This is a genomic window from Peptoniphilus lacrimalis DSM 7455, from assembly GCF_000378725.1.
GTDB lineage: Bacteria > Bacillota > Clostridia > Tissierellales > Peptoniphilaceae > Peptoniphilus_A > Peptoniphilus_A lacrimalis.
In genome coordinates, this window is sequence record NZ_KB900369.1 from 57,672 (window position 1) to 115,342 (window position 57,671).

At 28.9% G+C, this 57,671-nt stretch carries 59 protein-coding genes and 1 tRNA gene (2 of these 60 cut by a window edge); 57 read left to right on the forward strand and 3 right to left on the reverse strand.

The window, feature by feature from the left end:
- The 3 genes in view from F594_RS0103140 to F594_RS0103150 are tightly spaced (at most 10 nt apart) and all read left to right on the forward strand, a layout consistent with a single transcriptional unit that may run on beyond the window.
- A protein-coding gene (locus F594_RS0103140; RefSeq protein ID WP_019034523.1) for a sensor histidine kinase crosses the window boundary here: on the forward strand, positions 1 to 1,293 show its 3' portion. 114 nt of this gene lie to the left of the window's left edge; the window shows 1,293 of its 1,407 coding nt (coding positions 115-1,407); its start codon lies off the left edge, out of view; its stop codon occupies positions 1,291 to 1,293.
- Positions 1,290 to 2,699 carry a hypothetical protein gene (locus F594_RS0103145; protein WP_019034524.1) on the forward strand — a complete coding sequence of 470 codons (1,410 nt, stop codon included), beginning with the start codon at positions 1,290 to 1,292 and terminating at the stop codon, positions 2,697 to 2,699. The genes F594_RS0103140 and F594_RS0103145 overlap by 4 nt, the downstream gene beginning before the upstream one ends.
- A 10-nt stretch (positions 2,700 to 2,709) precedes the next feature.
- The gene (locus tag F594_RS0103150; RefSeq protein WP_004824092.1) at positions 2,710 to 3,042 is read left to right on the forward strand and encodes a hypothetical protein; all 333 of its coding nucleotides are present in this window, start codon (positions 2,710 to 2,712) and stop codon (positions 3,040 to 3,042) included.
- On the opposite strand, the gene F594_RS0103155 is transcribed toward F594_RS0103150, so the two are convergent.
- Both F594_RS0103155 and F594_RS0103160 read right to left on the reverse strand, forming a co-directional pair.
- Complete coding sequence (locus F594_RS0103155) at positions 3,043 to 3,336, reverse strand: GIY-YIG nuclease family protein (RefSeq protein WP_019034525.1); 294 nt, start codon at positions 3,334 to 3,336, stop codon at positions 3,043 to 3,045. It lies immediately after the preceding gene.
- The gene (locus tag F594_RS0103160) at positions 3,320 to 3,922 is read right to left on the reverse strand and encodes a regulatory protein RecX (RefSeq protein WP_019034526.1); all 603 of its coding nucleotides are present in this window, start codon (positions 3,920 to 3,922) and stop codon (positions 3,320 to 3,322) included. Before F594_RS0103160 ends, F594_RS0103155 begins: the two co-directional genes overlap by 17 nt.
- Before the next feature lie 179 nt (positions 3,923 to 4,101).
- On the opposite strand from F594_RS0103160, the gene F594_RS0103165 reads away from it, so the two are divergent.
- From F594_RS0103165 to F594_RS0103365, 41 genes are all read left to right on the forward strand, one after another.
- Positions 4,102 to 4,542 carry an FHA domain-containing protein gene (locus F594_RS0103165; protein ID WP_004824085.1) on the forward strand — a complete coding sequence of 147 codons (441 nt, stop codon included), beginning with the start codon at positions 4,102 to 4,104 and terminating at the stop codon, positions 4,540 to 4,542.
- A gap of 11 nt (positions 4,543 to 4,553) precedes the next feature.
- A complete protein-coding gene (locus F594_RS0103170; RefSeq protein ID WP_004824159.1) occupies positions 4,554 to 5,822 on the forward strand; it encodes an FtsW/RodA/SpoVE family cell cycle protein in 1,269 nt (422 codons plus the stop codon).
- On the forward strand, positions 5,809 to 7,248 hold the full coding sequence (locus F594_RS0103175) for a peptidoglycan D,D-transpeptidase FtsI family protein (protein WP_004824103.1): 1,440 nt from the start codon (positions 5,809 to 5,811) through the stop codon (positions 7,246 to 7,248). The genes F594_RS0103170 and F594_RS0103175 overlap by 14 nt, the downstream gene beginning before the upstream one ends.
- Positions 7,249 to 7,255: 7 nt before the next feature.
- Positions 7,256 to 7,957 (forward strand): 2-C-methyl-D-erythritol 4-phosphate cytidylyltransferase, encoded by a 702-nt coding sequence (ispD, locus tag F594_RS0103180; protein WP_004824163.1) that lies wholly within the window; start codon positions 7,256 to 7,258, stop codon positions 7,955 to 7,957.
- Positions 7,954 to 8,430 (forward strand): 2-C-methyl-D-erythritol 2,4-cyclodiphosphate synthase, encoded by a 477-nt coding sequence (gene ispF, locus F594_RS0103185; RefSeq protein ID WP_004824136.1) that lies wholly within the window; start codon positions 7,954 to 7,956, stop codon positions 8,428 to 8,430. The genes ispD and ispF overlap by 4 nt, the downstream gene beginning before the upstream one ends.
- A 2-nt stretch (positions 8,431 to 8,432) precedes the next feature.
- Positions 8,433 to 9,086: a fructose-6-phosphate aldolase gene (gene fsa, locus F594_RS0103190; RefSeq protein ID WP_019034527.1), complete on the forward strand. Its 654-nt coding sequence runs from the start codon at positions 8,433 to 8,435 to the stop codon at positions 9,084 to 9,086.
- A 2-nt stretch (positions 9,087 to 9,088) separates the two neighbouring features.
- Entirely contained in the window at positions 9,089 to 10,054 is a 966-nt protein-coding gene (gene glpX, locus F594_RS0103195; protein ID WP_019034528.1) for a class II fructose-bisphosphatase, read from the forward strand.
- Between the two features lie 11 nt (positions 10,055 to 10,065).
- Positions 10,066 to 11,826, forward strand: coding sequence for a transcription termination factor Rho (rho, locus tag F594_RS0103200; RefSeq protein ID WP_019034529.1), 1,761 nt, complete (start codon positions 10,066 to 10,068; stop codon positions 11,824 to 11,826).
- A gap of 106 nt (positions 11,827 to 11,932) precedes the next feature.
- Entirely contained in the window at positions 11,933 to 12,136 is a 204-nt protein-coding gene (gene rpmE, locus F594_RS0103205; RefSeq protein WP_004824084.1) for a 50S ribosomal protein L31, read from the forward strand.
- A gap of 35 nt (positions 12,137 to 12,171) precedes the next feature.
- The gene (prmC, locus tag F594_RS0103210; protein ID WP_019034530.1) at positions 12,172 to 13,002 is read left to right on the forward strand and encodes a peptide chain release factor N(5)-glutamine methyltransferase; all 831 of its coding nucleotides are present in this window, start codon (positions 12,172 to 12,174) and stop codon (positions 13,000 to 13,002) included.
- 1 nt (position 13,003) lies between these two features.
- Positions 13,004 to 14,080, forward strand: a complete 1,077-nt coding sequence (prfA, locus tag F594_RS0103215) for a peptide chain release factor 1 (protein ID WP_009346004.1) — start codon at positions 13,004 to 13,006, stop codon at positions 14,078 to 14,080.
- A 25-nt stretch (positions 14,081 to 14,105) separates the two neighbouring features.
- Positions 14,106 to 14,522 carry a hypothetical protein gene (locus tag F594_RS0103220; protein WP_019034531.1) on the forward strand — a complete coding sequence of 139 codons (417 nt, stop codon included), beginning with the start codon at positions 14,106 to 14,108 and terminating at the stop codon, positions 14,520 to 14,522.
- A gap of 85 nt (positions 14,523 to 14,607) precedes the next feature.
- Positions 14,608 to 14,683 (forward strand) — tRNA-Thr (locus F594_RS0103225).
- A gap of 185 nt (positions 14,684 to 14,868) precedes the next feature.
- Positions 14,869 to 15,561: a hydroxyacylglutathione hydrolase gene (gene gloB, locus F594_RS0103230; protein ID WP_019034532.1), complete on the forward strand. Its 693-nt coding sequence runs from the start codon at positions 14,869 to 14,871 to the stop codon at positions 15,559 to 15,561.
- Positions 15,561 to 15,749 carry a hypothetical protein gene (locus F594_RS0103235; RefSeq protein WP_019034533.1) on the forward strand — a complete coding sequence of 63 codons (189 nt, stop codon included), beginning with the start codon at positions 15,561 to 15,563 and terminating at the stop codon, positions 15,747 to 15,749. Before gloB ends, F594_RS0103235 begins: the two co-directional genes overlap by 1 nt.
- On the forward strand, positions 15,733 to 16,446 hold the full coding sequence (locus F594_RS0103240) for a rhomboid family intramembrane serine protease (protein ID WP_019034534.1): 714 nt from the start codon (positions 15,733 to 15,735) through the stop codon (positions 16,444 to 16,446). The genes F594_RS0103235 and F594_RS0103240 overlap by 17 nt, the downstream gene beginning before the upstream one ends.
- A gap of 15 nt (positions 16,447 to 16,461) precedes the next feature.
- Positions 16,462 to 18,243 (forward strand): oligoendopeptidase F, encoded by a 1,782-nt coding sequence (gene pepF / locus F594_RS0103245; protein ID WP_019034535.1) that lies wholly within the window; start codon positions 16,462 to 16,464, stop codon positions 18,241 to 18,243.
- A gap of 129 nt (positions 18,244 to 18,372) precedes the next feature.
- On the forward strand, positions 18,373 to 19,758 hold the full coding sequence (asnS, locus tag F594_RS0103250) for an asparagine--tRNA ligase (protein WP_019034536.1): 1,386 nt from the start codon (positions 18,373 to 18,375) through the stop codon (positions 19,756 to 19,758).
- A gap of 9 nt (positions 19,759 to 19,767) precedes the next feature.
- Positions 19,768 to 22,179, forward strand: coding sequence for a leucine--tRNA ligase (gene leuS, locus F594_RS0103255; protein WP_019034537.1), 2,412 nt, complete (start codon positions 19,768 to 19,770; stop codon positions 22,177 to 22,179).
- 11 nt (positions 22,180 to 22,190) lie between these two features.
- Positions 22,191 to 23,066 (forward strand): YicC/YloC family endoribonuclease, encoded by an 876-nt coding sequence (locus F594_RS0103260; protein ID WP_019034538.1) that lies wholly within the window; start codon positions 22,191 to 22,193, stop codon positions 23,064 to 23,066.
- Positions 23,067 to 23,085: 19 nt separating this feature from the next.
- Complete coding sequence (gene gmk, locus F594_RS0103265; protein ID WP_009344722.1) at positions 23,086 to 23,703, forward strand: guanylate kinase; 618 nt, start codon at positions 23,086 to 23,088, stop codon at positions 23,701 to 23,703.
- Positions 23,703 to 23,993, forward strand: a complete 291-nt coding sequence (gene rpoZ, locus F594_RS0103270; RefSeq protein ID WP_004824121.1) for a DNA-directed RNA polymerase subunit omega — start codon at positions 23,703 to 23,705, stop codon at positions 23,991 to 23,993. Before gmk ends, rpoZ begins: the two co-directional genes overlap by 1 nt.
- A gap of 1 nt (position 23,994) precedes the next feature.
- Entirely contained in the window at positions 23,995 to 25,191 is a 1,197-nt protein-coding gene (gene coaBC / locus F594_RS0103275) for a bifunctional phosphopantothenoylcysteine decarboxylase/phosphopantothenate--cysteine ligase CoaBC (protein WP_019034539.1), read from the forward strand.
- A gap of 30 nt (positions 25,192 to 25,221) precedes the next feature.
- Positions 25,222 to 27,567, forward strand: a complete 2,346-nt coding sequence (priA, locus tag F594_RS0103280) for a replication restart helicase PriA (protein WP_019034540.1) — start codon at positions 25,222 to 25,224, stop codon at positions 27,565 to 27,567.
- Positions 27,568 to 27,578: 11 nt separating this feature from the next.
- Positions 27,579 to 28,079, forward strand: coding sequence for a peptide deformylase (gene def / locus F594_RS0103285; RefSeq protein WP_004824079.1), 501 nt, complete (start codon positions 27,579 to 27,581; stop codon positions 28,077 to 28,079).
- On the forward strand, positions 28,076 to 28,996 hold the full coding sequence (gene fmt, locus F594_RS0103290; protein ID WP_019034541.1) for a methionyl-tRNA formyltransferase: 921 nt from the start codon (positions 28,076 to 28,078) through the stop codon (positions 28,994 to 28,996). The genes def and fmt overlap by 4 nt, the downstream gene beginning before the upstream one ends.
- Positions 28,997 to 28,998: 2 nt before the next feature.
- Positions 28,999 to 29,688, forward strand: coding sequence for a zinc metallopeptidase (locus F594_RS0103295; protein ID WP_019034542.1), 690 nt, complete (start codon positions 28,999 to 29,001; stop codon positions 29,686 to 29,688).
- Entirely contained in the window at positions 29,685 to 30,977 is a 1,293-nt protein-coding gene (gene rsmB, locus F594_RS0103300) for a 16S rRNA (cytosine(967)-C(5))-methyltransferase RsmB (RefSeq protein ID WP_019034543.1), read from the forward strand. The genes F594_RS0103295 and rsmB overlap by 4 nt, the downstream gene beginning before the upstream one ends.
- A 65-nt stretch (positions 30,978 to 31,042) precedes the next feature.
- Positions 31,043 to 32,089: a 23S rRNA (adenine(2503)-C(2))-methyltransferase RlmN gene (gene rlmN, locus F594_RS0103305; RefSeq protein WP_026302296.1), complete on the forward strand. Its 1,047-nt coding sequence runs from the start codon at positions 31,043 to 31,045 to the stop codon at positions 32,087 to 32,089.
- Complete coding sequence (locus tag F594_RS0103310; RefSeq protein WP_019034545.1) at positions 32,067 to 32,792, forward strand: Stp1/IreP family PP2C-type Ser/Thr phosphatase; 726 nt, start codon at positions 32,067 to 32,069, stop codon at positions 32,790 to 32,792. The genes rlmN and F594_RS0103310 overlap by 23 nt, the downstream gene beginning before the upstream one ends.
- Positions 32,793 to 32,800: 8 nt before the next feature.
- Positions 32,801 to 34,837, forward strand: coding sequence for a Stk1 family PASTA domain-containing Ser/Thr kinase (gene pknB, locus F594_RS0103315; RefSeq protein ID WP_019034546.1), 2,037 nt, complete (start codon positions 32,801 to 32,803; stop codon positions 34,835 to 34,837).
- Positions 34,837 to 35,694 carry a ribosome small subunit-dependent GTPase A gene (rsgA, locus tag F594_RS0103320; RefSeq protein ID WP_019034547.1) on the forward strand — a complete coding sequence of 286 codons (858 nt, stop codon included), beginning with the start codon at positions 34,837 to 34,839 and terminating at the stop codon, positions 35,692 to 35,694. Before pknB ends, rsgA begins: the two co-directional genes overlap by 1 nt.
- Positions 35,694 to 36,338: a ribulose-phosphate 3-epimerase gene (gene rpe, locus F594_RS0103325; RefSeq protein WP_019034548.1), complete on the forward strand. Its 645-nt coding sequence runs from the start codon at positions 35,694 to 35,696 to the stop codon at positions 36,336 to 36,338. Before rsgA ends, rpe begins: the two co-directional genes overlap by 1 nt.
- Complete coding sequence (locus F594_RS0103330; RefSeq protein WP_019034549.1) at positions 36,335 to 36,970, forward strand: thiamine diphosphokinase; 636 nt, start codon at positions 36,335 to 36,337, stop codon at positions 36,968 to 36,970. Before rpe ends, F594_RS0103330 begins: the two co-directional genes overlap by 4 nt.
- Positions 36,971 to 37,050: 80 nt before the next feature.
- Complete coding sequence (rpmB, locus tag F594_RS0103335) at positions 37,051 to 37,242, forward strand: 50S ribosomal protein L28 (RefSeq protein WP_004824087.1); 192 nt, start codon at positions 37,051 to 37,053, stop codon at positions 37,240 to 37,242.
- Between the two features lie 179 nt (positions 37,243 to 37,421).
- Positions 37,422 to 37,775, forward strand: coding sequence for an Asp23/Gls24 family envelope stress response protein (locus F594_RS0103340; RefSeq protein ID WP_009345966.1), 354 nt, complete (start codon positions 37,422 to 37,424; stop codon positions 37,773 to 37,775).
- 11 nt (positions 37,776 to 37,786) lie between these two features.
- A complete protein-coding gene (locus F594_RS0103345) occupies positions 37,787 to 39,448 on the forward strand; it encodes a DAK2 domain-containing protein (protein WP_019034550.1) in 1,662 nt (553 codons plus the stop codon).
- 42 nt (positions 39,449 to 39,490) lie between these two features.
- Positions 39,491 to 41,515, forward strand: coding sequence for an ATP-dependent DNA helicase RecG (recG, locus tag F594_RS0103350; protein ID WP_019034551.1), 2,025 nt, complete (start codon positions 39,491 to 39,493; stop codon positions 41,513 to 41,515).
- Between the two features lie 89 nt (positions 41,516 to 41,604).
- Positions 41,605 to 42,171: a 16S rRNA (guanine(966)-N(2))-methyltransferase RsmD gene (gene rsmD / locus F594_RS0103355; protein ID WP_004824144.1), complete on the forward strand. Its 567-nt coding sequence runs from the start codon at positions 41,605 to 41,607 to the stop codon at positions 42,169 to 42,171.
- The gene (gene coaD / locus F594_RS0103360; protein ID WP_019034552.1) at positions 42,149 to 42,628 is read left to right on the forward strand and encodes a pantetheine-phosphate adenylyltransferase; all 480 of its coding nucleotides are present in this window, start codon (positions 42,149 to 42,151) and stop codon (positions 42,626 to 42,628) included. The genes rsmD and coaD overlap by 23 nt, the downstream gene beginning before the upstream one ends.
- A gap of 3 nt (positions 42,629 to 42,631) precedes the next feature.
- Positions 42,632 to 43,072 (forward strand): ATP synthase subunit B family protein, encoded by a 441-nt coding sequence (locus tag F594_RS0103365; RefSeq protein WP_019034553.1) that lies wholly within the window; start codon positions 42,632 to 42,634, stop codon positions 43,070 to 43,072.
- A 9-nt stretch (positions 43,073 to 43,081) separates the two neighbouring features.
- Here the strand turns inward: F594_RS0103365 and F594_RS0103370 are convergent, their stop codons facing one another.
- Positions 43,082 to 44,230: a tRNA(Met) cytidine acetate ligase gene (locus F594_RS0103370; protein WP_019034554.1), complete on the reverse strand. Its 1,149-nt coding sequence runs from the start codon at positions 44,228 to 44,230 to the stop codon at positions 43,082 to 43,084.
- Positions 44,231 to 44,327: 97 nt separating this feature from the next.
- Between F594_RS0103370 and F594_RS0103375 the strand changes: the two genes are divergently transcribed.
- The 13 genes from F594_RS0103375 to F594_RS0103435 form a co-directional block, all read left to right on the forward strand.
- Complete coding sequence (locus F594_RS0103375) at positions 44,328 to 45,521, forward strand: acetate/propionate family kinase (protein WP_019034555.1); 1,194 nt, start codon at positions 44,328 to 44,330, stop codon at positions 45,519 to 45,521.
- An 80-nt stretch (positions 45,522 to 45,601) separates the two neighbouring features.
- The gene (locus F594_RS0103380; protein WP_019034556.1) at positions 45,602 to 46,132 is read left to right on the forward strand and encodes a YceD family protein; all 531 of its coding nucleotides are present in this window, start codon (positions 45,602 to 45,604) and stop codon (positions 46,130 to 46,132) included.
- 2 nt (positions 46,133 to 46,134) lie between these two features.
- A complete protein-coding gene (rpmF, locus tag F594_RS0103385) occupies positions 46,135 to 46,323 on the forward strand; it encodes a 50S ribosomal protein L32 (protein ID WP_004823954.1) in 189 nt (62 codons plus the stop codon).
- Positions 46,324 to 46,649: 326 nt separating this feature from the next.
- The gene (gene rpsB, locus F594_RS0103390; protein ID WP_019034557.1) at positions 46,650 to 47,474 is read left to right on the forward strand and encodes a 30S ribosomal protein S2; all 825 of its coding nucleotides are present in this window, start codon (positions 46,650 to 46,652) and stop codon (positions 47,472 to 47,474) included.
- 64 nt (positions 47,475 to 47,538) lie between these two features.
- A complete protein-coding gene (tsf, locus tag F594_RS0103395; RefSeq protein WP_009345148.1) occupies positions 47,539 to 48,189 on the forward strand; it encodes a translation elongation factor Ts in 651 nt (216 codons plus the stop codon).
- 8 nt (positions 48,190 to 48,197) lie between these two features.
- The gene (gene pyrH, locus F594_RS0103400) at positions 48,198 to 48,902 is read left to right on the forward strand and encodes a UMP kinase (RefSeq protein WP_004824129.1); all 705 of its coding nucleotides are present in this window, start codon (positions 48,198 to 48,200) and stop codon (positions 48,900 to 48,902) included.
- A gap of 9 nt (positions 48,903 to 48,911) precedes the next feature.
- On the forward strand, positions 48,912 to 49,469 hold the full coding sequence (gene frr / locus F594_RS0103405) for a ribosome recycling factor (protein WP_004824008.1): 558 nt from the start codon (positions 48,912 to 48,914) through the stop codon (positions 49,467 to 49,469).
- Positions 49,470 to 49,521: 52 nt separating this feature from the next.
- A complete protein-coding gene (locus F594_RS0103410; RefSeq protein WP_019034558.1) occupies positions 49,522 to 50,247 on the forward strand; it encodes an isoprenyl transferase in 726 nt (241 codons plus the stop codon).
- Complete coding sequence (locus tag F594_RS0103415; protein ID WP_019034559.1) at positions 50,247 to 51,032, forward strand: phosphatidate cytidylyltransferase; 786 nt, start codon at positions 50,247 to 50,249, stop codon at positions 51,030 to 51,032. The genes F594_RS0103410 and F594_RS0103415 overlap by 1 nt, the downstream gene beginning before the upstream one ends.
- A 9-nt stretch (positions 51,033 to 51,041) precedes the next feature.
- Positions 51,042 to 52,049, forward strand: a complete 1,008-nt coding sequence (gene rseP, locus F594_RS0103420; RefSeq protein WP_019034560.1) for an RIP metalloprotease RseP — start codon at positions 51,042 to 51,044, stop codon at positions 52,047 to 52,049.
- Positions 52,046 to 53,107, forward strand: a complete 1,062-nt coding sequence (ispG, locus tag F594_RS0103425) for a flavodoxin-dependent (E)-4-hydroxy-3-methylbut-2-enyl-diphosphate synthase (RefSeq protein ID WP_019034561.1) — start codon at positions 52,046 to 52,048, stop codon at positions 53,105 to 53,107. Before rseP ends, ispG begins: the two co-directional genes overlap by 4 nt.
- A 76-nt stretch (positions 53,108 to 53,183) precedes the next feature.
- On the forward strand, positions 53,184 to 57,431 hold the full coding sequence (locus F594_RS0103430) for a PolC-type DNA polymerase III (RefSeq protein WP_019034562.1): 4,248 nt from the start codon (positions 53,184 to 53,186) through the stop codon (positions 57,429 to 57,431).
- A gap of 100 nt (positions 57,432 to 57,531) precedes the next feature.
- On the forward strand, positions 57,532 to 57,671 hold the beginning of the coding sequence (locus F594_RS0103435) for a ribosome maturation factor RimP (protein WP_009345150.1). Its footprint extends 322 nt past the window's final position; only the first 140 of its 462 coding nucleotides appear in the window; it begins with the start codon at positions 57,532 to 57,534; its stop codon lies beyond the right edge, outside the window.

Consider the following 57,671-nt stretch of genomic DNA (forward strand, 5'->3'; position numbering starts at 1 on the left):
AGTGTAGAAAATGAATTAAAAAGTAGGTTATCTTTTTCTCTTAACTTTTACAACAGGAATTATTCGGATAAAAATTTAGAGGATATAATTTTAGAAGATAATGATATTTTATGGACATATACGAATGCAGAAGTACAAGTTTTAACACCAAAAGGAAATATTATAATAGATTCAATAGGTGCAATCTCAAAAGAACCTATTAATTCTCAGGATTTTTTACTCGCAAAATCTGGAACTATGAAAGCCTGGGTTGGGAAATGCCCCACAACTAAAGGTCTTGTAATGGCTATAACAGGACCTATTATTAATAATTCTGGAAAAACTATTGGATACTTAAGATTTATCGCTTCTATGGAAGAAGCTAACTTAGCTATATTAAAAACTATGTTAACACTTGTAGTATTTTCCATTGTGCTTTCTATTATTACAGCTATTGTTTCAATTTTGATATCCCGTTCCATAGTTAGACCAATAACAGATTTAACTGAAGTTGCTAGAAAGATGGCAGATGGGCAGTATAAGATTAAGGCTAGAAATTGGGAAGATGATGAGATTGGCGAACTTGCCAAAACTTTAAATACTATGTCAGAGGAAATTCTTAAGAAAGAGCAAATAAAAAACGACTTTATTTCTTCCATATCTCATGAGTTGAGAACTCCATTGACTTCAATAAAGGGTTGGGCTGTAGTTTTAAAAGATTCTAAAGGTCAGGAAGATATTATGTCAGAAGGCTTAACTATAATCGAAAATGAGAGTGATAGATTATCAAAAATGGTTGAGGAACTCCTTGATTTTTCAAGGTTTATTTCAGGCAGAATGTCTTTAGAAAAAGAATTATTTGATATTGGACAAACAGTCAGAGATGTTTGTAAACAAATGAAGCCTAGAGCCAATTCAAATAAAATTGATTTTCAAACTGAACTTTTAGAAACTCCATGTGTAACAATAGGTGATGAAAATAGAATTAAACAGTTATTAATTAATATTGTAGATAATGCGATAAAATTCACTTCAGAAAATGGTTGGGTAAAGGTTCAATCATTTGATGAGAATAACAATTTTGTAATTCTTGTTTCTGATAATGGTTGTGGCATGAACAAAAAAGATTTAGAACATGTTAAGGAAAAATTCTATAAGGGCAAACATTCTAAGAGTCATTCAGGACTTGGACTTTCCATATCTGATGAAATAGTTAAATTGCACAACGGAAGCCTTGATATTTTTTCTGAATTAAATATAGGGACAACTGTGAAAATTACTATACCAATAATTAAGGAGGAAAAAGCAGAATGAAAAAGTTATTTTTAATTTTTATTTTACTCCTCTTAAGTGCTTGTTCAATTATCAATACTGATCGTACAAGTATTCAGACTCCCGAGGTGGCAAAGCCTCCTATTTACGGGAAATGGACTATAAGTAAATATATTAATACCTACAAGACAAATGATGATAATTTTCAATATAAAGATATTATTGGTAGTGATGTTCTTTTCGCTAGTGATGAAGCTATGGTTAGTGGTGATTACATTATTAATCCTTCTTATAGGACAAAAAGGGTTAATGTTGATGAATATTTATATAAAAAATATAATCTAAACTATAAAAATTTAAATATTGAAAATAAAGATGCTTTTGCTATTTCTTTAAAACAAAAAGATATTTCTAATTATGAAATTATAAAGGTTTCAGATGATACTGCCTTTATTATAAGAAACAACTTCATCTTTCAAATCTCTAAAACAGATGATGATTTAACTGAAGATCAGCTAAAAGTTGATATAAGTAGAAATAGGGAGGATAGCTCAGGACTAACTATTGAAAATTTAAGCGATAAAGCTGACATTGGTTTAATGCTTGGCCTTAAAGAACCAAATCAATCAAAACTACCATCTTTCAACTATAAAACTTTATATATTAAGTTTTCTCCTGAAGGAGTAGAAAATGTCTATGAAAGTCCAAATATTTTATTACCTAGAAAAGATGGATTTTATCAAGTTGAAATTCAGAGAGTTTCAAAAAAAGATGAAATTTCTGATAATCTTTTGATTAAAAAGAGAGTAGATCCTCTAAATGATAGGCAAGCAAAGGAAAAAATCTATCAAATTGAAGATAATAATATTTTAAAAAATATAAATTTTATTTCTGAAGATATTATTAATATTGAAAATATAAGTTTTGAAAAAAATTTAAGAAAATTAAGGATATATGACATTAATAACATTGAAAAGAAAGAGCCTCTACAAATTGCTTACTTTATTAGTTCTGATGACAATAAAGCATTAATAAAAGAAACTAATGATAAATTAAAAGATAATGATAATATTGGAATATATAGAGAAAATGGTTATTGGAAGTTGATGGGAAGAGATAACGCATCTAATGGATATTTTATTAAGGATTTTGACTTAAATATTGTTTTGCCTAATTCAATAAATAAGTATAATGTTTTAAATATTCCTATGACTGATTTAAAAAAATTTAATTCTAAAATAAAAGATGCTTTTATTTCTCCAGATAATAAATATTTAATTACATTGGAAAATACAATGTTAAAGATATATAATATAGGAAATGGAAATATAATTTCTAATGCTATTTTTGAAAGAGAGATTGGTCAAGACACAAGTGTCATCATGAGTCAATGGTCAATGGGTAGATATTCTAAATTATGGCAAAAAGAAATAACTAGAAAAAATTAAGAGGTGTGAAGTGGGACAAATTAAAGAACTGATTATATCAAACAGTGATTATTTAGCGCTTACTATAGGGACAATAATTTTAGGTGTAATATTTACTTTTATAGCAAATTTTATGGCTAAAGAATTAAAGTTTGTAAAATATATTCCAGGTTTGGTACTATTTTTTATTGGTATGTTTTCAATATTTTTAGTTACAGATAAATTATTTGAAAAATCTAGTCTAGATAATTTAATTATTTTTGTGACAGGAGTTTCATCAGGCTTGATATCTTTGATATTTGCTTTGATAATTGGCATCTGTTCATCAAGCAAAAATAGATATAGGAGAAATGACAGGAGATAGTCATTTCTCTTTTTCTTTCATTAGACTTGTTATGTCTATCTGCCCGCCAATAATTTTAAGCTTTTTAGCTCTAGATTGACTTTTAACTAATATTTCATATTTTAAAGCCTGAGATTTATCTTTAAGTTTATAGGTATATAAAAACTTTACTGGTAGGCGAGCTCTAGTATATTTAGATGCTAACCCCTTATTATGCTTTTCAAGTCTTTTTTCTAGATTATTTGTAATCCCAGTGTATAAACTTTTATCTGCACACTCTAAAATATATAAATAATAGCTATCGTTCTTTTTCATAATTTATAACTTCCTTGATAATAGAATAATCAAATCCTCTAGCTAATAAAAATTTAATAACCTTATTTAGATTTTCGAAAGAATAATCATTATTAGCTTTTTTTAAAAATAACTCATGAGCATTATTGTATTCAAGTTCATCATCAATTTCAGCAGATGCTTTTTCAATGATATTTTTTGATATTCCCTTTTCAAATAGGCTATATTTGATTTTTTTACTTCCATGCTTTTTTAATATTTGAGCGTCATGTATATAGGATACAGCGTAAGAATAGTCATCTAAAAATCCTTTTTCTGTGAGTAAATCAATTGTTTTTTCTATGTTATCATTAGATATTTTTTTTCTATATAAATAATCTTTAATCTGCTTAGAACTTTTTATATTAGAAAGATATCTGCAGGCTAAAATAAAGGCTCGAGTAAGTTGGTCTTGTTCATATAAACTATTATCGAAGTCATCAGAAACTTCAAGACCCTTATATAAATTAAATTTAACCAGACTATCCTCAACAATACTTACGCTTTTGCCATTATTAAATTCAACTATAAATTCATTTTTCTTATAAATAATTTTATTAATAATCATAACTATATATTAGTTTAACAGAAAATTAAGATTAAAAAAACTAAGAATAGTCATAAGTCTTGAAAATTATGTAAAAATTAAATATAATCAGAATGGTTAAAATTCACTTAAATAATTTAAAAATGGTAATAATTGCCTAAAAAGTATATAATATAGTTAGTTTTATTAGGAGTTGGAATATGTTTGAATTAATTTCACAAGTTTTGAAATACGTATTTATAATTATTATTTATCTTTTTATTTTCAGTATTTTAAGACTGATGTATCTTGATATTAGGCAAATGGGTACAAGAGGCACGTCCCTTGAGAATTCTTATTTAAAAGTTGTGAATAGACTAGATTCACTTTCTTTCAAAATGCAGGAGTATTATTTATTAGGTGGTAGCGTAACTTTAGGAAGGTCATCTAAAAATGATATAGTTATTAAAGATAAATTTGTGAGTAAAAATCATCTGAATATAACTGAAAGAAATGGAATTTTTTATTTAGAAGATTTAAATTCAGCTAATGGAACCTATTTAAATGGAGAAAAAGTTGATGCTGGAACTTTGATCGAGCTTCAAAATGGTGACAAAATAGGTGTTGGGTTTATTCAATTTATATTTGTTGAAAATAGGTAAAAAGGTGAAATATGATAAATTTTTTGCTTAAAAATAGAAGACCAGGAAATCTTCTTCTTATTTTTGAACTCTTATCTATATTTCTATTATTCTTTTATAATAATAAACATATAGATAGGTATATTGCAATTTTATTTGTTGGTTTAGTTTTAATTATATACATTTCAAATTTAGTTTTAAGTAGGGTTTCTACTGGAGATAATTATATATTTTTAATAGTATCAATGCTTATGACTATAGGTATTGTAACTATATATAGAATATCACCAACTTTAGGGTTAAGACAATTAGTGTGGGCTCTTATAGGTATTTTAACTTTTTACTTAACATACTTTGTTATTAGGGTAATGAGACGACTTGAAAATTTAACAACTCTTTATTTAGGCTTTTCAATTTTATTTTTTCTTTTAACATTAATTTTTGGTAAGGAATTACATGGTTCAAAAAACTGGATTGTATTTGGCAATGATGCGTTTTCAATCCAACTTTCGGAAATAACAAAAATACTTGTAATGTTTTTAATTGCATCTTTTTATACAAAATTTCAAGATAAATTGGAAAGAAATGGTTTTAAACATTCATCATATTATTTGATGATTGTAATGTATGTATTTATAGGATTTTTGTTCCTACAAAAAGATTTAGGTACTGCAGTTGTATTTATGGGCATTTATACTTGCTTGCAATTCGTATATGATAAAGATAGAACTTCACTTATAGTTAATATTTGCCTTATGATTTTTGGGGCTATTGTATCCTATTTCTTATTTTCACATGTAAGAACAAGGGTAACTATTTGGTTAAGTCCACTTGGAGCTATAAAGGGAAGAGCAGGTCAGGTAACAGAAGCTTTGTTTGCCATAGGTGAGGGAGGATTCTTTGGCTCTGGCATTGGTTTAGGTTATCCATCTCTAGTTGGCGTTAATGAATCAGATTTTATTTTTTCGGTTATATGTGAAGAAATGGGTGTATTTATGGGAATAGGTATAATTATGCTATTTATGCTCTTAATATATAGAGCCGTAAAAATTGCCCTTAATCAAGAATTTATTTTCTATAGAATTTTAGCATTGGCAGTAGCAATACTTTTTGCCATTCATGCTTTTTTAAATATAGGAGGGGTTATAAAATTAATACCAATGACAGGTTTAACCTTGCCCTTTGTATCATATGGAGGTAGTGCTATGATTTCTAGTTTTGTAGCTTTGGGTATTTTGCAGTTTACCGGAGAAGATATTTCTTATTTATATTCTAGGAGTTCAAATAATGAAAGCAAGTGAAAATAAAAGAATACTTGTGCTTTTAATTTTTTTAATAATTCTTTTATTAGCACCAATTGTATATTTAACATATTTTACAATTTTTAAAGCTCAAGATGCTATAAAAAATCCTGCCAACAAAAGACCTATGATGGCTGAAAATGCAGTAAAAAGAGGAAATATTTATGATAGAGATGGTAATGTCTTAGCTTATTCTACGGGCGAAAAATTTCAATATCAAAGAGTTTACAATTACCCTGTAATATACTCTCATATTGTGGGATATTCAAATAAAATTGTTTCAAAATATGGCATTGAAAAAGAATACAATAGTTACCTTCTCGGAAAAGAAGGGTCTAAATTATTAAAAACCTTTAAGTCAATTTTCAATAAAAAATTAGATTTAAATATGGGCGATTCTTTAATACTTACAACAAACACAGAGCTTCAAAAGAAAACAAGGTCAGTATTAGGGGAAAATAATGAAAAAGGTTCAGTTGTAATAATGAATCCAAAAAACGGTGAAATATTATCCATGGTTTCTCTTCCAGATTTTAACTCTCAAAATATTGCTCAAGATATGGCACAAATAAATAAAAATAACAACGGAGCTTTGTTTAACAATTCAACATTAGGAAAATTTGCACCTGGTTCTGTTTTTAAAATTGTAAGTGCTGATGCTATTCTTGAATCAGGTATCAGCCAAAACTATAATGATAAGGGTACAGAAAAAATTGATAATGGTCGTGAGTTTAAAAATTCAACTGGAAAAGCATATGGAAGGATTAATTTAAAAACAGCTTTTACACATTCAGTTAATACTTACTTTGTAAGAAAAACTGTTGATGTAGGTTTGGATATATATTCAAATGTTTGTCAAAAATTTATGATTAATAAAAAGGTTGACTTTGACTTGCCTTTAGAAACTTCAACATGGGATTATAATCGCCAGGGTTTTGATAAAACAGCTCTAGGATCTGCAGGTATAGGTCACGATAATATATTGGTAACACCTCTTGAAATGTGTATGATAACTTCTGCCATTGCAAATGATGGAGTTATGATGAAACCTCATTTAGTTAAGGCTATAAATGGCAGCGATGGTAAAAATATTTTAATAAATAATCCTGAAGTATTATCAGAATGTACCTCTAAAGAAAATGCTAACATTATTAAAAATATGATGGTTAATGTTGTTAATAATGGTACTGGTACAGAAGCTTATGTAAAGGGTTATCAAGTCGCAGGAAAAACAGGTACGGCTCAACTAAATATTCAAGAAGGAACAAATAACGCTTGGTTTGTTGGTTTTGCTCCTGCAAATGACCCTAAGATTGCCATTGCCGTTGTAATTCCAAATGTTTCAGATTATGGTGGAGAAGTAGCAGCACCAATAGCTAGAAAATTAATAAAATTTGCTCTTGATAATATTGATTTTGATCAGTGAGGTATTTATGATTAATGGTAATTTTGTAACAGCCTTTATAGCTGCTGCCGGAATGGGAAAAAGAATGAATGCTCCAATTAATAAACAATTTCTGTCTATTGAAGGAGTTCCGATTTTAGCTCAAACTATAAAAAAAATAGAAGCTTCAAAATACGTTGATTTCATTTTGCTTATTATAAAAAGCTCCGATTTAAATTATTTAAGTCAAATAATTTCAAAATACAAAATCAATACGAATTACAAGATATGCTATGGAGGAAATGAAAGGCAAGACTCTATAAATAATGGTTTAATGAATATGCCAAAGTCAACAGATATAATCCTAACCCATGATGGTGCCAGACCTTTTGTTTGTGTGGAAAAAATTGATCAGGCAATAGAGAGTGTTTTTGAAACTGGGGCTTGCACCTTAGCAAATAAAGTCAAGGACACTATAAAGGTATCATATGATGGTAAAAATGCTGATTATACACCGAATAGGGCACTTTTATGGCAAGTCCAAACTCCTCAAGTTTTTTTGGCTGATGTTTTAAAAAGTGCTTATAAGCAAGCCTACAGCGAGGGATATTATGGAACTGATGACTGTTCACTTGTTGAAAAAACTGGCAGAAAAATTAAACTGATTGACAATTCATATGATAATATAAAGATTACAACAAAAGAAGATTTAATTTTTGCAAAAGCAATTTTAAGAAAGAAGGATTTATGAGAGTAGGACTCGGTTTTGATGTTCATAAATTAGTAAATGATAGAGATTTAATTATTGGTGGTATTAAAATACCTCATAAACTTGGACTTTTGGGTCATTCTGATGCTGATGTTCTTATACACGCTATAATGGATTCTATATTAGGCGCTATGGCAAAAAGAGATATAGGATACCATTTCCCAGACACTGACAATAAATTTAAAAATATAGACTCAAAAATTTTACTTTCTAAAGTTTATGATTTAATGGTAGAAGAAAATTATAAAATTATAAATATAGATTGTGTAGTTTCAGCACAAAAACCTAAACTTGCACCATATATTGATAGTATGAGAAAAGTTATTGCTGAAATTTTAAATACACAAATAGAAAACATATCTATTAAGGCTACAACAACTGAAGGCTTAGGTTATGTCGGTGAGGAATTAGGAATATCGGCACAAGCAGTTGCTTTAATTGAAAAGGAGAAATAAAGTTGAAATTATTTATTGATACTGCAAATTTAGAAGAAATAAGAGAGATTAATTCTTGGGGTGTGGTGGACGGAGTTACGACTAATCCATCCCTCATTGCAAAAAATGGTGGTATTGTAAAAGAAGTGTATAAGGAAATATTATCTATTGTTCAAGGACCTGTATCATTAGAGGTTAATAGTGATGATTATAAATCTATGATAGAAGAGGCGAGAGATCTTTCTAAGCTGGGTAAAAATGTTGTAATAAAAATACCCATTACTGAAGAAGGACTTAAGGCGTGCTCTATTCTTTCTAAAGAAAAAATAAGGGTTAATATAACTCTTGTATTTTCTGCAAGTCAAGCACTTTTAGCTGCAAGAAGCGGAGCTTCATTTGTAAGCCCTTTTGTTGGCAGGCTAGATGATATTGGACAAGATGGTATTTCTTTAATAAGGGATATTGCAACAATATTTAAAGAACATCAAATTACAACACAAATAATTGCTGCTAGTATTAGATCAGTCGACCATGTTAAAAAAGCAGCATTAGTTGGAGCAGATATCTCTACTGTTCCATATAAAATTTTTAAAGAAATGATAGTACATGATTTAACAGATAAAGGTATTACTAAATTTAAAGAAGATTATAATAAAGTATATAAAAAAGGAGAGTAAAAATGGATAGAAATTTAGCACTTAATTTAGCAAGAGTTACAGAAGCTGCAGCTTTAAGTGCCGGCAAATGGCTTGGAAAAGGCGATAAAAATGGTGCCGACGGAGCAGCAGTTGATGCAATGAGAAGAATGTTTGATACAGTTGAAATTGACGGAACTGTTGTTATAGGAGAAGGGGAAATTGACGAAGCACCTATGCTATACATAGGCGAAAAGATTGGCACTAAAAGTGGTGAAGAACAAGTAGATATTGCTGTTGACCCAATTGATGGCACAAATTCTGTAGCTGCTGGTGGCACAAATTCTATTGCAGTTCTTGCAGTTGCTCCAAAGGGATGTCTTCTAAATGCACCAGATATATATATGGATAAAATAGCTTGCGGACCTAAGGCAAAGGGGGCAATAAAACTTGATGATTCCCCAACCGAAAATATCAAAAGAGTTGCTGAAAAATTAAATAAAAATATTGATGAAATCACAGTGGCGATTCTTGATAGACCAAGACACGAAAAAATTATCAAAGAAATAAGAAAATTAGGAGCAAGAATCAAAAAAGTTTCTGATGGTGATATTGTTACTGCTATTGAATGTTGTTTTGAAGAATCAGGTGTAGATTTAATTATGGGTAGAGGTGGTGCCCCAGAAGGAGTAATCGCTGCTGCTGCGTTAAAATGTTTAGGTGGAGATTTCCAAGGCAGACTTCATCCAACTGATGAAAAACAAGAAGCAAGATGTAGAGATTTGCATTCTGACTTAAATAAGGTTTATGAAATAGATGATTTGGTAAAGGGAAATGAAGTTATATTTTCTGTAACAGGAATTTCCAAGGGTGAAATATTAGATGGAGTAAAATATTATGAAAATAACATTGCTACAACTGAATCTTTGGTATTAAGATTACCAAGTGGCACTCAAAGATTTATTAAGTCAACTCATAGACTAGATTTAAAACCTGATTATGCAAAATAGAGTGGAATTTTATGGCGAATGAAAACAAAAATTCAATTACCTTAAAAAATAAACCAATAAATGATTTAAAAAATATTGCTTTGTCAATGGGGTTAAAGGATGACGAATCTTTTAACCGCACTGACTATTATAATTATATTGTTTACGGAACTAAGCCTAAAATTAAGTCTTATACAAAAAAAGATCTAATAAATCTTAGTATCAAAGATTTGAGAGAAATTGCAAATGAGCTAGATATAGCTTCATCATATAAATATAAAAAAGACCCTTTAATTGAGCTTATTGTTGAAAAATATAAAAATTCAGATCTTGATACTGATTCAGATTTAACTAGCAAAACAACAGTTGAATTAAGAGAGATTGCAAAAGAACTTAACATATCAAAACCATACTTATATAAAAAAGACCAATTAATTAAAGTTATTGAAGAAAAATATGAAGAAAATTTAGAATATAAAGATGATATTTATTCTGAAGACCAAGATGATAAGGATAAAGAACTTTATACTCCAGATGAAAATTTAGAAGAAGATATAGAAGATAATGAACTAGAAGATGAAATAGATAAAATTGAAGAATCTCATGCTAAAAAATTCGGTATTGAATTAGATGAAATCTCTAATAATGCGACTGAGGCAGTTGGCAAGATGGATGACGCTAAGTATGTATGCGGCATTCTCGAACTTCATCAAGATGGATATGGTTTTTTGAGAGTTAGTAACTTTTTACCATCAGAAGGCGATATTTATGTTTCCCCATCTCAAATTAGAAGATTTAGACTTAGAAATGGAGATAAAATTCTTGGTATTGTAAGACCCTCAAAAGATGGAGAATCTTATAATGGTTTAATTTATATCAATGAAGTTAATGACAAAAAACCGAATCTTGCTACAAATAGACCATATTTTGAAAATTTGACACCAATCTATCCAAGAGAAAAAATAAAAATGGAGTTTGATCCTAAAGACATTGCAACAAGAGTTATTGATTTGATTTGCCCAGTAGGTAAAGGGCAGAGAGGTCTTATTGTTTCTCCACCAAAATCAGGAAAAACAACATTATTAAAAAAAATAGCTAAGTCTATAGAAAAAAATTACCCTGAAATAGAATTATTTGTTTTGTTAATAGATGAAAGACCTGAAGAGGTCACAGATATGCAAAGATCTGTTAAGGGACAAGTCGTTTATTCGACTTTTGATGAAACTCCTAAAAATCACACAAGAGTTGCGGAAATGGTGCTTGATAGGGCAAAAAGATTAGTTGAACAAGGAAAAGATGTTGTTATACTTTTAGATTCATTAACAAGACTTTCAAGAGCTTATAATTTGATAACTCCATCGTCAGGAAAAACATTATCAGGTGGTCTTGATCCCTTATCTTTACACAAGCCAAAAAGATTTTTTGGAGCCGCTAGAAATATCGAAGAGGGAGGTTCTCTAACCATACTTGCTACAGCTTTAGTTGAAACAGGATCACGCATGGATGATATTATTTTTGAAGAATTTAAAGGAACTGGCAATATGGAACTTCATCTAGATAGAAAATTGTCAGAAAAAAGAATTTTCCCTGCAATAGATATTTACAAGTCTGGAACTAGAAAAGAAGAACTTTTACTAAATCAAGATGAACTTAATTTTGCATTTAATATAAGAAATGCTATGTCCTATAATTCATCAAATGAAGTTACGGAAGTCTTACTTGATGAAATGACAAAAACAATAAATAATAAAACTTTTGTTAGGGATTCAAAAATAATTAAGAATTTATCTTAGACTTGTATTTTTTGTAAAATTATTATATAATACTAAGGTAATTTATTTGAATTTCAAACGTTCATATGATATAATACACAATCGTTAATAGATAGGGGGCTTAGAAATGAAAAAAGAAATTCACCCAGAATACAAAGAAGCAACAGTAACATGTGCTTGTGGTAACACTTTTAAAACTGGTTCTGTAAAAGAAAATCTTAAAGTTGAAGTTTGCTCAGAATGTCATCCATTCTTTACTGGTAAGCAAAAATTTACTGATACTGGTGGAAGAATTGAAAAATTCAACAAAAAATATAAGAGGAATAATTAAGAGGTTAGCAGGCGCTAGCCTTTTTTAATACAAATATGAAAATTAAAGAAGCCCTATCTAAAGCCATTGTATATCTTAACGAAAGAAAATTTACAGACCCTCTTTATGAATCACGACTTATTCTTTCACTAATATTAGAAAAAGATATTTCATTTATTTATGCCTATTTAGATTTGGAACTTGAACCTAAAGATGAAGAAAAATTTTTCCAAATCCTAAAAATGCGACAATCTGGACAACCTCTCCAATATATACTTGAAGAAACTTATTTCATGGGTAAGAAATTTAAGATAAATAGAGGAGTTCTTATACCCAGAAAAGAAACAGAAATTTCTGTGGAAGTAATTACAGATATTATTAAAAAAAACAAGTGTAAAAGTTTTTTAGAAATTGGTTGTGGTAGTGGCATAGTTACAATAATGGTAAATTTATTGACTAATATAAATTGTGGCTGTCTTGATATTTCTGACTTAGCTATAGAAAATACTAAAACTAATATTAAAAATTTAGGGGCTAAGGTCCAAGTATTCAATAGCAATTTATTTGAAAATGTCGAAGGAAAATTTGATATAATATATTCAAATCCACCCTATATAAAAACAGGTGAAATTAAAAATTTACAGGATGAAGTTAAAAATTTTGAACCCATCAGCGCCCTAGACGGTGGAGAGAGTGGACTTGAATTTTACAAAAAAATAATAAAACAATCAACAAATTATTTGAATGATAATGGTTTTCTCATATTTGAAATTGGTTACGACCAAAAAGATTCAATTGAAAATTTAATGATTAAAGATTTTAATATATATTTTAAAAAAGACCTACAGGGATATTACAGAGTAGCTGTAGGTAAAAGAAGGTGTTAATATGTACGAAAAATTATCTGTATTTGAAGATAGATATAATGAACTTGAAAAAAGTTTGATGGATATAAATGTTATAAATAATTCAAGCTTATATCAAAAGACAGCAATTGAGCATGCAGAACTTCAACCCATAGTAAGTAAATATAGGGAATATAAAAAAACTAAGGAAAATTTAAACGATTCTAAGGCATTGTTGGCAGAAAAATTAGATGATGATATGAAAGACTTAGTTAAAGACGATATTTCTACTAACGAAAAAAACTTAGAAAAAATTGAAGAAGATTTAAAAATATTATTGATTCCAAAAGACCCTAACGACAAGAAAAATGTTATGGTTGAAATTAGAGCTGGAGCTGGTGGGGATGAAGCTGCATTGTTTGCTGGGACCTTATTTAGACAATATGTTCGATACGCTGAAAGATGCGGATGGAAAGTAGATATTATATCCACAAATGAAATTGGAATTGGTGGTTACAAAGAAGTTGTATTTATGATAATAGGTAGGGGGGCATACTCTAGATTAAAATATGAATCTGGAGTTCACAGAGTGCAAAGAGTTCCCGAAACTGAAAGTGGTGGAAGAATTCATACTTCAACAGCAACAGTTGCCGTATTGCCTGAAGTTGAAGATGTTGAAGTTGAAATTGACCCAACAGAAATAAAATTTGATGTTTTTAGGGCATCAGGAAATGGGGGTCAATGCGTAAATACTACTGACTCCGCTGTAAGACTTACCCATATTCCTACAGGAATTGTAATATCATGTCAAGATGAAAAGTCACAGTTGATGAATAAAGAAAAAGCCATGAAACTTTTAAGGGCTAAACTTTATGATTTAAAAATTCAAGAACAAAATGAGAAAAATTCCGCCCAAAGACTTTCACAAGTAGGAACAGGAGATAGGTCAGAACGTATAAGAACCTATAATTATCCACAAGGAAGAGTTACAGACCACAGGATAAATTATACTACCCATCAGATTGATTCTATTAATGACGGAGAACTTGATGAATTAATAGATGCATTAACAGCAGCCGACCAAATTAAAAAATTAGAAAATATAGATAAGGGTAAATAATTTATATACCAATCAGGAGGCTATTATGAATTATTTTAGAAATTTAAATAAGGAAATTTATCTATATATAGAAAAAATATCAGATAATAAAAAGCTTGTGGAAAACTGGTATACAATATGCAGACTTTTACACAATATTTTATATTTGCCTTTTATATTTTTTGTTCCTCAATTTATAGGTCAAATTGTTAAAGGTTTTTTCCATAATAATTTTCCTACAGATCCTTCAATTATGGAATTAATTTATAGCAGAAGTTTTTATATTGATTTTTTAAAAGTAATTTTAACAATACTTCCACTTTTCTTATCTACTTATTTCAGAAAGTTGGCAAATAAACTAGATGAATATTTAAATGGATATACTTTAAATTATTTTAAAGTAATAACAACAATAATATTTATAGGTGTATTTTTAGGCTTTACTATTTATTCAATAAAATAAGCTTATAAAATTTGACTGCAAAATTTAAATTTCATCAATTTTCTTAATTGATATTTATAAATAAATAATGTATAATAACTTCATTGCTATCGTAGCTCAGTAGGTAGAGCACTACATTGGTAATGTAGAGGTCGGGGGTTCAAATCCCCCCGTTAGCTCCATTTTTTATTAATTTTGTCTTAGCTTGATGCTAAGGCTTTTTTGTTAACGAAAAAAAATTTTAAAGCCGTTTTAATTATATTTATAGGGGGTTAGAAGAAACTTTTTAAAATCACTACTATTAATAAATTATTAAAAAGTTTCTTTAATGGGTAGAATTAACATAGTAATTTTTTTGGAGGCTCTTATGGAAATTAAAGCAATATCCGCATTTTCAGATAATTACATTTGGACTATAATAAAAAATAATAAGCTTATTTTTGTAGATACAGGTCAGGCTCAACCTGTTCTGGATTTTATAAAGGATAAAGAGCCGATAGCTATTCTACTAACCCACAAACATGATGATCATGTTGGAGGAGTTTTTGAAATAAAGAAAAAATATCCTGATATTAAAGTGTATGGTCCTGTTGAAACTCGTGATCTAAACGATATTACATTAAAAGATGGTGATAATTTTCAATTATTGGGTGAGAATTTTAAGGTTATAGAAACAACTGGACATACTGATTATCATATTTCTTATCTAATGGGTGATAACTTATTTTGTGGAGATGCACTATTTTTAGCAGGTTGTGGCAGAGTTTTTACCGGTGATTATAAAAAAAGCTACGAATCTATGAAAAAATTTGCTAACCTTGATGATAATATTAACGTTTATGCCGGCCATGAGTATGGACTTTCAAACTTAAAATTTGTAAAATCAATTATGAACACTGAGCAAGTAATTAGGTCTTATGAGGAAGTTCTTAAGAAAAATAAAAGAGGTCAAATTACTTTGCCATCTACTATTGGTCAAGAAAAGAAAATTAATCCCTTTATGATGGCAAAAAGTTTAGAGGAATTTATAAAACTAAGAAAGGAAAAAGATAATTTTTAATGGAATTAAATAATAAGATATATTCACCACAAACAGCTAGAGAAAAAACAAACTTTTCCATTGTTATGGCTCTTGGAATAAATAACTTATATGAAGCAAGTGAGTTAATTGATAGTGGAATTTGTAACTTTGTTGGAATTGGTAAAGCTGACTTAAGAGGGAATTTGTTGTATGACTTTAAAATATAAAATTCAATCACTTTTTAATAAAATGTTTAAAATATCAAAGGTTAGCTTAATTCTAATAACTATAAATATTATAGTTTTTATGATAATGACCCTTTGCGGTGGAAGTCAAAATATAGATGTTCTTGTTAAATTTAATGCCATGAATAAAATTTTAGTCTACCAAGGTCAGTGGTGGAGATTAATTTGTCCTATTTTTATTCATATAGGCATTGCACATCTATTAATGAATATGTATTTTCTCTATATTGTTGGCTCAATTTTTGAAAACCTTTATGGTTCATTAAGATATTTAATTATTTATATTGCCTGTGGATTAATGGGAAATTTTGTTTCTTATGCCTTTAGTAATCCCTACACAATTAGTGCTGGAGCATCAACTTCTTTATATGGTCTTTTTGGTCTTGCAATTGGCTTAATGATTAGATATAAAGATGATAAAGTTTTAAGTTCTTTTGGCAAAAGTTTTTTATTTATAATTGTCGTTAACATTTTTTATTCTTTTCTAAATCCTTCTATTGGGGTATTGGGTCATTTTGGAGGCTTATTAGGTGGATATCTTTGTTCAGGAATTTTTCCCGTTTTAAATAAAAAAATGCCAAAAAATAAAGTAGTTATTAATATTTGTGCATTTATTATAATATCTATTCTTTGTATTTTGTACGGAAACCTTAGTGTTAGATATGGATTAATGAAATAATTTTAGGAGATTGTTATGTTAAGATATGATATTGACGAAAAATATAAGTGGGATTTAGAAAAAATTTATAAAAATCTCAATGAATTTAAAAAAGATTATGAAGAAATAAAAAAAGGTATTGAAAAGCTTTGTAAATTTAATGGAAAAATCTGCCAATCAGCAAAAAGTCTAGAAGAATTTTTAAAATTAGATGAAAAGGTTGAAAGAAAAATAGAAAAGCTTTATGTTTATGCTTCTTTAAAATCTGATGAAAATACAAGAGAAACAGCAAATCAAGAATTAAAACAAGAGGCTATGAATTTATATTCTGAATTTATAGGAAAGTTATCTTTTGTAAAGTCGCAGATACTTAAAGAAGATTATAAACTTATTGAAAAATACTTAGAAGAGAACGAAAATTTAAAAATTTACAAGCATTATTTCAAAGATTTATTCAGAAATAAAAATCATATACTTTCAGACAAGGAAGAAAAAATTATAGCTTCCTATAATAAATTAGGTAAAGTTCCAGAAAATACTTATATGCTTTTTACTAATGCAGACTTGAAGTTTCCATATGTTTTGAAAGGTGATAAGAAAATTGAAATTACAAACGCTAATTTTACGCATTTGCAAGAAGATAAGGATAGAAATTTTAGAAAAGAAGTCTATGAAAAGTTCTATTCCACCTATAAACAATTCCAAGAAACATCTGCTAGCTTATTAAATGGAGAGCTTATAAATCACTACACACAAGCAAAACTTAGAAATTTTGAATCAAGTAGGCAAATGGCACTTTTTACTAATAATATTTCAGAAGATGTTTATGATAATCTTATTGATGTAATTAATGACAATTTGGATATAAATAAAGACTATATTTCTCTTAGAAAAGAAATTTTAAATTTAAATGATTTAGCTTTTTACGATATTTATATGCCATTAGTATCTGATTATAATTTAAAATATTCTTTCGAAGAAGCAAAAGAAATTATTCTTGAAGCATTAAAGCCCCTTGGTAATGATTATATTAATAATGCAAGGCGTGGTTTCGAGTCAAGATGGTTTGATGTATGCCCAAATGAAGGTAAGAGGTCGGGAGCTTATTCGTCCGGTTCATATGATACTGAGCCTTATATACTTCTAAATTACAACAATACTCTTGATTCCTTATTTACGACAGTCCATGAGTTAGGTCATTCAATGCATTCTTATTATACAAATACATCACAACCTTATATTTATAGTTCATATTCAATTTTTCTTGCAGAAATTGCTTCCACCACTAATGAACTTCTTCTTTTAAATTATATGTTGGATAATACTGAAAATAAAAAGGAAAAAGCATATCTTTTAAATCATTATGTTAATTCTTTTAAATCTACTATTTTTAGGCAAGCAATGTTTGCAGAATTTGAACATAAAGCAAATCTTTTAGTTGGTCAGTCAAAACCTATAAATGGACAAATATTAGATGAAATATATAAGGACTTAAATATTAAATATTATGGAAAAGATATAAAAATAGATGAGTACATTTCTTGTGAGTGGACAAGAATTCCTCATTTTTATATGTTCTATTATGTATATCAATATGCAACAGGATTTTCAAGTGCAGTAACTTTATCTAATAATATTCTCCACGGAAGTAAAAAAGATACAATTAATTACCTAGACTTCTTAAAAGCAGGCAACATTGCTTATCCCCTTGAAATTTTAAAAAGAGCTGGTGTTGATATGACAAAGAAAGACGATTTACAAAAAGCCATGAATATTGCAAGGGAAAAACTTGATGAATTAAATAATATATTAAAATAAAAAACATGCTGATTTCAAAATTACTGAAGTCAGCTTTTTATTATTTTAAGCCAAAATAATGTTCTAATATTTGACAAAAGTGAAAGATAATCATATACTAAAATATTATAAGATAATTATGGAGGGTCTATGATTAGTATCAGAGAAATATTTAAAAATACAGAAAATTATATAGACAAAGAGATTGAAATTTGTGGATGGATTAAAACTAACAGAGGTTCAAAAAATTTTGGTTTTATTGAGCTTACTGATGGCACTAATTTTAATTCATTACAAGTCGTATATGGAAAGGAGCTTGGAAATTTTTCTGAAATTGAAAAATATACATTGAGCTCTTCTCTTATAATTAAGGGAAAATTAGTAGAATCCCCTGGGGCTAATCAGTCATTTGAACTTCAGGCTAAGGAAATTAAACTTATAGGCGCTGCAGATAATACTTATCCTCTACAAAAGAAAAGACACACAATGGAATATCTTAGAACGGTAAGTCATCTTCGCCCGCGTACAAATACTTTTAATGCAGTATTTAGGGTCAGATCATTAATTGCTTATGCAATTCATAAATTTTTCCAAGAAAGAGGTTTCGTTTATTTTCATGCACCAATTATAACTGCTTCTGATGCAGAAGGTGCTGGAGAAATGTTTCAAGTAACAACATTACCTTTAGAAGATGTACCTAAAAATGATGAGGGAAAAGTAGATTACAAAAAAGACTTTTTTGGTAAAGAAACTAACTTAACTGTTTCAGGTCAATTAGAAGATGAAGCTTTTGCTCTTGCTTTTGGCAATGTTTATACTTTTGGACCAACATTTAGAGCAGAAAATTCTAATACACCAAGGCATGCAGCAGAATTTTGGATGATAGAGCCTGAAATGGCATTTGCAGATTTAAATGTTAACATGGATGTGGCAGAAGCTATGTTAAAATATATCATCAGATATGTGCTTGAAAATGCCAAAGAGGAAATGAAATTCTTTAATAAGTTTATTGATAAAGACCTTTTAGCACGACTTGACAATGTGGTTTCAAATGAATTTGAAAGAATTACCTATACTCAAGCCATTGAAATATTAGAAAAGGCAAATAAAGAATTTAAATTCCCAGTTAAATGGGGAATAGACTTACAAACTGAACATGAAAGATATATCACAGAAGAAGTTTTCAAAAAACCTGTTTTTGTAACAAATTATCCAAAGGAAATAAAAGCTTTTTATATGACAGAAAACGATGATAAGAAGACAGTAGCAGCTATGGATTTACTTGTTCCTGGGGTTGGAGAAATAATAGGTGGTTCTCAAAGAGAACATAGAAATGAAATCTTAGAAAAGAAAATGAAAGATTTAAATATGAATATGGATGAATATGATTGGTATCTTGATTTGAGAAGATTTGGTACATGTATTCACTCAGGATATGGACTTGGATTTGAAAGAGCCGTTATGTATATTACAGGAATGAAAAATATTAGAGATGTTATACCATTTCCAAGAACAGTAGGGAATGCTAATTATTAAGGAGAATAGATGAAAGATTATAAACCAGAAGTTATTGAAAAAAAATGGCAAGATTATTGGGATGAACACCAAACATATAAGGCTTTAAATGATGATGATAGGGAAAAAATATATCTTTTAGTTGAATTTCCTTATCCATCAGGTCAAGGACTTCATGTTGGCCATCCTCGCCCTTACACAGCACTTGATATAGTTGCGAGAAAAAGACGTTATCAAGGATATAATGTTTTATTTCCAATGGGATGGGATGCTTTTGGACTACCAACGGAAAATTATGCTATAAAAAATAAAATTCATCCAGCAATTGTAACAAAACAAAACATTAAACATTTTAAAGAACAGCTTAAATCAATAGGCTTTTCCTTTGATTGGTCAAGAGAAATTAATACAACTGATCCTGAATATTATAAATGGACCCAATGGATATTTTTACAATTATATAAACATGGCTTAGCATACAAAAAGGAAAGTCCAATAAACTGGTGTCCATCATGTAAAACTGGCTTAGCAAATGAAGAAGTTATTGGCGGTAAATGTGAAAGATGTAACACAGAAGTGGTAAGACGTGTAAAAAGTCAATGGATGCTTAAAATTACTGCCTATGCAGATAGACTTATTGATGATCTTGACGATGTGGATTACATTGAAAGGGTAAAGACTCAACAAAAAAATTGGATTGGAAGAAGTGAAGGGGCAAGTATACTTTTCCCCATCAAAGATTCTGATGAAAAACTTGAAGTTTTTACTACTAGACCAGATACAATATTTGGTGCAACTTACATGGTAATTGCACCTGAACATCCTTTACTTGAAAAATATAAGGATTGTATTATAAACCTTGATGAAATTAATGCATATAAAGAAGAAGTTGCAAAAAAATCTGATTTTGAAAGAACAGAACTTGCTAAAGATAAAACTGGTGTTGAAATTAAGGGATTAAAAGCAATAAATCCAATAAGTAAAAAAGAAATTCCTGTTTGGATATCAGATTATGTTTTAATGTCTTACGGTACTGGAGCAATTATGGCTGTTCCTGCTCATGATACAAGAGATTATGATTTTGCTAAGAAATTTGGATTAGATATTGTAGAAGTTATTAAAGGCGGAGATATATCAAAAGAAGCCTATACAGATACAAATAATGGTATATTAGTAAACTCAGAATTTTTAAATGGTCTTGAAGTTAAGGATGCTAAGGAAAAAATGATTAAATATTTGCTAGAAAACAATCTTGGTAATAAAAAAATTAATTTTAAATTAAGAGATTGGGTTTTTTCTAGACAAAGATATTGGGGAGAACCAATACCTATAGTACATTGTCCAAAGTGCGGTTTTGTACCTGTACCTGAAGACCAACTTCCATTGCTTTTACCAGAAGTTGAAAATTATGAGCCAACAGACGATGGAGAATCACCTTTAGCAAATATTAAAGAATTTGTAGAAACTACTTGTCCTAAATGTGGTTGTTCCGCACATAGAGAAACAGATACAATGCCTCAATGGGCAGGTTCATCTTGGTATTTCTTAAGATATGCAGATCCTCATAATAAAGATGCTTTGGCTTCAAAAGATGCCCTAAATTATTGGACTCCTGTAGATTGGTATAATGGAGGTATGGAACATACAACACTTCATTTATTATACTCTAGATTTTGGCATAAATTTTTATATGACATTGGAGTTGTTCCAACAAAAGAACCTTATGTAAAAAGAACATCTCATGGTATGATTTTAGGTGAAAATAACGAAAAAATGAGCAAATCTCGTGGTAATGTTGTTAATCCTGATGATATTGTTCATGATTATGGTGCAGATACCTTGAGAACTTATGAAATGTTTATTGGAGATTTCGAAAAACCTGTACCTTGGATGGAAACTGGTGTGCGTGGTTGCAGAAGGTTTTTGGATAGAGTTTGGAACTTATCAGATATTTTAGTTGATGGAGATAAATATTCTGAAAGTTTAGAAAAATCAATTCATAAGACAATCAAAAAAGTATCCTATGATTATGAAAATTTAAAGGCTAATACTGCTATTGCAGCTCTTATGAGTTTATTGAATGAATTTGTAGCTAATAAAAATATAACTAAAGCTGATTTTAGGACATTTCTTATGCTATTAAACCCAGTTGCTCCACATATTACTGAAGAATTGTGGGAACAAAATAATTTAGGCGGATATTTAAACGAATCTTCATGGCCAGTTTATGATGAAGAAAAAACTATTGATAATATAGTTGAGATGCCCGTACAATTTAACGGAAAGCTAAGATTCACAATCGAAGTTTCTAAAGATTCTAATGTGGACCAAGCTCGTGAAATTGCAATGAAAAATGAAGCTTATGCTAAAAATATAAAAGATAAGAAAGTTATTAAAGAAATTTTTGTACCTGGAAAAATTTATAATATAGTTGTTAAGTAGTAGGTGATTTTATGAAAAGTATGACAGGTTATGGTTCCTATGAATCTCAAAGCGATAATTATCATTTAAAAATTGATATGAAATCTGTAAACAACAGGTATTGTGATATATTTATTAAATTGCCTGCCTTACTTTTTTCCTATGAAGACAAAATAAAAAGATTCATTAAAAAAGATGTTAGAAGGGGTAAAGTTGAGGTTTTTATTAAACTTAACAAATTAAGTAAAGACGATAATTCCTTTGACGTAGATTTACCTCTGGCAAAAAATTATTATAATGCCTCAAGGGATATTTCAAATTATTTAGGTCTTAATAATAATTTATCTATAAAAGATATTATTACTAAGCCTGGAGTATTAGTTGAAAGTGAAGATAATGAGGTTTCTAAGGAGCTTGAAGATTTATTATTTACAACTTTAACAAAGACTTTAGAATCTTTTATTACTTCAAGATTAAGTGAAGGTCAAGCCATTAAGGAAGATTTTAAAACTAAACTATCAAGTATAAAAGATATAGTTGCAAAAGTTGAAGAACTTTCACCAATTTCCTTAAAGGAAAATGAAGAAAAATTAAAGAACAAATTAAATAATTATTTAGATGAAAGCGAAATTGATAGACAAAGAATAGCAACAGAATGTTTTTTGCTAGTAGATAAACTCTCTATTGATGAGGAAATAACTAGGCTAAAAATTCATCTAGATAGATTTAATCATATAATGAATTTAGAAGAAAGTATTGGTAGAAAATTGGACTTTTTATTGCAAGAAATAAATAGAGAAATAAATACTATTGGGTCGAAATCCAATAATATTGATATCTTAAATAATGTTGTTCTTGTTAAATCTGAAGTAGAAAGAATTAGAGAACAAGTCCAAAATATTGAGTAGATAAGTATAGAGGTGTAATTTGAGCGGCGGATTTTTATTGGTACTATCAGGCCCATCTGGAAGTGGTAAGGGAACTGTAAGTCAAGCAATAATGAAAGAAAATAAAGAAATTGTATTTTCAACTTCTGTTACTACAAGAACTCCAAGACCTGGAGAAGTTAACGGAGAAAATTACTTTTTTGTTAGTAAAACTAAATTTGAACAAATGGTTGAAAAAGATGAATTATTAGAGCATGCTTTTGTTCATACCAATTACTATGGAACACCCAAACAATTTGTTTTTGACCAGATTGAAAATGGGGAAATTGTACTACTTGAAATTGACGTTCAAGGTGCATTACAGATAAAAAAGAAATATAAGGAAGCTGTTTTTATATTCTTAATTCCACCAACTATGGAAGAATTAAGAAACAGATTAGTAAAAAGAGATACAGAGTCTGAGGAAGAGATTAATACAAGATTTAAAAATGCCTTTAGAGAACTTGATTTTGTAGGTGAATATGACTATTTTGTTATTAACGATAAAGTAAGTCAGGCTGTAATAGATATTGAAAATATTATAGCTGCTGAAAAATTAAGAGTAAAAAGACATAAGGATATTAAAAGTGAAGTTCTAAAAGAAAAGGAGAAGATTTAATGAATATACCTTCATTTAAAGAATTAATGGAAAAATCTGATTCAAGATATGAACTTTGTATGTTAGTTTCAAAAAGGTCCAGAAAATTAGTAGACGGTCAAAAAGCTTTAGTTGATACTGATATGAAAAAACCTGTTTCTGTCGCTTTAGAAGAAGTGATGGAAGGGAAAATAATTTTTGGTCAAGAAATGAGCGACAAAGAATATGAAGAAAAAATTGCAGTAGAAAGATTAGAATTAGAAGAAAAACTTAGAAATGAAATAAAGAATTCACCACAAGAAGAGGAATAATATGCTAAGAAATAAAAAGATTCTTCTAGGTGTTACAGGAGGGATTGCAGCTTATAAATCTCCATCCATTTGTTCGATTTTAAGAAAACAAGGAGCAGAGGTTAAAGTTATAATGACAGAAGCTGCAAAGAAATTTATAAGTCCATTAACTATGCAAACTATGTCAGGCAATATTTGTTATGATCAAATGTTTAATCAATTAACTAACATGGATGTGGGGCATATATCTTTAGCAAAATGGGCTGATATAATTGTAGTAGCTCCAGCGACTGCAAATATTATAGGAAAATTTGCAAACGGAATTTCAGATGACTTGCTGTCAACTGTTTTTATGGCATCAAGGTCTAAAGTTATTATTGCTCCAGCTATGAATACTTATATGTTAAATTCTCCTGCTAATCAAAAAAATATGAAGACTCTTAAAGATAGAGGCATTATTGTTTTAGACACAGAAAAAGATTTATTAGCTTGTAAAGATGTGGGCGAAGGTAAAATGCTATCTCCTAAAGAAATTGTTGATGAAATTGATACATGTTTAACTGCAAAAGATTTTGAAGGTAAAAATTTTGTAATTACTGCTGGTCCAACTATAGAACCTATAGATCCAGTTAGGTTTTTATCTAATCATTCTTCTGGTAAAATGGGTTATGCCATAGCTAGAAGAGCTAAAAAAAGAGGAGCTAATGTAACTTTAATTTCAGGTCCAACAAATATAGAAATACCAAAAGTGGACAATTTTGTAAGAATAAAGACCACTCAGGATATGTTTGACCAAGTTGGCAAGTATTTTGATAATGCTGATGTTTTAATTAAGGCCGCTGCTCCAGCAGATTACAAACCTAAATATTATAGCAAAGAGAAAATCAAGAAAAATTCTTCTTATGATTTAAATAACATTGAGTTAGAAAAAAATCCTGATATAGCTAAATATTATGGAAGTAAAAAATCTAAACAAATTATAGTAGGTTTTGCTGCAGAATCTACTAATATTTATGAGTATGCTAAGGAAAAATTAAATTCGAAAAATTTAGATATGATTGTTGTTAATAATATTGTTAGAGAAGGTGCTGGTTTCTCAACAGATACTAATATTGCTAGTATTATTGATAAAAATTTAAAGATTGAAGACTTTAACATCATGACAAAAATAGAGCTTGCAGATAAGATTTTAAACAGAATAAGTAAATTATTTAGCTAGGTTATCCTAGCTATTTTAGTAGGTGAAAAAATGTACTGCGATATTTTTATAGAAAATAATTATAATAAAATTGATAATTTATATACCTATATAGTAGACCCTGATATTTATTTAAAAGCTGGCATGAGAGTTATGGTTTCCTTTGGAAAAGGTACTAGAGTTGGAATAGTTATGAAAATTTATTCAACTTATAATGGTCCATATTTAAGTAAATTAAAAAATATCATAGATGTCCTTGATGCAGAACCTATTATTTCTGAAGATTTAATCAAGCTTGGTCTTTGGATGAAGGATAGATACCTTTTAGGTTACTCCAAGGCTTTTGCACCCTTACTTCCTCCTGGTGACTTAAAGAAAATAAAAAAATCTGTAAATATAAAAAAATATCCCTACGGTCAGGATCTTGAAGATTTAAAGAAAATAAATTTAGATAAATTATATGAAGATATGGATTCAAATATGAAGAATCTGTGCAATAAACTTTATAAAAAAGGAATTTTAAAGTTTTCATATCTCCCTATCACTAGTATTAAAATAAAAACTGAAAAATTTTTGAAAAAATCCAATAATTTTTCTATGGAAAAACTTCAAGGATTAACAAAAAGACAAAGTCAAGCCGTGAATTATATAATAGAAAAAAAGGATGTTTCAAAAAAACTTTTGATGAAAGAATTAAAAATGTCTTCAACTCCTATCGAAGCTCTGATAAAAAAAGACTTAGTTACAGAATTTGATATGGAAGTAAAAAGCGATAAAAAATATATAGGTAAAGTTGGAACTAATCATACATTAAACGAAGAACAAAAAGATGCTATTAAAAGTATAGAAAGTACAAAAAAGGAAGTTTCTATATTATATGGTCTAACAGGAAGCGGAAAAACTGAAGTATATTTAAATTTGTCAAAAATAGCTTTAGATAGAGGTGAAGATGTTATAGTTCTTGTGCCTGAAATAGGACTAACATCTCAAATGATTGAAAGATTTAGGAATAAATTTCAAGATGATGTAGCAATTATCCACTCAAAACTATCAAAAGGTCAAAGATATGAAGAATACAGAAAAATACTTAATGGAGATGTGCATATAGTTGTGGGAGTTAGAAGTGCAGTTTTTGTTCCTTTTTCTAATTGTAGTCTTATAATAGTAGATGAGTTTCATGATTCATCATATACTTTTCATGATTCATTAAAATATGACACTATAGAAGTTGCCATAAAAAGAATGGAGAATAAGGGGAAAGTTGTTTTAGGTTCAGCAACACCAGATATTTCACATTTTTATTTGGCACAACAAGGAAAATATAACCTTAGCTGTTTAAGAAACAGAGCTTTTCATGGTTCTAGACTGCCTGATACAAAAATAATAGATATGAGAAAAGAACTATTGATGGGTAATTTATCTATTTTTTCAAGGGCTTTAAAAGACAAGATAAAGGAAAAGCTTGAGAAAAATGAACAAATAATTTTATTTTTGAATAGAAGGGGTTTTTCCAATTTTGTATCTTGCAGAACTTGCGGACATGTTATAAAATGTGATAATTGTGATATATCTATGACTTATCACAAAACAAATAATAGACTGATATGTCATTATTGTGGTTATACAAAAAGTCTTCCAAAAATTTGTCCTTCTTGCGGTTCAAAATATATTAAACAATTTGGATTAGGAACACAAAAGGTTGAAGAAGAAGTAAAAAAATTATTCCCAAATGCTAGAATATTAAGAATGGATAAGGATACAACATCTAAGAAAGATTCTTATGAGAATTATTACCACATGATTAAAAATAAAGAAGTTGATGTTATTATAGGTACTCAGATGATATCTAAGGGTTTTGATTTTCCTGATGTTACCTTAGTTGGAGTGATTGCTTCTGACATATCTTTATATATATCTTCTTATAAATCAAGCGAGGATACATTCCAACTTATTACACAAGTTTCTGGCAGGGCTGGAAGATCTTATAAAAAAGGAGATGTAATTATTCAGTCATATAATCCCAAACATTATGCAATAATGTATGCAGCAGACAATTCATATGAAGGTTTTTATAAGGAAGAGTTAGAGGAGAGAAGGACTTTTCTTTATCCTCCTTTTTCTAAAATAATTAACCTTGAATTTTCATCAACCTATGAAAAATTAGCTATAAAATGGGCAAATGCATATTTATATAATATTGGAAAAATTATTGGAAATTTAGATGTTCAAGCAACAAAAATTATTAAACTTCCAAAAATAAAAAATGTGTATAGAATTCATTTTTCTTTGAAAGTTTGTCCACAAGATGAGCAAATGTTATTAAAAGTATTAAGAAGGGTAATAAATATCAGTAAGATTAATGATAAAAAGGATATAGATTTAAATATTAAATTTTAAGGTGATATAAATTGGCAATTAGAAATATTAGAACAGATGAAGATACAATATTAAGAAAAAAATCTAAAACAGTTGAAAATTTCAATGATAGATTAAAGGTTTTAGTCGATGATATGTTTGAAACAATGGATTCTGCTGATGGAGTTGGTCTTGCAGCTCCTCAAGTAGGTATGTTAAAAAGGCTTATAGTGGTTGATGATAGAGATGAAGAAAATCAACATAGGTTTTATTTAATCAATCCTGTCATTACAAGAAAAGAAGGTAGTGAAGTTTGTCGAGAAGGTTGTCTTTCAATCCCAGGAAAACAAGGCGACGTTAAAAGAGCTACAGATATTGACGTAACTTACAATACTCTTGATGGTAAAGAAGAAAAAATAAATTGCAAAGATTTTTTAGCAAGAATTATACAACATGAAATTGATCACTTAGATGGAATACTATACACAGACAGGGCAGAAAAAATGTATAGAATAGTTCAAAAAGACGATAATTTAGAAGAGTTAGAAATATGAAAATAGTTTTTATGGGAACACCTGATTTTGCAATTCCTACACTAGAAAAATTAAATGAAATTTCTGATGTAAGTCTGGTAGTAAGTCAGGTAGATAAAAAAAGGGGCAGAGGAAAAAAACTTTTACCTCCTCCTGTAAAGGAAGTAGCCATTAAACTTGGAATAGAAGTTTTTCAACCTGAAAATATTAATTCACCAACATCTATAGAAAAATTAAAAAATATCCAAGCAGATATATTTGTTGTTGTTGCCTATGGGCAAATTTTAAGCAAAGAAGTTCTTCAAATACCAAAACTTTATTGTATTAATGTTCACGCTTCACTTTTACCTTATTTGAGAGGTGCTGCCCCCATTAATAGAGCTATTATTGATGGCTTTGAAGAAAGTGGTGTTTCAATTATGAAAATGGAAGAGGGACTTGATAGTGGTGATGTAGCCTTGCAAAAAAGCCTAGCAATAAAGGATAAAAATGCCTATGAGCTTGAAAATGCTCTGGCTAAAATGGGAGCTGAGTTGATTGAAGAGTTCTTAATTAATTTAGATAAAGGAACAATTCAGTTTAAGGAACAAGACCATTCTAAAATGACATATGCAAAAAAAATCACTAAATCAACTTTTAATATAGATTTTTCTAAGACTAGTGAGGAAATTTTAAATTTAATTAGAGGACTTGATCCTTATTATGGAGCTAGAGCTAAATATAAAGACGAAATTATTAAAATATTTAAAGCTTATAATTATGACTACATTGGAAGAGAAGTGCCTGGAACAATTTTAGATAATAATAAAAAATTGATAATTAAAACAGGTGATGGAGCAATTTCTGTTGAAGAGTTACAAATTCCTGGCAAAAAAAGGATGGATATAAAATCATTTCTTTTAGGCCACAATTTTGATAAAAACGAAAGGTTAGGATAATTATGTACTATTATGGTTTTGAATATTTTATTTATCTAGTTCCCGGTATTTTACTTGCACTTTATGCACAAGCTAAAATTTCATCTGCCTATGAGAAGTACGGTAGTATTAATTCAAAAATTAATATTAGTGGGGCTCAAGCTGCAAGAAAAATACTTGATGCTAGTGATCTTTATGATGTTGAAATTAAAATGATTGGCGGTAGATTAACAGATAATTATAATCCTAGTAACAAAGTTTTAAGCTTATCTAAAGACGTTTATGAAAATACCTCTATAGCTTCAATTTCAATTGCAGCTCATGAAGTTGGTCATGCAATTCAGGATAAGATTGATTATAAACCTTTAAGATTTAGAGAATCTATTGTGCCTATGGCAAATTTAGGTTCTAATCTATCTGTTTGGTTTATAATAATAGGCTGTTTTTTTTCATACTTTTTAACTCAGATTGGCGTGGCTCTATTCTTTTTTGCCGTATTGTTTCAAATAGTTACATTACCTGTAGAATTTGATGCATCTAGAAGGGCAAAGCTTGCAATTGAAGATGCTGGTTTTCTAGATCAGGAAGAAATGAAAGGTACAAAAGAAGTTTTAAGTGCTGCGGCTTTAACTTACGTAGGCGCAACACTAACAGCTATTGGTCAATTTTTAAGATTACTTGCTTTAACTAATGGTGGCAGAAGACGAAGATGAATAACATTAGACAAAAAGCACTCTTTATCATAGACAATGTTTATAATAAAGGTGCTTTTTTAGAAGAACAACTGAATATATTTAAGCAATCTAATATATCTGATAGGGATTTTACCTTTGTTAAAAATATTACCACAGGTGTTATTAGAAATAGGACTTACTTAGATTATGTCATTAAAATCAACTCAAAAATCAGATTTAAAAAGATTCATAAAATAATTGCAATAATTTTAGAAATGGCGATATATCAATGCTATTTTTTAGACAAAATACCGAATTATTCAATAGTCGATGAATCGGTAAAGCTTGCTAAGTTATATGGGAATAAAGGCTCATCATCCTTTGTAAATGCAATTTTAAGAAATATAGTAAGTAAAGATAAAGTAGTAGTAAAAATTGAGGATTCCATAGAAAACTTAAGTGTTTATTACTCTCATCCAAAATTTTATACTAAATATTTTTATGAGAATTACGGTGTAGAACTTACTAAAAATTTATTAAAGGCAAATAATCAAGAGTCGGATTTTGTAATTAGGGTAAACACTTTAAAAACAAAAAAAGATAATCTGTCTAAATTATTAAAATATGAAAATTTCAATGTAAGAGATGGACTCGTACCAGATTCTATTATAATTGAAAATCCAAAAAATATTTTTGATACACAAGCGTTTAGAGAAGGATTTTTTTATGCTCAAGATTTTTCTTCAATTAAAGTATCACAAATTTTAAATCCTAGGAAATATTCCAAGATTTTGGATTTATGTGCAGCACCAGGCGGAAAAAGTACACATCTTGGAGCTATTTTAGAAAATACAGGTCAAATTTTAGCTTGTGACAAATCTTGGTATAAATTAGATTTAATAAGGGAAAATGCAAAAAGATTAGGAGTAAGTAACATAAAAGTATCTATAAATGATGCAAGTAAGTATAATAATGATTTTGAAGATAAATTTGATTATTGCTTAGTTGATGCTCCTTGTTCTGCAATAGGATTATATAGAAAAAAACCAGATATTAAATGGAACAGAAGTCTTGATGATATCAAAAATTTAGCCCAAATACAAAAAATAATTATTAATAATGCTGGGAGATATGTAAAAAAAGGGGGAGTACTTATCTACTCAACTTGCTCTTTATCTTATAGTGAAAATGAAGGTGTTATTAAAGAATTTTTAGATAGAAACAAAAACTATAAAATTCTAACTATAGAGGGTAAGGATATTTTAAAATTATTTCCCTTTGATAATTATGATGGCTTTTCAATTTGCAAATTACAGAGATTATATTAGCATTTATAAAATTTATCTTTTTCTTATCAGATGAATTTGCTATAATACTATTTACAGGTGATGTAGTGATATTAAATTCAATGTATTTAGATGAACTAAAAGATTATCTAAGTTCTAAAGGTGAAAAATCTTTTAGGGCAAATCAACTTTATACTTTTTTTCATAAAAATAAAAGATGGGATATAGAAAATTCGAATTTATCTAAAAACACCTTAAAAATTTTACAAAATGATGAAATTAATACTATTAAAATTCTAAAAATTTTTCATTCAAAATTAGACACCACTAAAAAATTTCTTTTTACTTTAGATGATTCAAACGTAATTGAAGGAGTTTTAATGAAGTATAATTTTGGTTATAGTCAATGTATTTCTACTCAAGTTGGTTGTAGAATGGGGTGTGCTTTCTGTGCTTCAACAAAAGATGGACTTTTTAGAAACTTGACACCAGCAGAAATGCTAAACCAAGTATATATAGTTGAAAATTATTTTGGAATAAATGTTAAGAATTTTATTTTGATGGGTTCGGGTGAGCCCTTAGACAATTTTGATAATGTTATTAAGTTTTTAAAGATTTTACATTCAAAAGAAGGTCATAACACTTCATATAGAAATATCACAATATCGACTTGTGGTGTAGTTGATGGTATATATAAATTGATTGATTCGGCTTTACCTATTAATCTTGCTGTGTCTTTGCATCAAACTAACGATTTGGAAAGGTCAAAAATAATGCCTATCAATAGAAAATATAATCTGAACAAGCTTAAGAAAGCTTTAGAAGATTATAATTTAAAAACTAAAAATAGAATTACTTTTGAATATACCCTGATCAAGGGTAAAAATGACACTTTGAAAAATGTAAATGAACTTAAAGATATGTTTCAAAATTTATTTTGTCATATAAATCTTATACCATTAAATCCTATTGAGGAATATAATGAACAAAGACCCAATAGACAAGATATAAATAAATTTAAAAGGCTTTTAGAGGATGCTTCATTTAATGTAACAGTTAGAAGAGAGCTGGGTTCAGATATTGATGCTTCCTGTGGTCAATTGAGAGCCAGTTTATTAAGAGGTGAATTCAATGATTGTTGTAGCTGCGACTAATGTGGGTAAACATAGAAAGAATAATGAAGATTCTTACTATGTTGACGAAAATAAGAAATTTTTTATCTTAGCTGATGGTATGGGAGGTCACTTGGCAGGTGAAACTGCTTCAGGTTTAGCAACCCAAATCCTCAGCAAGAATTTAAGTAGATTGGGTGAAAATCCAAAAGATTCTGATATAATAGAAGAAATTAAAAAATCAATAAAAAATGCAAATGAAGAAATTTTTAATGAATCTAAAGATATTGAACAATATAGAGGTATGGGTACAACCTTGACTTTAGCATATATTAATAATGATGAATTGTTCTTTGCAAATATTGGAGATTCTAGAATTTATAAGATTAATAAAGCTTATAAAAAAATAGAACAATTAACAAGAGATGATTCTTATGTAAATTATTTAATGGAAATTGGAGAAATTACTGAAGAAGAAGCAAAAGTTCATCCTAAAAAAAATATACTCACAAAAGCATTAGGTACAAATGAAAAAATTGACTTTGAAATTTCTAAAATTAAGCTAGAAAAGTCTGATATAATATTGCTTTGTTCGGATGGTCTAACAAATATGGTATCTAATGATGATATTTTGAATTTAATTATTAAAAATGAACCCACAAAGGTTCATGAAATTCTTATTGATGAAGCTTTAAAAAATGGCGGAATAGATAATGTAACTTTAATCTTGGTATATAATGAGTAGGTGTTTAAATGATTAGTAAAGTTTTAGGAAAAAGATATGAAATTTTAGAAAAAATTGGCACCGGTGGTATGGGCAATGTATATAAAGCTCATGATAGAAGACTTGATAGAATAGTAGCAATAAAGATATTAAAGCTTGAATATAATGATGATAGTAATTTCATCAGAAAATTTAAGAGGGAATCTTTAGCCGCTGCAAGTATTTCACACCCTAATATTGTAAGTATATTTGATGTAGGCAGTGAAACAATTGATGATGATGTTGTTCATTATATTGTTATGGAATATATCGATGGTAAAACTCTAAAAGAGTTGATTAATGAAGATGGTAAACTACCGGAAAAAAGAGCTTTAAACTATGCCTTACAGATTGCCGAAGCTTTGAAAATGGCACATTCTAAACATATAGTCCACAGAGATATAAAATCTCAAAATATTATGGTGACTAAAGATGATAGGGTAAAAGTAACAGACTTTGGTATTGCAAGAGTTGCGGACAATACGACAGTTACTGCAACTAATGCTGTAATGGGAAGTGTTCATTATTTTTCACCTGAACAGGCAAGAGGAGCAAAGGTTGATAATAGAAGTGATATTTATTCTATGGGTATAGTTCTATATGAAATGCTTACTGGAACACTACCTTTTGATGCAGATAATCCTGTTTCAGTTGCCCTTATGCAGGTTCAAACTAATATGCCAAGACCCTCCGATAAAGTTAAAAGCCTTTCTCCAGGTGTTGATGATTTAGTTTTAAAAATGACTAGAAAAGATCCAAACAAAAGATATAAAGACGTTTATGATTTAATTAAGGATATAAAATCTATTCTAGTAAACGGAAGAGTTATAGAACCTTTATCTAATTATCAAAAAGAAGATTTAGATGCTACTGTTATTGAAAATCCTATTTACAAACCATCTAATGAGAAAAGATATATAAATAGAAGTAGCAGAGATTTTCCTAAAGATAAAGAAGTTATAAAAAAAGAACGTAAGAAGAAGAATTCTGCTGCACCAGCCATTTTAGGTGTTTTTTGTGCCATTATAATTATTTTCCTTTTGGCAAAAGTTGCACCAAAGGCTATAGCAGGTTTGAATAATAGAGATAAGGTACAAGAAGTTGAACTTGTAGATGTTGTTGGAGCTTTAAAAGGAGAAGCTGAAGCTAAACTTGATAGCCAAGGTCTAAAATATAAAATAACGACTACTGAAGATTCATCAAAAAAATCAGAAGAAGTTATTTCTCAAGACCCAGCGGCTGGAACTATAGTTGAAAAGGGTTCTACCATTAATCTTGTAATTAATTCTTTACCCGATGATGTTGAAATACCTCAAATGAAAAATTATACTTTGGAACTAGCTGAGGATAAACTTAATAATTTAGGTTTAGCAGTTGGTGAAGTGGAATATATATTTGATGAAGAAATAGAAAATGAAAAGATTATTTACACCGAACCTCAAGCTGGAGAGAAAGTGGCGAGAGGAGCTAAAGTTAAGATCTTCATTTCTAAGGGAAAAGATGATGAACCAGTAAAAATACCTTCTTCATATAAAGGTTTGTCACCTGAAGCCCCTAAGGCAGCTCTTGAAAAACTCGGACTTATTGTAAAGATAGAAGAAGGATATTCAGGCGATGTTGGAAAGGGTGAAATTTATAAAATTGATCCTGAACAAGGAACAGAGCTTGCAAAAGGTTCTACTGTAACTCTTTATGTATCTAAGGGACCACAAACAGAAGATATAGTTGATGAATCAGAAGAAAGTGATTCTAATAAAGGTAATAGGGAAGAACAAGATAGTGAAAATAATTCTTCAAATTCTGATGTAAAAACTTATTCTTATAAGATTAAAGTTCCTGACGATGGAAAAACTCATAATATAAAGGCTTATAGAGTTAAAAATTCTAAGGGCGAAGAAGTTAACCAAGACCCAATTTGGAATTACAATAGAGATCCCGGTTCTACAGATAATATAAAACTTATTGGCAAGGGTGTATATGAAATTTATATAGATGACCAATATGTTGGACAAGAAGTAGTGAAGTAATGCAGGGAAAAATTGTAAAACTTTTAGGCGGATTTTATTATATTAAAAGTGGCGATAAACTTATTGAAACTAGGGCTAGAGGAACTTTTAGATATGTAAAAGAGAGTCCTATAGTTGGAGATAATGTTGAATTTAATTATGATGATAATACACTGGGATATATTCAAAAAATATATCCCAGAAAAAATATACTAACAAGACCAAAGGTTGCAAATGTTGATTTAATTGTATTATTTATTCCTCTAAAAAATCCTGACTATAATTTAACACTTATTGATAAAACAATAGTTCAAATAGAAATGTCAAATATAGACATACTTATTGCCATAAATAAAGCGGATATAGATATTAATAAGGCTGAAAATTTACAAAAAATATATAATATTTGTGGTTTTAATACAATTCTAATTTCAGGAAAAACTGGATTAAATATTGATATCCTAAAAGAAAAATTAAAAGGAAAAACAGTAGCTTTTGCAGGAGTAAGCGGTGCTGGTAAGTCTACAATTTCATCATTGATTTTAGATAAAAAAATTGAAAGCGGCGAGGTTTCTCAAAAAACAGGCAGAGGAAAGCACACAACAAGACATACAGAGCTACATTACAATAGCGATTATTTTATATTTGATACACCCGGATTTTCTTCATTAGATATAAAACTTGATAAAAAAGACCTTTGTCATTATTTCAGGGAATTTGAAAATTATTTGGGTCAATGTAAATTTTTAAATTGCAATCATATTAATGAACCTGATTGTATGATAAAAAGAAAAGTTCAAGATGGAGAAATTCCAATCTCAAGGTACGAGAACTATAAATATTTATATCAAGAATTAAAAAATAAGGAGGAATATTAGTGTTAGCACCTTCAATATTATCAGCTGATTTCACAAATATTAGAGAAGATTTTAAAATTATGAATGAAGAAAAATGCGATTTCATTCATGTGGACATTATGGATGGAAACTACGTGCCAAATATATCCTTTGGTCCTGGAATTGTTAAACAATTAAGGACACTTACAGATATAAAATTTGATACACATTTAATGATTGAAAATCCTGAGAATTACATTAAAGATTTTGCCCAAAGTGGTAGTGATATCATTACAATTCATCCTTCAACAACTAAGCATCTAGATAGAACTTTAAATTTAATTAAGTCTTATGGTTTGAAATGTGGTATAGCACTAAATCCATCAGATGATTTAACGTGTTTAAAATATATTTTAAAAGATTTATACTTAGTTTTAATAATGAGCGTCAATCCTGGTTTTGGTGGACAATCTTTCATTGAAAATTCGCTGTTAAAGATTAAGGATTTAAGAAATATTATAAAAAATAATTCCTATGATACTTTAATAGAAGTTGATGGAGGAGTGAAAATTGATAATGCTCAAAAAATTCTTGATGCAGGAGCAGATATTTTAGTTTCAGGTTCAGGAGTTTTTAAAGGCGATATTAGAAATAATATTAAGAAATTCAAAGAATTAATGTCATGAAAAAAGCATTATTAATTTCAGGAGGAAATAGGGTTTCAAAGAAACTACTTGATAAGTATTTAAACAGATTCATTATAGTCGCTGACGGTGGCATGAAAATGCTAAGAGATTATGATATATTACCTAATCTAATAATCGGAGATATGGACTCTATAGATGATAAGGCTCTTAATTTTATAGAAAAAAATAATATAAAAAGAGAAATTTATCCAAGTCATAAAAATTTGACCGATACAGAAATTTGTTTAGAAAGATTAGTAGATTTAGCTTATGAAGATATAGTAATTACTGGTGCTTTAGGAAGTCGTTTTGACCATGAAATTGCAAATACATTCTTACTTATAGATCTATACAAAAAAAATATTATAGCAAAAATAGTAGATGATAATAACGAAATTTTTTACTTAGAAAAGGGAACTTATTATTTTAAAAAAGATGATAAGAAATATATTTCATTAATATCTTTAAGTAATCAAACTGTTTTTACAAGCGAAGGTTTGGAGTATGAAGTTAAAAATTTTACCATTTGTCGCAATAAGCCAGGACTCGGAGTTAGCAATGAAATAAAAGATGAAATTGGTAAAATAATAATCGAAAAAGGCAAAGTTTTATTAGTTAAATCAAAAGATTAATAAAATAAACTTGCATTATGTATCAAAAGTTGTTATAATAGTTTTTGCATTTAAATTAATAATTTATTGGGAGGTGTCTTATGGCTAAAAGATGTGATATTTGTGGAAAACAAAAAGTATTCGGAAATAAGGTCTCATTCTCTCACCATAAAAGCAATAGAAGCTGGGCTCCAAATATTAGAAGAGTTAAAGCTATAGTTAATGGAAGTACAAAAAGAATTAATATTTGTACAAGATGTTTGAGATCAAAAAAAGTTGAACGTGCAATCTAAAAAGGGGCTGGTTAGGTCCCTTTTTTATTTGTATTATATTTATAATATATTTACATTTTTTAAATTCATTTCATACTAATAACTTTTTTATATCTAATGAAATTCAATTGTAAATAATAGATAGTGTTATTAATTTCAATTTTCTGCTATAATAAATAGAGATATGAGGAGGTGCCCAAATGCCGGCAATTATTAATTCTGAACTTGGTAGTATTGTAATAGATAATAGTGTAATAGCAAATATTGCAGGAATTTCCGCTATGGAATCGTATGGAATAGTGGGAATGGCATCAAAAAATGCAGCTGATGGTATTTTTGAATTATTAAAATTTGAAAATCTTTCCAAGGGAATAAAAGTTAATACTGAAAATAATCAAATTAATATAGAACTTCATGTGGTATTGGAATATGGAGTTAAAATTTCCGTAGTAGGACAAAATATTATAGAAAGAGTTAAATTTAATATAGAAAATCTTACTGGCCTTACTATTGATAATATTGAAGTCCTTGTTGAAGGAATAAGATTGAAATAGTGGAGGGTAAATTGGAAACTAAAGTTATAAATGGTAATTTATTAAGAGAAATTTTTAAGGGAGCGGTTAATTATCTTATTTCTAAAAAAGAAGAAGTTAACGCATTAAATGTTTTTCCGGTACCAGATGGAGATACAGGTACAAATATGAGTCTTACTGGGAAATCAGCCTTAAAACAAATTGAAAGCTTAGGTTATAATCCAAGTGTTTCTGATGTTGCTTTGTTGGGTGCTAGAGGTGCACTTATGGGAGCTAGAGGTAATTCAGGCGTAATTTTATCCCAATTTTTAAGAGGCCTTTCTGAAGGATTAAAAGATAAGGATGAAGCTAGTATTTCAGAGATGGCTCTTGCTTTCAAAAAAGCCTCTGATACTACTTATAAAGCAGTTATGAAACCAGTTGAAGGTACAATTTTAACTGTTGGTAGAGAAACAGCCGATTTCGCTTTAAAAGCACAAAATAGATACGATAATTTTGAAGAATTTTTAACAAATGTAATAGAAGCTGCTAACATTTCTTTAGACAAAACACCTGAAAAACTTGAAGTTTTAAAAGAAGCTGAAGTTGTTGATGCTGGAGGTAAGGGTCTTGTTGTTTTATTAGAGGGAGCTTTACTGGTTATTAAAGGTGAAAAAATTAGCAACTTAACTGAAGATGAAATACTAAAGAAAAAAGCTCAAAAAGAAATTGACTTTGGTCAAGCTGATACATCATTAAAATATGGATACTGTACTGAATTTGTCATCCATACTGACTCAGAAGATATTGCTGACTTACGCTCAAAGCTTTCACCTATAGGTGATTGCCTTCTAGTAGTTGGAGGTGGTGGAAGTGGAATAATAAAAGTTCATGTCCACACAAATCATCCTGGAAAAGCTCTAGAATATGCTTGCGAATTAGGTTTATTACAGGATATAAAGATTGATAATATGAGGTATCAACACAGAGAAATTCTTTTTGATGATAGTGAAGTTAAAAAGGCAAGAGAAAGAGAAGAAAAAATCTCAAAAAAACCTAAAGCTAATGGATTTTTAGCTGTTTCTATGGGTAATGGAATAAGCGAGCTTTTTAAATCCTTAGGAATTGATTTTATAGTAAGTGGAGGACAAACTATGAATCCATCTACTGAGGATATTTTAAAAGGTATTGAAGAAATTAACGCTGATAGAATTTATATTCTTCCAAATAATTCTAATATTATTTTAGCAGCAGAAGCTGCTCGTGATATTTCTACTAAGGATATAGTTGTAATTCCTTCTAAATCAATTCCACAAGGCGTTGCGGCTATGCTCGCATTTAATGAGTTAAAATCTAATGATGAAAATAAAGAGAATATGATTCAAGCATTACAAAGTGTTGTCGATGCTCAGGTAACTTATGCCGTTCGTGACACAACTATGGATGGTAAAGAAGTAAATAAAGGTGATTTTATCAGTATTTCCAACAAAAAATTACAAGCTTCTGGAAAAATTCTTGATGATGTAGTACTTGATACAATTGATAAAATGATGGATGAAGATAAAACCCTTATTACTTTATATTATGGCGTTGACATAAAGGATGAAGATGCTCAAAACCTTGATAAGAAATTAAGGGAGAAATATCCTGACTGTGATACTGAGTTAATAAAGGCCGAACAGCCAATTTACTATTATATAATTTCTCTTGATTAAATATTAAAGGAGCCTGAGGCTCCTTTTTTTAGAAGGTGAATCATGAATATTGATGATAATATTAAAAATTTAAAATCAGTAGGACCAAAAAGATTAAAACTACTTAATAATATTGGAATTTTTTCAATTAAAGATTTACTTTATTTTTATCCAAGAAGGTATGAAGACTCTTCTAAAATATTAAAATTATCAGAAGGTATCATAGGAGAAAAAGCTACTTTTAGATGTAGAATATTATCTTTACTTGATAATAGGAATATCAAAAGAGGATTAAGCATAACATCTTTTCTTATAGAAGATGATAGTGCTGAAGCTAAGCTAATTTTTTTTAACAATAGATTTATAAAAAATACAATAGATTTTGGTGAAACCTATTTGATTTATGGTAAATATGAAAGATTTAGAGGAAGAATTCAACTCACAAGTCCTGAAATTGAAAAGGTTGATAATATAAGAAACCTTGGAAGGATTAGAGGTATTTATAATCAAACAAAGGGATTAACAAATAATAATATAGATTATTTAATAGACCAAGTAATAGATAAAAATTTATTTGAAGAATGCATTCCTAATTACTTGATAAAAAAATACTCCTTAATTGATAAAAATAAAGCTATAAAAAATATTCACAGACCTGAAAATAGAAAATCCTACGCTCTATCAAAACAAAGGCTTGTCTATGAAGAATTATTATTTTTTGAACTTTCAATATTAAGTATGCAAAATAAGAATAATTCATCACATGGTATAAAATTTAACATTCCTAATAAAATTTATGAATTTATAAATAACCTACCCTACAAATTAACATCCGGTCAGGAGAAAGTTCTTAAAGATATAACAGGTGATATGCAAAATGGAAAATCTGTTAATAGGCTTATTCAAGGAGATGTAGGAAGTGGAAAAACTATTGTATCTATAATTTTATCCCTGGTAGCTGTTTTAAACGGATATCAATGTGCTATTATGGCACCAACTGAAATTTTAGCAAAGCAACATTTTGAAAATTTTAACAGTTTATTAGAAGCTTATGGAGTTAGAATTAAATTACTTGTAGGTTCAACTTCAAGTAAAGTTAAGAAAGAAATTTTGACAAATACAGCAAATGGCATGATTGATATTTTAATAGGCACACATTCTTTAATAGAAGATGATGTAAAATTTTTTAATTTAGGACTCAATGTTATTGATGAACAACATAGATTTGGAGTAATTCAAAGAAGTAAATTAAGATATAAAAATGATAAGGCATGTAATATAATTATGAGTGCTACTCCAATACCGAGAACCCTATCGCTAATACTTTATGCAGACCTTGATATATCAATTATTGATACAATGCCAGGAGGCAGAAAAAATATTAAAACTCTAGCTATTAATAGTTCACAAGTAAATGAAGCCTTAACTTTTATAGAAAAAGAATTAAATGCTGGTCACCAAGCATATGTAATATGCTCATTGATCGAGGATAATGAAGATTTTGAAAATTTAGAGTCAGTTGAAAAAGTTTTTAAAGATTTAAAGAAATTTTTTAAAAATTATAAACTTGCCTTACTTCATGGCAGACTTTTAACTGATGAAAAAAACAAAGTTATGGAGGATTTTAAAAATAGAAAAATTGATTTAATCGTTTCCACTACAGTAATTGAAGTTGGGATAAATGTGGCTAATGCTACTGTAATGATGATTTATAATGCTGAAAGATTTGGATTATCAACCTTGCATCAACTTAGAGGCAGAGTTGGTAGAGGAGATGCTCAAAGTTACTGTATATTATTTAATAATTCAAAAAGCGAAATATCTTGGAGAAGAATGAAAATAATGACCGATTCAACAGATGGGTTTTTTATTGCTAATAAAGATTTGGAATTGAGAGGTTTTGGAGATATTTTGGGTGTAAGACAATCTGGTATTCCAAATCTAAGACTTGCAAATCCATTAAAAGATCAAAAAATACTTTCTTATGCGTCAACTGATGCGAAAAATATTTTAAAAGAAGATATAGATCTAACAGGTAAATATAAAAATCTCAAAAAATTTGTTGATGAGTTCCAAGAAAATATGTAGAATATTCTTCTAATAAACTCATAAATATCCCATCAAAGACTTTTTAATTTTAAAGTATTATGTTAAAATAATACTTAATTGGAGGACTTATGAGAATTATAGGTGGAGATTGTAGAGGTATAAAACTTTCAGCCCCTTTGGGATTAAATACAAGACCTACTCTTGATAGAATAAGAGAAAGCCTTTTTAACATTTTAGGTCAATATTTTAATGGAGGAACCGTTCTAGATTTATTTGCTGGTAGCGGTTGTAATGGTCTTGAATTTTTATCAAGAGGTGTTGATTTTTCCTATTTTGTGGATAATTCATCTCAAAGCTATAATGTAATTACTTCAAATATAGAAAAGTGTAGGCTTAAAGATAAGTCAAAAGTATTAAAAATGGATTATAAAAAAGCTTTAGAATCTTTTTTATCTGAAACTTTTTCTTATATATATATGGACCCTCCATTTATGAAAAGAGATTATTATATAGATTCAATTAATTTAATAAAAGAAAATAGATTGTTAAAAAAAGATGGTCTTTTAATAATAGAACATAAGACTGATGATACTTTTGAATTACCTGAGGGTTTCTCAGAAATAAAAAACAAAAAATATGGAAACACAAGCCTATCAATATGGAGTTTTGTAAATGAAAGTAATATATGCGGGTAGTTTTGATCCTGTAACTAATGGTCACTTAGATATTATTGAAAGGGCAAAATCTATTTTTGGTCACGTAATTGTAGCTGTACTTGACAATGTCAGCAAAAAATCATTATTTACAACGGAGGAAAGGCTATACTTACTTAAAGAAGTTTTAAAAGATGATGAAAATATTGAAATTGATTCATTTAGTGGACTTCTTGTAGATTATGCAAAAAAGAAAAATTGTAAAGTTATAGTTAGAGGCTTGAGATCAGCTTCTGATTATTTAAGTGAATACACTCTTGCCATGGCAAATATGCATTATAAAGATGGGGTAGAGACAGTATTTTTATTAGGGTCAAATGAAAAATTATTTGTAAGTTCATCTCTTGCAAAAGAAGTTGCAACATTTGATGGAGATTTAACTTTATTCGTACCGGATATTGTTGGAAAAGCGATGAAAGATAAATTACTTAGGAGGTAAATTATGACTTTAACAAATTTAGTTGATGAATTAGAAGATCTTGTAGAAACTGCAAGTCAAATACCACTAACAGGAAAAGTTATGGTAGATAGGCAAGAATTTATGGAAATATTAAATGACATAAAGGCACAGATGCCTGGAGAAATATCTCAAGCACAAAAGATTTATCAAGACAAAGATAATATTATAAATGGAGCACATGACGAAGCTGATAAAATTTTATCAGCAGCACGCTCTCATGCAGAAAAAGTCATTGATGAAAATGAATTGGTAATACAAGCTAAAGATAAGGCAGAACAAATTTTAACTCAAGCTAATAATGAATCTAATGAAATTAGAGAAAGAGTTAGAGATTATGCAGATAGTTTATTGGAAAATACCCAATCTAACTTGGCAGAAATTATAAAAAAATTAAACGAAAATAGACAAGAATTAAGAGGATAATTTATCCTCTTAATTTTTTTTGACATAAGGACTTTTTGTAAAATCCTCATTCATAATTGAATTTTTTAAATTATAAATATTAGTAGCTTTACATTCAATATTCATAAGCTCTTTTAAAACCCCACTAGATTTATCGTAATTTTCTTTAAATTTTATTATTTTCTCATTTTCAATTAAATTTAAAATTTCTCTTCCTCTGTCATCCATAGCTAAAACTCTAATATAATCTACATTTAGTGCTTTTTTTACTAGACCCCTTCTAATATCCAGCAATATTTCTATCATAAGTCTTTTTATCCTAGAAGATGTATATCTCTTAGAATTCACCTTATTGATAAAATCGTAAACATTACAAGCGTTCAAATTGTTTAAAATTCTATTTTCAAGGCCCTCTTCATAGTCCATATAAGAATCATAATCTATCCTATAAGTTAAAATCTTAAATTTAAATAAATCATATAAATCATCTAAAAAATGCAAGTCTTTAAAATTATTTGAACCGTATGGTATAAAAGTTGAAATATCTTTTTTGTCATATAAAAGCTTTCTAATAAAAGAAGATGAAGAAAATTTACCAGAGTAAGATAAATCATTATGATAAGTTTTTTTTCTCAATATACCGCAAAAAGAAAAATCTGCCCTTAATTTTTCAATTGCCCTTATATATTCTATAGCTAATTTATTATTAGGTTTATTTAAAACATTTTTTTCTTCTTCATTCAAAAAATCAAAGGACATTTCCATTGCCTTCAAATATGAATGACCCTTTTTAATATTTGATTCTAATTTTGATTTGTCGAAATTATCTATAATTTTATTATTTATTTCTTCCAAAAACCTATAGTCATTTTCACAGCCAAAATATAGTTTATCAATAATACCTAAGGACTTTAATATTGATATACCACCTAACGAAAAATTTTTAGCACTTGAAGATGAATAAATTGTAGGCAGTTCTAATACAAGACTTACACCCATATCAACAGCAATTCTAGCTCTAGAAAATTTTGAAATAACAGAGGGTTCTCCTCTTTGTGTAAAATTTGATGACATAATTGCAACAATATATGGAGAGAAGGTTTTTTTTATCTCATTTATTTGAAAAAGATGGCCCCAATGAAAAGGGTTATATTCACAAATTAAGCCTGCTATTTGCATTTTTACCTCCAATTTATTGACTTAAGATTTCAAATGATATAATATAATTATGTTAATTATACAATAATTTTTTATAAAATTAAAATTAGGAGGAAGCATGAAGATATTAGTTATTAATTGCGGTTCTTCATCTTTAAAGTATCAGCTAATTGATATGACTGATGAATCAATAATGGCAAAAGGTCTTGTTGAAAGAATCGGCATTGAAGGTGCAAGAATTAAGCATGAAACTATAGGCAAAGAAAAAAAAGTTACTCAGTGTCCAATAGAGGATCACAAAAAAGCGTTAAAATTAGTTATGGACTCTTTAATTGATGCAGAATATGGTGCAATAAAATCTTTAGATGAAATTGCCGCAGTTGGTCATAGAGTTGTCCATGGAGGAGAAAGTTTCTCTAAATCAGTTATAATAGATGAAGATGTTATGAAAGCTATTGAAGAAAATGTTGAAATAGCGCCACTTCATAACCCACCGAATATAATGGGTATAAGAGCATGTCAAAAGTTATTGCCTAACATTAAACAGGTAGTAGTTTTTGATACAGCATACCATCAAACTATGCCAGATGAATCTTATATTTATGCTCTTCCTTATGAATACTATGAAAAATATAAGGTTAGACGTTATGGATTCCACGGAACAAGTCATGCCTACGTTGCACATAGAGCTGCAGAAATGTTAGATATTGACTTTGATAAAGTTAATTTAATAACTTGCCATTTAGGAAATGGAGCCAGCCTTACAGCCATTAAGGGCGGTAAAAGTATAGATACTTCAATGGGATTCACTCCACTTGAAGGATTAATTATGGGAACTAGAAGTGGAGATTTAGATCCAGCAATTCTACCTTATATAATGCAAAAAGAAAATCTAAATTCTGACGAAATGAATAATGTTTTAAATAAGAACTCAGGAGTATATGGTATTTCTGGCGTATCTTCAGATTTTAGGGATATTGAAGAAGCTCAAGAAAAAGGAAATAAAAGAGCAGACCTTGCACTTAGAGCTTATGCTCACAGAGTAAGAAAATATATAGGTGCATATTTTACAGAACTTGACCATGTTGATGGTATTGTATTTACAGCAGGTCTTGGTGAAAATTCTCCTGAAATGAGAGAATCAATTTGTAAAGGTCTTGAAATTTTAGGAATTAAAATAGATACACAAAAAAATAACGTCAGAGGAAAAGATACTGTAATTTCTGCGGATGATTCAAAAGTTAAGGTACTTGTTATTCCTACTAATGAAGAATTAATGATTGCAAGAGATACTTTAAAATTAGTAAAATAATTAGTAAAACTGCTATTAAAACTTGACAATTTATATTATATTTTATATAATAACTTGCATGTAATTTTGAGGTGAGAAATATGCTATTAGATTTATCTAACTTTCTATCGGAAGAGCTTGACGAATATTCCTTTAGCGGAAATTTAGAGTCAACCGATTCTTCTTTTGAAGTCGATGATTTAAATTTAATCTTTCCAATTTATTACAAGGGAAAAATAACAAATCTTATATCAGGATATGAATTAAATTTACAAATTACTTATAAATTTAAGACACATTGTGATAGGTGTTTAAAGGAAATAGTTGCTGAAATTCAAACTCCTTATAAGGGATATTATTATAAAGACAAAAGTCTTTATGATAAAGATAGTGTTGAAGATTATTTCCAAATACAAGAACAAGCAATTAATTTAGATGAAATTATTATTTCACTAGTTATTATGTCAAAACCCTATAAAGTTTTGTGCAAAGAAGATTGTAAGGGACTGTGTCCTATATGTGGGACAAATATTAATGAAAATACTTGTGAATGTTCAAAAAAAATAACAGAGCAAAGTATAGACCCTCGTTTTGCAAAACTCAAGGATTTATTTAAAAATGAGGAGGTGTGATAATGGCTGTACCAAAGAGAAAAACTTCAAAACAAAGAAAAAATAAGAGAAGAGCATCTTCTTATGTTTTAAACAAAGCTACTTTTGTTGAATGTCCTAACTGTCACGAAATGAAATTGCCTCATAGAATTTGTCCAGAATGTGGATACTATGATGGTAAGGAAGTTATTAAAATTGAAGAAGCAAATTAAGATATTTTAATGAGAAATATTAGCATGGTTAAAAGCCATGCTTTTTTATTTGAAATTCAAATTTAGTAATACAAATATATAAAGTTTTGTCCTATTTTAATATAATCAACTATTTGTTGTAATTAAATTAACAATTGAAATTAATATGAAAATTTTACTAATACTTAAAATATTAAAAATTTTTTCATAAAATATATAATTGCTAAATTTCACTACTTATGATATACTTTTAAACGATAATAATAACACACATTCTCTGATGGTTGAAGAGTTGCATTATGTCCTTTTGCCACAAGATGAGAATGGAGGATTAAACGGAGGTAAAAATGTCAGTTATATCAATGAAAAGTTTATTAGAAGCTGGGGTTCACTTCGGTCATCAAACTAGAAGATGGAACCCAAAGATGAGCAAATTCATCTTCACAGAAAGAAATGGAATCTATATTATAGATTTACAAAAAACAGTTAAGAAAATCGAAGAAGCTTATGATTTTGCAAGAGAAATTTCTGCAAATGGTGGCAAAATTTTGTTTGTAGGTACAAAAAAACAAGCACAAGATGCTATTGAAAAAGAAGCTAAAAAGTGTGAAATGCCTTTTATCAACCAAAGATGGTTAGGAGGCTTATTAACAAACTATAAAACTATCAGAAAAAGAATTGATAGACTCTTCAAATTAATTGAAATGGAAGATGATGGTACTTTTGATGTTCTTCCAAAGAAAGAAGTTATTCAACTTATCCATGAAAGAGAAAGACTTGAAAAATTCTTAGGTGGAATTAAAGATATGGATAAAATGCCAGATGCTCTTTATATAGTTGATCCTAAGAAAGAAAAAATAGCTGTAAAAGAAGCTCATATTCTAGGCATCCCTGTAATTGGTATCGTTGATACAAATTGTGATCCAGATGAACTTGATTTCCCAATACCAGGTAATGATGATGCAATAAGAGCTGTTAAGCTAATAACTGAAACTATTGCAAATGCAGTGTTAGAAGGAAAACAAGGCACTCAAAATGTTGTAGAAAATGACGAAGAAAATTTGGACACAGAAGAAAATGTTCCTAGTGAAGAAGTTAATATAGAAGAAGCTTTAGATACAGATGTGCCACAAGCTGAAGATGAATCAGCTGAAAAACAAGAAGAAGAATAATATTTAGGAAGTTCTAAAGCATATTTTGGAACTTCCTTTTTTAAAGTATAAAGGAGTGAATAATATGAAAATAAGTGCCTCTTTAATTAAAGAACTTAGAGAAAAAACTGGTGCTGGAATGATGGATTGTAAGAAAGCCTTAGCGGAAACTGATGGTAATATGGATAAAGCATTTGATTATTTGAGAGAAAAAGGACTTTCTTCAGTTGCTAAAAAATCTTCAAGAATTACATCTGAAGGTTTAGTGGATTCATACATTCATGGTGGAAGAATTGGCGTGTTAATTGAAGTAAATTCAGAAACAGATTTCGTTGCTAAAAATGATGAATTTAAGAGATTCGTTAGAGATATGGCTATGCAAGTAGCTGCTGTAAACCCTAAATATATCAGCCGTGAGGAAGTTCCTGAAGAAGAACTTGCACATGAAAAGGAAGTTCTTACTGAACAAGCTCGTCAAGAAGGAAAACCTGAAAAAATTATTGAAAAGATGGTTGAAGGTAGACTTGAAAAATTCTATGAAGAAATTGTTCTTTTAGATCAAAAGTTTATCAAAGATTCAGACAAAAAAGTAAAAGATATTTTAAATGATCTTATAGCTAAAATAGGAGAAAACATTAAAATTAGAAGATTTGTTAGATTTGAAGTTGGAGAAGGATTAGAAAAGAAAAATGAAGATTTTGCTGAAGAAGTAGCAAAACAAATGGGTCAAAACTAGGTGGTATCTTGCCTCAGTATAATAGAATAGTTTTAAAATTATCAGGCGAAGCCATGGCTGGAAAGCAAGGCGTCGGAATAGATTTAGATGTTATTAATAAGATAGCTAATCAGGTCAAGAAAATTCATGATTTAGGAGTAGAAACAGGTATTGTTGTAGGTGGTGGAAACTTCTGGCGTGGTAGAGATGCACAAACTATAGACAGAGCCACTTCCGATTATATGGGAATGCTTGGAACTATTATGAACGCTTTAGCATTGCAAGATGCTTTGGAAAAATTAGATGTAAACACAAGATGTCAAACTGCAATTGAAATGAAAGCTGTTGCAGAACCATATATTAGAAGACGTGCCATTAGACATTTGGAAAAAGGTAGAGTGGTAATATTTTCTGCTGGAGTCGGAAATCCATTCTTTTCAACAGATACTGCTGCAGCCCTAAGAGCGGCTGAAATAGATGCCGATGTAATACTTCTTGCAAAAAAAGGAGTAGATGGCATATATGATTCTGACCCTAAATTTAATAAAGATGCGAAGAAATATGATAGCCTAAGTTATCAAGAAATTCTAAATAAAAATTTAAAAATAATGGATGCAACTGCAACCTCTTTATGTATGGATAACAAAATTCCTTTGATAGTCTTTGGTATTGATAAGGAAGATTCAATGTATGATGTTGTTTGTGGTAAATTTTTAGGTACAGTTGTTTCTTAGGAGGAAATTATGATTAACGATTTGAAAAAATCCAGCGAAGAAAAGATGAAAAAGACCATAAGTTCTTTAAAAGAAGATTTTCAAAGTATAAGGGCTGGTCGTGCTAATACATCACTTCTTGATAAAATTACAGTTGATTATTACGGACAACAAAGCCCCATAAATCAAGTAGCCGGTCTATCAGCTCCTGAACCGAGAATGCTTATGATTTCACCTTGGGACCCAAAATTAATTCCTGAAATTGAAAAATCTATTTTAAAATCAGATTTAGGTATAACTCCTTCTAACGATGGAAAAGTTATCAGATTAATTATTCCACAACTTACTGAGGAAAGAAGAAAAGACCTTACAAAAGTTGTAGGAAAAAATTCAGAAGCTGCTAAAATTGCTATCAGAAATATTAGAAGAGATGCAATGGATGAAATCAAAAAGGCTGAAAAATCTAAAGAGATAACTGAAGATGATAGAAAGAGTAATGAAGAAGAAATACAAAAATTAACTGATAAATATATTGAAGAAATTGATAAAATAACTAAGGCAAAAGAAATCGAATTAATGGAAATTTAATAAATAAGGGGCTGTTTAGTCAGCCCTTTTTTATTTTATTCGAAGAGGTATTATGAGTTTTTATGATGTGATTAATTTAGATAATATTCCCAAACATATAGGAATTATTATGGATGGTAATGGCAGATGGGCAAAATCAAAAAATTTACCACGATCTTTTGGTCATAAGGCTGGAAGTGATAGAGTAATTGATATAGTTGAAGCGTCCTATGAGCTTGGTGTTAAATCTTTGAGTCTATACGCTTTTTCCACGGAAAATTGGAAAAGGCCAAGAGATGAAATATCAAAATTGATGGAACTTATTAAATATTATATCAGGACTCAATTAGCAAAAATTAACAAAAATAATGTTAGGATTAATGTTTTTGGTGATATTGAACCTTTACCAGAATCTGTAAAAAATGAAATTCTTATGGCCGTCGAAAAAACTAAAACTAATGATAAAATGAACCTAAATATTTGCCTAAACTACGGTGGGCAAGATGAGATTTTAAGAGCTTGCAAAAATATTTCAAAAGATGTTTTGGATGGTAAAATTACTACTGATGATATAAATAAAGAGATTTTTGAATCTTATCTTTATAGTAAAGGACAAGATAGTCTTGACTTATTAATTAGACCTAGCGGTGAATTAAGGGTTTCCAACTTTATGCTTTGGCAGTTGGCTTATGCTGAATTTTATTTTTCAAATATTTTATGGCCCGATTTTACAAAAGAGGAACTTTATAAAGCGATTTACTCTTATCAAAATAGGGATAGAAGGTATGGTGGACTTTGATGAAAGATTTAACAAAAAGACTAATAACAGCAATAATAGGAGTAATTATCCTTATTGGAGTTTTATTACTTGGAATAAAAGCTGTTAAAGTAGCTGTTTTTATTGTAACTTTAGAGATTATAAGAGAGCTTTATAATGCTTTTTATAAATTAGAAATAAGAATTAGTCTTCCAATTTTATATTTATCATCCCTGATAACTTTTTTATTTTCTTATTTTAATTATAATATTATATTTCCTTTGATTATAACTTTTCTTATAAACGGATTTTTCTCTATTATATTAATTAAATATTCAACAAGGGATATGGTATATACCATTTTTTCTTATTTTTACGGAGTATTTTTTATTAATCTCTTAGCTTATGTTAATGAAATTTCTTTTTTAATTTCTGCTTTTATAATTGCATTTTCAACTGATACTTTCGCTTATATTATTGGGTCGAAATTTGGAAAACATAAACTAATTGAAAGAATAAGCCCTCATAAATCAGTAGAGGGAGCAATAGGAGGAAGTACATTTTCTGTAATAGTTACAGGGTTTTATTTTTATTTTGTGAAGACTCATTATATTAATTTTGATATTGATATTTCAGTTCTTATTATAATTTTATTAGCATCTATCTCTGGACAATTTGGAGATTTATTTGCTTCAAAAATTAAAAGAGAAACAGGTATTAAAGATTTTTCTCAAATATTACCAGGGCACGGAGGATTTTTAGACAGATTTGACTCATTAATATTTGTTTGTCCTTTCGTATATTTCTTATACTATTTTATATCTTAAGGAGGTTTTATGTCAGCACTTATAGGTTCAATTATTGTTTTCCTTTTAGTTGTATTATTACATGAATTTGGTCACTTTTCAGTTGCAAAATTAGTAGGAATTAAGGTTAACGAATTTTCTGTCGGAATGGGTCCAAAAATATTTCAAAAAACAAAGGGAGAAACAAAGTATTCTCTAAGAGCTTTACCTATAGGAGGATATGTTGCAATGGAAGGCGAGGATGAAGAATCTTTTGACCCTAGATCATTTAATAATGTTTCTGTATTTAAAAGAATGGCAGTGGTCCTAGCTGGTGTAACAATGAATTTTATTCTTGCCATTTTTTGTTTTTTCATACTCTTTTATTTTATTGGCTTTGGTTCAAATGTTATAGACACTGTAATTAAGGACTCTCCTGCTGATGCAGCAGGCTTAACTAAGGGAGATAAAATTGTTGGAGTAAATTATGTCAGAACTGACAATTTGAATGATATAGTCGAAGAAATTTCAAAAAACAATGGTAAAGAATTAAATCTTAATATTTTACGAAATAATGAAAGTATAAATAAAAAAATTATGCCAAAATTTTCTAAAGAAGAAAATAGATATATAATTGGCTTTTCTTCCACTAGACAAAGATCCTTCCTTGGCTCTTTTTCTTTAGCTTTTAAACAAACATGTGATGTTGTAAAAGCAATTTTTTCTGTATTTTCTTTAATTAGGGATGGAAAATTCACATCTGATATGATTTCTGGACCTATTGGGGTAATTTCAATTATAGGTCAAGAAACTTCAAAAGGATTTCTGTATTTAGTTCAAATTCTTGCAATCATTTCTGCAAATTTAGGTGTTATGAACTTAATTCCAATACCTGGGCTAGATGGTGGAAAGTTTTTTTTATTAATTATTGAATCAATTAGAGGTAAGGCAATAAGCGAAAAACTTGAAATGAAATTAACTATGATAGGCTATGGGATTTTATTAACATTGATGATTTATGTTACAATTTTTAATGATTTAGGAAGGCTATTTAAATGACAATAAATAGAAAAAAAACAAGACAGGTAAAAGTGGGCAATGTTTATATAGGTGGGGATGCACCCATATCTGTTCAATCTATGACAAATACAATAACAAAAGATATAGATAGTACAGTTAAACAAATTAAAAAATTAGAGGATGCAGGTTGCGATATAATTCGTTTTGCAGTAAATGATTTAGATGATGCCAAAGCTATTGGCCCTATTAAAGAAAGGATCAATATTCCTACTATTTCAGATATTCAATATGACTATAAACTTGCCTTAGCAGCATGCGAAAACAATATTGATGGAATGAGAATTAATCCTGGAAATATTGGAGTTAAATGGAAAGTAAGAGAAGTAGTTGAAGCTTGTAAAGATAAGGGAATTTCCATAAGAATAGGAGTAAATTCAGGTTCAATTAAACAAGAATTTTTAGATAAATACAAAGGTGTAAATGAAAACTCTATAGTTTATAGTGCTTTAGATGAAATAGAAACTTTGGAATCATTAAACTTTACTGATATTAAAGTTTCTTTAAAGGCATCAAATGTAAATTTATCATTGGACTCTTACAGAAAATTTTCAGAAATTTCTGATTACCCTCTACATCTTGGGATTACAGAAGCAGGTCCTCCACCAATTGGTATTATAAAATCTTCTATAGGAATAGGAAGCCTTTTAGCAGAGGGCATTGGCGATACTATAAGAGTATCATTGACTGCTGATCCTATTTATGAAGTTAAAGTTGGTAAAGAAATTTTAAAATCTCTCGGACTTAGGAATGAAGGAATAGATTTAATTTCTTGTCCAACTTGTGCAAGAACAAAAGTTAATTTAATAGATATTGTGAATAAAGCTCAAAAAAGACTTGATTCTTTAGATATGAATTTAAAAGTTGCTATGATGGGATGTGCTGTTAATGGACCTGGTGAAGCAAGAGAAGCTGATATAGGAATTGCTTGTGGTAATAAAAGTGGTTTAATTTTTAAAAAAGGGAAAATAATAAAAAAATGTCCTGAAGATGAGCTTTTAAACCAATTGTTTATAGAAATTGATAAAATGAAAGATTAATTTTCTAAAAAATAAGGCTATTTTTTGTTATAATTATATAAATAGCTTTATTTTTTTGTTTTTTTGAGGTGAGATTTTGGATTTAAAAATAATTTTAGATAAATTAAATGTAAAGTATGATGAAAATTTATCAGCAAAAATAAAAAGTGTAAAATATAAAAAATCCAGCAAAGAAATTTTTATTGAAATTGACTCAAATGAAGATTTAGAAAGTTATCTGAATAATCAAATTGAACAAGCGTTGAGAGAATATTTCGATTCATCTACCATTCATTTGTCATATAATAAAATTTCTAATCCTTACATAGATGAATATGACTTAATAACTAAGGAAATTACAAATTACAATCCTTCTTCTTCTAGCTGGTTAAATGATATGAGTATAAAGATTGATAAAGAACATTTACAAGTGGATATTTTGTGTCCAAGTGAGGAAGTTTATCACTCATTGATTTCTAATGGGCTATCAAAAATTTTACAAGATAAACTAATTTTATTTGATGACTATAAAATCAATTTTGTTAAGAATATCAATAAAGAACCAGACAAAGAATTATTTATAAATAAATTTGAAGAAGAAGAAAAAAATATCTGTAAGTTAACTGAACTTAAACCAACTGAACAAAGTAAAAAAATTGATAATATAAAAAGTGATGATAATAAATATATTTATAAATCCGGCAGATTTAAACTTGGTGATTATACAAAACTTATAGATATGTCGATTAATAATCCTAATATGACCTTTGAAGCAGATATATTTAAAATTGAATATAGGGAATTGAAAAATTGCATACTAGCTAGTTTTTCTGTTACAGATTATTCATATTCTTTATTATGTAAGGCTTTCTTAAAAGATAAAGAAATAGAAAAATTTCAAAATGAATTTAACAATGGTGATCATGTCTTAATTGGTGGTCAATTATCTTATGATACCTTTTCAAAATGTGATACCCTTATGATAAGATACATGGAAAAAACAGAAAAAGAAATGCCTAAAGATACTGCACAAGAAAAAAGAGTCGAACTCAGGGTTCACACTAAAATGAGCCAAATGAATGGAGTCACAAGTTTTTCGGATTTTGCAAAACGTGCTAAAAGTTTTGGTCACAAAGCAATAGCAATCACTGATGTAAGTGATGTACAAGGTTTCCCTGAAGCTATGGATGCAAGTAAAGACTTTGATATTAAAGTAATCTATGGTCTTGATGCAAATTTTGTTGATGATGAAGAAGATGTTGTTATAAATTATAATGAAAATAAATCCTACAATGCTTACGTGGTATTTGATATAGAAACAACAGGTCTATCTCCCATAAGAGATAAAATTACTGAAATTGGTGCTGTAAAAATAGTTGATGGTATAATTACAGAAAGATTTTCACAATTGATCAATCCACAAATGCTAATTCCGGAAAAAGTCCAAGAACTTACCAGAATAACAAATGCTCTAGTTGAAAATGAACCAACTATAGAAGAAGTTGCCCCAAAATTTTATGATTTCATTAAAGATAGCGTTCTTGTTGCACATAACGCAAAATTTGATACTGCTTTTATAAGAAGAGTATTTAAAGAAAATGATTTAGATTTTATTAATCCAATCTTAGATACCTTAAGCTTTGCAAGAGCAACAGTTAAAGATACTAAAAAATTTAACTTAGCTACATTGTGTAAAAAATTTGGTGTATCTTTGGTGGGAGCCCATAGGGCTGTTAATGATGCTGAAGCAACAGCACACCTATTTATAAAGCTTATAAATAAAATTTTTGATCCTAAGCATATAGATTTTAATAAATTAAATTCTTTAAAGTCTCAGATTGAACCAGAAATCTTATTTGAATCTTCTCTTTCAATACTTACAAAAAATGAAGAAGGGTTAAAAAATTTATATAAATTAGTTTCAGATAGTCATATGAATTACTTCAACAGGGTTGCAAAGGTCCCTAGAAGTCTGATTAATAAATATAGAAAAGGTCTTCTGATAGGTTCTGGTGATGAAAGCGGCGAGATATTTAATGCATTTTTTAGAAATTTAGAAATAGATGAAGTAGAAAAAATTGCTAGTTTCTATGATTATTTAGAAATTCAACCTATTGATAATTTTATTCCATCTTTATTACGTAATAAGCTTACAAGAGAAGATATTATTGAAATTAACAAAAAAATTTGCAAAGTTGGTGAAAATTTAGGTATTCCAGTTATAGCAACTTCCAATTGCTTTTATTTAGATGAAAAAGATGATTTGGTTAGAAGAATCATTTTAAATGGAAAAGTTGGAGTTCCTGATTACAATGCAAAAATCAAGCAAAAGTTATATTTTAAATCTACAGATCTTATGCTTGAAGAATTTTCATATTTGGGTGCAGATAAAGCGATGGAAGTGGTTGTTACAAATACAAACTTAATAAATGATTCCATTGACAATGTAAAACCAATACCTGATGGTAAATATCCACCAGTAATTGAAGGCTCGGAAGAAACTCTAAAAAATATTACTTACAAAAAGGCGCATGAAATATATGGGGATCCTTTGCCTCAAATAGTTGAAGCTAGATTAAAAAAAGAACTTGACTCAATAATTTCAAACGGATATGCAGTTTTATATATAATCGCCCAAAAACTTGTTAAAAAATCTAATGATGATGGTTATTTAGTTGGCTCAAGAGGTTCAGTTGGTTCTTCTTTTGCTGCACATATGGCTGATATAACTGAAGTTAATCCATTACCGGCTCACTATATATGTCCACAATGTAAATATAGTGAATTTATGGAAGATCCTACAATTGGTTCAGGGGTAGACTTAGCAGATAAAAATTGTCCTAAGTGTGGTCATAAATTAAATAAAAATGGTCATAATATTCCTTTTGAAGTTTTTCTTGGTTTTTATGGTGATAAAGAACCTGATATAGATCTGAATTTTGCTGGAGAATATCAACCAAATGCTCATAAATACACAGAGGAACTTTTTGGAAAGGGCTATGTTTTTAGAGCAGGAACAATTGGTAAAGTTGCATACAAGACTGCTTACGGATATGTCAAGAAATTTTTTGAAAATCAAGAAGATATATCTCAAACAGAAGTAGATAGATTAACCATAGAAGCTACAGGAGTTAAAAGAACAAGCGGACAACATCCAGGAGGAGTTATGATTTGTCCAAAATCAAAAGATATTTTTGACTTTACTCCTATACAATATCCGGCTGATGATAAATCCTCAGGGGTTATAACAACTCACTTTGACTATAACTTCATTCATGGAAAGATACTTAAGCTTGATATACTCGGTCATGATGGACCTACTATAATAAAAATGCTTGAAGATTTTATAGGAATAGATACATCAAAAATACCGCTTGATGATAAAGATACCCTATCTTTATTTTCAAGTGGTGAAAAATTAAATCTCGATAAAAATATCTTTGATGTTAGTACGGGAACATTAGGTATTCCAGAATTTGGTACTGGCTTTGTAAGACAAATGCTTATAGACACTAAGCCAAAAAACTTTGCAGAACTTGTAAGAATATCAGGTTTATCCCATGGAACTGATGTATGGTTAGGAAATGCAGCAGATCTTGTTTCTTCAGGTCAGGCAAGCTTATCAGAAGTTATTTGTACAAGGGAAGATATAATGCTTTATTTAATAGCTGCAGGTGCAGAGAATAAAATGGCTTTTGATACAATGGAAAAAGTTAGAAAGGGTAAAGGACTAACTGACGAACAAATAAAAATAATGAATAATCTAAAATTACCTCCTTGGTATATAGATTCTTGTTTGAAAATTAAATATATGTTCCCAAAGGCTCACGCTGTAGCGTATGTTATGTTATCTTTTAGAATAGCATATTGTAAATTGAATTATCCATTAGCGTTTTATGCCACCTACTTCACTATAAAACTTTCAGACTTTGTAGGAGAGGTAATTATTAATGGACCAGAAGCTATAAAGGCTCAAATTGACTTTATTAATAATAAAGAAACCCCAAGTTCAAAGGAGCAAACTCAAATGCCTATATATGAAGTTGCATTAGAAATGTATTCAAGAGGACTTGAATTTTTACCAGTAGATATTTATAAGTCAAAAGCTCAGGAATTTACAATTGAAGATAAAAAAATCCGTATGCCGCTAAGAGCCCTAACTGGAGTAGGGGAACAAGCTGCTAAAAATATTATAGAAGCAAGAAATGATGGGCAATTTTTGTCTAAAGAAGACTTATTAAAAAGAGCTAAAGTTGGTAAATCGTTACTCAATATTTTTGAAATAAATAATGTAATAAAAGATATGGATGATACCAACCAAATATCAATGTTTAATATGTTTTAACTTGCATTTGTAGCTATTTGTGATATAATTAAATAAAGTATGTAAGAAAGTAAGTTAGAGAGTGGGGTTCCCACTCTTTGTTTTTTACTTGGAGGTGCCTATGGATAAAAAATCATTTAAAAATCAAATTTTTAAAATAGCACAAGTTTCTGCTGAAGAATTAGGATACGAAATTGTAGATATTGAATATCAAAAAGGCAATAAACATGATTTGCTTTCTATTTTTATTTTTAAAAAAGA

Bases quoted from the DNA above. Each gene is read 5' to 3' on its own strand.
- rpoZ (WP_004824121.1), top strand. From the start codon at position 23,703: ATGAATATACCTTCATTTAAAGAATTAATGGAAAAATCTGATTCAAGA.
- F594_RS0103365 (WP_019034553.1), top strand. From the start codon at position 42,632: ATGACTTTAACAAATTTAGTTGATGAATTAGAAGATCTTGTAGAAACT.
- F594_RS0103310 (WP_019034545.1), top strand. From the start codon at position 32,067: ATGATTGTTGTAGCTGCGACTAATGTGGGTAAACATAGAAAGAATAAT.
- ispG (WP_019034561.1), top strand. From the start codon at position 52,046: ATGACAATAAATAGAAAAAAAACAAGACAGGTAAAAGTGGGCAATGTT.
- F594_RS0103145 (WP_019034524.1), top strand. From the start codon at position 1,290: ATGAAAAAGTTATTTTTAATTTTTATTTTACTCCTCTTAAGTGCTTGT.
- ispF (WP_004824136.1), top strand. From the start codon at position 7,954: ATGAGAGTAGGACTCGGTTTTGATGTTCATAAATTAGTAAATGATAGA.
- pknB (WP_019034546.1), top strand. From the start codon at position 32,801: ATGATTAGTAAAGTTTTAGGAAAAAGATATGAAATTTTAGAAAAAATT.
- rseP (WP_019034560.1), top strand. From the start codon at position 51,042: ATGTCAGCACTTATAGGTTCAATTATTGTTTTCCTTTTAGTTGTATTA.
- F594_RS0103375 (WP_019034555.1), top strand. From the start codon at position 44,328: ATGAAGATATTAGTTATTAATTGCGGTTCTTCATCTTTAAAGTATCAG.
- F594_RS0103370 (WP_019034554.1), bottom strand. From the start codon at position 44,230: ATGCAAATAGCAGGCTTAATTTGTGAATATAACCCTTTTCATTGGGGC.
- leuS (WP_019034537.1), top strand. From the start codon at position 19,768: ATGAAAGATTATAAACCAGAAGTTATTGAAAAAAAATGGCAAGATTAT.
- rpmF (WP_004823954.1), top strand. From the start codon at position 46,135: ATGGCTGTACCAAAGAGAAAAACTTCAAAACAAAGAAAAAATAAGAGA.
- rsmD (WP_004824144.1), top strand. From the start codon at position 41,605: ATGAGAATTATAGGTGGAGATTGTAGAGGTATAAAACTTTCAGCCCCT.
- tsf (WP_009345148.1), top strand. From the start codon at position 47,539: ATGAAAATAAGTGCCTCTTTAATTAAAGAACTTAGAGAAAAAACTGGT.
- frr (WP_004824008.1), top strand. From the start codon at position 48,912: ATGATTAACGATTTGAAAAAATCCAGCGAAGAAAAGATGAAAAAGACC.
- F594_RS0103295 (WP_019034542.1), top strand. From the start codon at position 28,999: ATGTACTATTATGGTTTTGAATATTTTATTTATCTAGTTCCCGGTATT.
- priA (WP_019034540.1), top strand. From the start codon at position 25,222: ATGTACTGCGATATTTTTATAGAAAATAATTATAATAAAATTGATAAT.
- rpsB (WP_019034557.1), top strand. From the start codon at position 46,650: ATGTCAGTTATATCAATGAAAAGTTTATTAGAAGCTGGGGTTCACTTC.
- F594_RS0103155 (WP_019034525.1), bottom strand. From the start codon at position 3,336: ATGAAAAAGAACGATAGCTATTATTTATATATTTTAGAGTGTGCAGAT.
- F594_RS0103220 (WP_019034531.1), top strand. From the start codon at position 14,106: ATGAATTATTTTAGAAATTTAAATAAGGAAATTTATCTATATATAGAA.
- rho (WP_019034529.1), top strand. From the start codon at position 10,066: ATGGCGAATGAAAACAAAAATTCAATTACCTTAAAAAATAAACCAATA.
- pepF (WP_019034535.1), top strand. From the start codon at position 16,462: ATGTTAAGATATGATATTGACGAAAAATATAAGTGGGATTTAGAAAAA.
- prfA (WP_009346004.1), top strand. From the start codon at position 13,004: ATGTACGAAAAATTATCTGTATTTGAAGATAGATATAATGAACTTGAA.
- coaD (WP_019034552.1), top strand. From the start codon at position 42,149: ATGAAAGTAATATATGCGGGTAGTTTTGATCCTGTAACTAATGGTCAC.
- F594_RS0103260 (WP_019034538.1), top strand. From the start codon at position 22,191: ATGAAAAGTATGACAGGTTATGGTTCCTATGAATCTCAAAGCGATAAT.
- F594_RS0103170 (WP_004824159.1), top strand. From the start codon at position 4,554: ATGATAAATTTTTTGCTTAAAAATAGAAGACCAGGAAATCTTCTTCTT.
- F594_RS0103410 (WP_019034558.1), top strand. From the start codon at position 49,522: ATGAGTTTTTATGATGTGATTAATTTAGATAATATTCCCAAACATATA.
- coaBC (WP_019034539.1), top strand. From the start codon at position 23,995: ATGCTAAGAAATAAAAAGATTCTTCTAGGTGTTACAGGAGGGATTGCA.
- F594_RS0103175 (WP_004824103.1), top strand. From the start codon at position 5,809: ATGAAAGCAAGTGAAAATAAAAGAATACTTGTGCTTTTAATTTTTTTA.
- rpmB (WP_004824087.1), top strand. From the start codon at position 37,051: ATGGCTAAAAGATGTGATATTTGTGGAAAACAAAAAGTATTCGGAAAT.
- rsgA (WP_019034547.1), top strand. From the start codon at position 34,837: ATGCAGGGAAAAATTGTAAAACTTTTAGGCGGATTTTATTATATTAAA.
- F594_RS0103240 (WP_019034534.1), top strand. From the start codon at position 15,733: ATGACTTTAAAATATAAAATTCAATCACTTTTTAATAAAATGTTTAAA.
- gloB (WP_019034532.1), top strand. From the start codon at position 14,869: ATGGAAATTAAAGCAATATCCGCATTTTCAGATAATTACATTTGGACT.
- F594_RS0103340 (WP_009345966.1), top strand. From the start codon at position 37,422: ATGCCGGCAATTATTAATTCTGAACTTGGTAGTATTGTAATAGATAAT.
- F594_RS0103235 (WP_019034533.1), top strand. From the start codon at position 15,561: ATGGAATTAAATAATAAGATATATTCACCACAAACAGCTAGAGAAAAA.
- asnS (WP_019034536.1), top strand. From the start codon at position 18,373: ATGATTAGTATCAGAGAAATATTTAAAAATACAGAAAATTATATAGAC.
- F594_RS0103330 (WP_019034549.1), top strand. From the start codon at position 36,335: ATGAAAAAAGCATTATTAATTTCAGGAGGAAATAGGGTTTCAAAGAAA.
- rsmB (WP_019034543.1), top strand. From the start codon at position 29,685: ATGAATAACATTAGACAAAAAGCACTCTTTATCATAGACAATGTTTAT.
- prmC (WP_019034530.1), top strand. From the start codon at position 12,172: ATGAAAATTAAAGAAGCCCTATCTAAAGCCATTGTATATCTTAACGAA.
- fmt (WP_019034541.1), top strand. From the start codon at position 28,076: ATGAAAATAGTTTTTATGGGAACACCTGATTTTGCAATTCCTACACTA.
- F594_RS0103380 (WP_019034556.1), top strand. From the start codon at position 45,602: ATGCTATTAGATTTATCTAACTTTCTATCGGAAGAGCTTGACGAATAT.
- glpX (WP_019034528.1), top strand. From the start codon at position 9,089: ATGGATAGAAATTTAGCACTTAATTTAGCAAGAGTTACAGAAGCTGCA.
- F594_RS0103160 (WP_019034526.1), bottom strand. From the start codon at position 3,922: ATGATTATTAATAAAATTATTTATAAGAAAAATGAATTTATAGTTGAA.
- rpmE (WP_004824084.1), top strand. From the start codon at position 11,933: ATGAAAAAAGAAATTCACCCAGAATACAAAGAAGCAACAGTAACATGT.
- F594_RS0103415 (WP_019034559.1), top strand. From the start codon at position 50,247: ATGAAAGATTTAACAAAAAGACTAATAACAGCAATAATAGGAGTAATT.
- ispD (WP_004824163.1), top strand. From the start codon at position 7,256: ATGATTAATGGTAATTTTGTAACAGCCTTTATAGCTGCTGCCGGAATG.
- recG (WP_019034551.1), top strand. From the start codon at position 39,491: ATGAATATTGATGATAATATTAAAAATTTAAAATCAGTAGGACCAAAA.
- F594_RS0103165 (WP_004824085.1), top strand. From the start codon at position 4,102: ATGTTTGAATTAATTTCACAAGTTTTGAAATACGTATTTATAATTATT.